Origin of the sequence: Paenarthrobacter sp. CAP02, assembly GCF_040137855.1 — a bacterium.
GTDB lineage: Bacteria > Actinomycetota > Actinomycetes > Actinomycetales > Micrococcaceae > Arthrobacter.
In genome coordinates, this window is sequence record NZ_JBEEII010000011.1 from 1 (window position 1) to 56,505 (window position 56,505).

A 56,505-nucleotide genomic window follows, 5' to 3' on the forward strand; every position below is an offset into this window, starting at 1 on the left:
ACCCTGTCACCCCGAACCCCCTACAGATCAGCCCCCAACCGGCCTATGTGGAAAACTATGTGCCGGCGTAATGGGCGCCGTGCCCAGCGGCTCGCGTGAGGGCGCCTCCCTACGTTGTTAGCGCGGCATATGCCATCTGTTCCAGGATTGGTCGGGCTGATTTCGCCGCGATCTTCCTGCCGTGGTGACGCACGGAATGTGGGGTGGAGTTGATCAAGCCAAAGGCGGCATGGGCGCGTACCCGGAGCTCGGCGGTGTCGGTGCCTGTGTGGATTTTCCCGAGGACTCCCACCCAGGTCTCAACGTAGGAGCGCTGCAACTGCCGTACTTCGGCCTGGTCGGCATCGCCGAGGCTGCTGAAATCCCGGTCCTGCACACGGATGACGTCGGGGTTGCTCAGGGCAAAGTCCACTTGGAACCGGATCAAACCCCGCAGGGCTTCCGTGGGAGTTCCAGCGTCCGAGACCACTCGCAGTCCGCCGTCCAGGAGGTCCCGGCTAACGCTGAGGAGCAGTTCGCCAAGCACGGCTTGTTTGCCGGGAAAATGGCGGTACACAGCGGGTCCACTGACGCCTGCTGCTGCGCCGAGGTCCTCAAGGGACACCCGGCTGAAGCCGTTTTCCGCGAACAGCCCTGCGGCGGCGGACAGCAAAGCCAACCTGCGTAGCTCCTTTGCGTGGCTGCGTTGCGTCATGGCAGTGCGGCTACCGTCGGTGCTTGTTTCCGGGCCTACGGTCACGTTCTCCTCCTTGGCGCCCACGCCGGCAGAGCGGGCGTTGCTGTGCTGGACATCACAGTTAATAAAGACTAACCTAAATTTCAGTTACGTGGCACTAACCGAAATGGCCTGGGGCCGGGAATGGAACAGGGGTCGATGGAGACAATCGCCAGCTTGACGGGAACCGCCGGCGGCACGTTTGAGGCCAACGAGGAAGCGCAGCGGGCCCTGGTCGAGGAGTTAAAGAACCGCTTGGCAACAGCGGCATTGGGCGGGCCCGCAGCCTCCCGCGAACGCCACATCAAGAGGGGCAAGCTTCTCCCCAGGGAACGTATCGATTACTTGTTGGACGAGGGAAGCCCATTCCTGGAGATCGCACCCTTGGCCGCAAATGGAATGTACAATGACGATTCGCCCGGTGCCGGTGTCATCGCAGGCATTGGACTCGTTCATGGCCGCCACGTCCTGGTCATTTCCAACGACGCAACGGTCAAGGGCGGGACCTACTATCCGATGACCGTGAAAAAGCATCTCCGGGCCCAGGAGATCGCGCTGGAGAACAAGCTCCCGTGCATCTACCTGGTGGATTCGGGCGGTGCCTTCCTGCCCAAGCAAGACGAGGTCTTCCCCGACAAAGAACACTTCGGCCGGATCTTCTACAACCAGGCCCGGATGTCCGCGGCGAAGATCCCACAGATCGCCTCCGTGATGGGTTCGTGCACCGCGGGTGGGGCCTACGTCCCGGCGATGAGTGACGAGACCGTGATTGTCCGCAACCAGGGGACCATCTTCCTTGGCGGCCCGCCCCTGGTTAAGGCCGCCATCGGCGAGATCGTCACGGCGGAAGAACTGGGCGGCGGTGAGGTGCATTCCCGGATTTCCGGGGTGACGGACCACCTGGCGGAAAACGACCAGCATGCGCTGGAAATCGTCCGGGACATCGTGGCGACGTTGCCGAAGCCGGCACAGCCTGCGTGGGACGTGCTCGACGTCGTCCTGCCGCCTTTGGCCGAACAGGCGGAGCTTTACGGTGTGGTTCCCACAGACGTCAACGCCCAGTACGACGTCCGCGAAGTCATTGCCCGGCTGGTGGATGGCTCCGAGTTCCATGAATTCAAGAAAAACTACGGCACCACTCTGGTCACCGGGTTTGCGCATTTGCATGGGCATCCCGTGGGCATCGTCGCCAACAACGGTGTCCTGTTCAGCGAGTCCTCACTCAAGGGCGCCCACTTCATTGAGCTCTGCGACCAGCGGGGAATCCCACTGATCTTCCTGCAGAACCTCTCCGGTTTCATGGTGGGCAAGGACTATGAGCAAGGTGGCATCGCCAAGAACGGTGCCAAGATGGTCACCGCGGTGGCAACGGCCCGCGTACCAAAACTGACCGTAGTTATTGGCGGTTCCTTTGGTGCCGGCAACTACTCGATGTGCGGCCGGGCGTACTCGCCGCGGTTCCTCTGGATGTGGCCCGCCGCCCGTATCTCCGTCATGGGTGGCAACCAGGCATCCAGCGTCCTGGCGACGGTCAAAAGGGACCAGTATGAGGCTGCCGGCCAGGAATGGTCCGCGGAAGACGAAGAGGCGTTCAAGGCGCCCATCAAGCAACAGTACGAAGACCAGGGGAGTCCGTACTATTCCACCGCCCGGCTGTGGGATGACGGCATTATCGATCCCGCCGATACCCGCCGTGTCCTGGGCCTGGCACTTGACGTCGTCTCCCGCCAACAACTGCCCGAGACCTCCTTCGGCCTCTTCAGGATGTGACCATGACCCTCCCGACATCAACCAAGACCCAGCACGCAAGCCCAACCCCGCAGGCAAACCCAACCGCGAAAGCAACGGCACCCCGCACCTTCAATGCCGTCTTGGTCGCCAACCGGGGCGAGATTGCCTGCCGGGTCATCCGGACGCTGAAGGAGATGGGCATCCGCTCCGTCGCCGTGTATTCGGACGCCGATAAGCACGCAAAGCATGTAACGCTTGCCGATACCGCGGTAGCTATTGGAGGTACAGCACCCGCAGAGAGCTACCTTCGGATCGACACCATCATCGAGGCGTGCCGTCGCAGTGGGGCCGATGCCGTCCACCCTGGTTACGGCTTCCTGTCAGAGAACGTTGAATTCGCTAAAGCTTTGGACGCCGCGGGCATTACGTTCATCGGCCCTGGGATCGGTGCCATCGAGGTGATGGGCGACAAGATCCGGTCGAAAAACCACGTCATGGCCTACGACGTCCCATGCGTACCCGGCATCGCCAAGCCCGGGCTCACGGACCAGGAACTGATTGATGCTGCTCCGGGAGTGGGCTTTCCCCTGCTCATCAAGCCTTCAGCGGGCGGCGGCGGCAAGGGCATGCACGTGGTGGAACGGCTGGAAGACATGCCCGCCACACTCCTCACGGCCAGGCGCGTGGCTGCATCTGCCTTCGGGGACGACACACTCTTCCTGGAACGCCTCATACGGGCTCCCAGGCACATTGAAGTGCAGGTCCTGGCGGACAACCATGGCAACGTCATTCACCTCGGCGAGCGCGAATGCTCGCTGCAACGCCGGCATCAAAAGGTCATCGAGGAAGCCCCGTCGGCGCTTTTCGAAGCACTGCCTGACGGCCAGGCGCAGCGGGAGCGGATCGGTGAGGCTGCATGCCAGGCGGCGCGGAGCGTCAATTACAGCGGCGCCGGCACAGTGGAGTTCCTGGTCTCGGACGAGCACCCGGACGAGTTCTTTTTCATGGAAATGAATACCCGGCTGCAGGTGGAGCACCCCGTTACGGAGATGGTCACGGGCGTCGACCTCGTTGAATGGCAGGTGCGGATCGCCGCCGGTGAGGTGCTCACCGTCGCACAGTCCGACGTCGTGCTTAACGGCCACGCCGTTGAGGCGCGTGTCTACGCCGAGGTGCCCGAGCGGAATTTCATGCCATCGATGGGGCGTGTCGTGGCGCTGGCCGAGCAGGGTGCTGATGATTCATCAGTGTCAGGAGTGCAATACGGGCATGCCAACGTCCGGATCGACTCGGCCATGCGTGATGGATTGGAGATCACCGGTGACTACGATCCCATGCTCGCCAAGGTCATTGCCTGGGGCGAGGACCGCGCGGCGGCGCTGGATACCCTCGATGCGGCCCTGGAGCGCTACACGCTGCTTGGTGTCGATACGAACGTCGAGTACCTGCGGCTGCTTATCAATGATTCCGAGGTCCGCGCCGGGCATTTGGATACGGGGCTGATCGAACGGAAACTCCCGTCCATGGCGTTCCGGCATGCGGGGCCGAACGAGCTGATCGCCGCCGCCCTCACGCTGTGGATGGATCGCACCGGTGCGACGCTGGCCGGCAACGCCTGGAAGGTTCCTGACGCTTGGCGGGTGGGCGCCCCTGCCGCCTGGACGGCGACGTTGGGTGTTCGGGAAGGTGCCATGGCTACGGTGTCCGTCACCGAACACAACGGTGCCCTCACGCCAAGGATCGACGGCGGCGACCCCTACAGTGCCACTGTGGTGGAACGCAGCGGCGACTGCATCGTCCTGGAGCTCGACGGCGGTCTCCTCACCTACGCGGTGGGCGTGGCGCCGGGCGCCGTCCCGGAGCTGTTCGTAGGCAACGACGGCTGGTCTTGCCGCTTTGAGGTCCTGAACCGTGCCGAACGGCTGCGTCGGATACTCGCCGGCATCCAGCGCGAAGAGGGTGCCGCTGATCCGGAGGTGCGCTCACCGATGCCCGGAACGGTGGTGTCCGTGTCTGTCGCTGATGGCGACCTGGTGGAAGAGGGCCAGGTGCTCCTGGCCGTCGAAGCCATGAAGATGGAGCACCAACTGGTGGCGTCGGTCTCTGGGACGGTGCATCTGGGCAGCAAACCCGGGGACTTGGTCAAAGCAGACCAGGTGCTCGCCACCATTCACGTAGCCGCCGGCACAGACAAGGCCGGCACAGACAAGGCCGACACAGACAAAGCCGACACAGACAAGAGCAGCACGGCAAAGACCAGCACAGACAAGGAAGTCCAGCCATGAGCACCTTTGAACTCAACGAGGAATACCAGGACCTGAGCGACTCCGTCCGGGAGTTCGCCGACGAGGTGGTAGCCCCTGTCTCGGCAAAGCACGACGAGGAGCACAGCTTTCCCTACGAGGTCGTCAAGCAGATGGGGGAGATGGGGCTCTTCGGGCTGCCGTTCCCGGAAGAGTTCGGCGGCATGGGCGGAGACTACTTTGCTCTCGCGTTGGCGTTGGAACAGCTGGGCCGGGTGGACCAGTCAGTCGCCATCACTTTGGAAGCGGGTGTTTCCTTGGGTGCCATGCCTGTCTACCGCTTCGGCACTGATGAGCAAAAGGAGAGGTGGCTCCCGGAGCTGGCATCCGGGCGTTCCCTGGCCGGTTTTGGCTTGACGGAGCGCGAGGCTGGTTCCGATGCCGGAGGCACCAAGACCCACGCGCACACGGAAAACGGCGAGTGGGTCATCAACGGCAGCAAGGAGTTCATCACCAACTCCGGTACGGACATCACCACCCTGGTCACGGTCACCGCCGTCACCGGCACCCAGGAGAAGGCGGACGGCGGCACCAAGAAGGAGATCTCCACCATCCTTGTGCCCACCGACACGCCCGGTTTTACCGCCGAAAAGCCGTACAACAAGGTGGGTTGGAACGCATCCGACACCCACCCGCTCACCTTGGACAATGTCCGCGTCCCGGAAGCGAACCTCCTGGGCGAGCGCGGCCGCGGGTACGCAAACTTCCTGTCCATCCTGGACGAGGGACGCATCGCCATTGCCGCCCTCGCCACCGGAGCCGCCCAGGGTTGCGTGGACCTTTCCGTGAGGTATGCCAAGGAACGCAGTGCTTTTGGGCAGAACATCGGCAAGTACCAGGCCATCCAGTTCAAGATTGCCCGGATGCAGGCAAGGGCCCACACAGCACGCCTGGCGTACTACGACGCGGCCTCCAGGATGCTGGCAGGGAAGCCGTTCAAGACCGAAGCGGCCATAGCTAAGATGGTCGCAGGCGAGGCAGCCATGGACAACGCGCGGGACGCCACCCAGGTGTTCGGCGGCTATGGCTTCATCAACGAATTCACGGTGGCACGCCATTACCGCGACTCCAAGATCCTTGAAGTCGGTGAGGGCACCACCGAGGTCCAGTTGATGCTGATCGCCCGTGAGCTGGGTCTGTAACCGTACGGGAAGGATCAAGGATGATTGACAAGGTTGTTGCCAGCGCCGCGGAAGCGGTGCGGGACATCCCCGACGGCGCCTCGCTCGCCGTCGGAGGTTTTGGCCTGTGCGGTATTCCCGTGGCATTGATCGATGCGCTCCACAGCCAAGGCACTACGGACCTGGAGACCGTGAGCAACAACTGCGGGGTGGATGACTGGGGTTTGGGCATCCTCCTCAAGGACGGCCGCATCCGACGCACCATCAGCTCATATGTTGGCGAAAACAAAGAGTTCGCCCGGCAATACCTGGCAGGGGAGTTGGAGGTGGTCCTCACCCCGCAGGGCACGCTGGCTGAGAAGCTTCGCGCCGGCGGTGCCGGTATCCCGGCGTTCTTCACCAAGGCCGGTGTGGGAACCCAGGTGTCCGAAGGCGGACTTCCGCAAAAGTACGACGCCGACGGGAACGTTGCGATCGCCTCCTCGCCCAAGGAAGTCCGCACCTTCAACGGCGCCGACTACGTCCTGGAAGAATCGCTGACCCCGGACTTCGGGCTTGTCCATGCGTGGAAAGGCGACCGGCACGGCAACCTTGTGTTCCATGCGACGGCCATGAACTTCAATCCCCTGTGCGCGATGGCGGCCAGGACCACCATTGCCGAGGTCGAAGAACTCGTCGAACCCGGTGAACTGGACCCGGAACACATCCACACGCCGGGTATCTTCGTGCAGCGCGTGGTGGTGGCGCCGTCTACCGAAAAGCGGATCGAGAAGCGGACTGTCGCCTTGGGGGCACCAGCGTCCGACGGCACGAGAGAACAGGCAGGAGCCTAGCCATGGAATCGAACAGTCTCCAGGACATCCCGCCCCGTCCCGAAGCCGTGCGTCACGAGTACCGGCGCGCCGACGTCGAACATCACGAAGCCAAAGGCTGGACCCGCAACGAACTGGCGGCGCGGGTCGCCCAGGAGCTGGCCAACGGCCAGTATGTGAACCTGGGAATCGGGATGCCAACCCTGATCCCCAACTACATTCCGGACGGTGTGGAAGTCATTCTCCATTCCGAGAACGGCATCCTCGGCGTCGGTCCCTACCCGGCAGAGGACAGGGTGGACCCCGACCTCATCAACGCCGGCAAGGAGACCGTCACCACCAACGCGGGCGCGGCGTTTTTCGATTCGGCGTCGTCCTTCGGCATGATCCGCGGCGGGCATGTGGACGTTGCTGTCCTGGGCGCCATGGAGGTGGCCGCCAACGGCGACCTCGCCAACTGGATGATTCCGGGCAAGATGGTGAAGGGGATGGGCGGCGCCATGGACCTGGTGTTCGGCGCCAAGAAGGTCATCGTGATGATGGAGCACGTGGACCGGAGCGGCAGGCCGAAGATCGTCCAAAGCTGCACCCTTCCGCTGACGGGCAAAGGCTGCGTGGACCGCATCATTACGGACCTCGCGGTGATCGACGTTGTCAAGGACGAAGGCGATCCGCGTTTGGTGCTGCGCGAGCTGGCCCCGAACGTCAGTCTCGACGACGTCGTTGCCGCTACGGGGGCCGAGCTGTTCGAGGAAGACCAGGAGCTGACCGTATGACGCGGATCGTCGAGCAGCGTGGGCTCTATTTCGATGAGCTTGAAGAGGATGTGGTCTACGCGCATAAGCCCGGGCGTACGGTCACCGAAACGGACAATGTCCTCTTCACCACCATGACCATGAACACGCAGGCACTGCATTTGGATGCTGCGTGGAGCGCAGGGCAGCCCTTCGGGCAGCGGCTCATGAATTCCATGTTCACGCTGTCCACCATGGTGGGGCAGTCCGTCACGCAGCTGACGCAGGGCACCATCATTGCGCAGCTGGGGCTGACCGACGTCACCTTTCCGCACCCGCTGTACCACGGGGATACGCTGTACACGGAGACGGTGATCCTCGGAAAAAGGTTGTCGTCCTCCCGCCCCGGGCAGGGCGTGGTGACCATGCAGCACACCGGCCGCAACCAGGACGGGACCGTGGTGGCATCGGCCACCCGTACCTGCCTCATGTGGACCAAGGAAGCGCACGCCGCGCAGTCCTGACCTCCGCTTGACGCCACCCCCCCACACCCCAGCAGCGAGGTAATGCATGTCTTCTCCCTTCACCATGGGCCCGGCCCTTTTGTTCTGCCCGGCTGACCGGCCCGAGCGTTTCGGGAAGGCCGCCGAGAGGTCCGATGCCGTGATCCTGGACCTGGAGGACGCGGTAGCTCCGGCCGACAAGCCCGGCGCCCGCAACGCGATCATCGAGCAGCCGGAGGGGGAGCGCCTGGATCCGGCCAGAACCATCGTCCGCGTCAACCCTGTGGGCTCGCCTGAGTTCGAGGCAGACCTGGAAGCCTTGGCCGCAACGCCTTACCGCACTGTGATGCTGGCCAAGGCGGAAAGCGCCGGGCAGCTCGCGGCGTTGGCGGGTTACCAGGTCATAGCGCTGTGTGAAACGGCCGCCGGAATCGTCAACGCTGCCGCGATTGCGGCCGAACCAAACGTGGTGGGCCTCATGTGGGGCGCCGAGGACCTGCTCGCCTCCCTCGGCGGCCTGTCCAGCAGGAACGACGACGGCGGGTACCGGGCTGTCGCGCTGCACTCCCGGTCCGCTGTGCTGCTTGCCGCCAAGGCCGCGGGCAAGGAAGCCATCGACTCCGTCTATGTGAACATCCCGGACCTTGATGGCCTGGGCGTGGAGTCCCGGGATGCGGTGGCCAGCGGGTTCGGTGCGAAGGCCTGCATCCACCCGAACCAGGTTGCCGTGGTCCGGGAAGCGTATGCCCCCGCACCCGAAGCAGTGGAGGCGGCCACTGAGTTGCTCGACGCCGCCGCAGCAGCCGGTACGGGCGTGTTCCAGTTCAAAGGGAAGATGATCGACGGCCCCATCCTCAAGCACGCGGAAGCGACGCTGCGCAGGGCCGGTCGCTAGCGACGGGTCCGGCCCTTGTTCGCTGCACTCACCGTTAGACGGCGGGGACAGCAAACAAGGGCCGGAATCGTGGGCGCCGCAGCGCCCTAAGCCCGGACCGCCGTCGAGAGTTCCGTCAGCTCCACCGTGGCGGGCCGTGCAGCCGTGCTGGTGATGGCTACGGCTTGCCCGCTGCGGGCAGATTCCAGCACCGATTCCATGACCTCCAGGGCATGGAAGGCCAACTGTCCACCGGCACGCGGCTCCTGTCCTGCCGGCGTGGCCGCAAGGTCGGCGATGCCAAAGCCGCGTCCCGAGTCCACATAGCCCGCAGACACCGGGAGCGTCTCCCAATCCTCGGCGCCGAGTGCGAAGAGCTCCACGTCGCCGTCGAAGTAGTTGGGGTCGGGCACCACCAAGGAACCTTTTTCGCCGTGGATTTCGATGTTGGGGCTCTTGGTTTTGACCGCGTCGAAGCTCATGAAGAGCGTCGACAAGGCCCCGGAGGCGTGGACCAGGACACCCGTGACGTGCGAGTCAATGGCAACCGGCACTTTTTGGCCTTCGCGCGGGCCCGATCCGATGGTCCGTTCGTCACGCGTATGACTGGCTGCGCCTACCACCGAAACCACAGGTCCGAGCAGGGTGACCAGTGCCGAGACGTAGTACGGACCCATGTCCAGGAGGGGCCCACCACCAGGCTGGTAGTAGAAGTCGGGGTTCGGATGCCAGCGCTCGTGCCCCGGAGTAGCCATTGTGGCCGTGGCGGAGATGGGCGCGCCGATCAGGCCGTCGTCGATCGCCTTGCGGGCAGTCTGGATGCCAGTGCCCAACACGGTGTCAGGCGCGCAGCCAACCACCACCCCGGCAGCTGCTGCCGCATCGAGTACTTCCCGGGCCTCCGCCGTTGTTGCTGCCAGAGGCTTTTCACCGTAGACGGACTTTCCTGCGGCAATGGCCTTCAAGGCAATGTCGGCGTGGGCGGCGGGAATGGTCAGGTTGAGGACCAGCTCAACGTCATTCGCGGCCAGGAGCTCGTCCACCGTGAGGGCCCGGACGCCGTCGTAGGATTCGGCGACGGCCTGCGCGCGGGCAGGATCGAGGTCGGCAACGGCCACCAGATTGATGGTGTCGAGCCTGCGGAAGTTGCTCAGGTACTGCGCGATGATGGCGCCGCAGCCAATGATTCCGACATTCAGCGGCTTGCCCACAGCATGCCCCTTTCGATGATGGTGCGGACGTTGCTGTCCTGGAGGATTTCCACGCGGTGGCCGGGGGTGCAGACAAAGATCCTGCCCTTGCCCCATTGGCGGGTCCAGATTGCCGGGGAAGTGACTTCACGGTTCCACGGATCCCACTCCCGCACTTTCTGGGTGGTGGTCGCCAGGACGTCGATGTAGTCGTCGGATAGGACCCAGTACTGCTCCGTGACGAGATCGAAGTCCCCGATGCCCTGGGTGATGGGGTGTTCGGCGGCCGCTGGAAGCATGTTCACCGTGTACGGGACGTAGTTGTCGGACTGTTCGCCCGACAGCTCGTCAGGATGCTTGCCCGGGTGGCAGGCAAACTGGCCGCCGATCAGGTGCAGGTAATCCGAGTTGTTGCGGTAGGAATCGGCGATGCCACCGTGCCAGCCCGCGAGTCCCGTGCCGTTCTCGACGGCGGTGCGGAGTCCCTCGAACTCGTCCTTCTCGATGGTGGTCATGGTCATGCACTGGACGATCAGGTCGACGCCCGCCATGTAGTCCGGATCGGCGTAGATCTTGGGGGATTCCTCCACCCGGACGTCGTAGCCGTTCTCCCGCAGGTAGGGGATGAACAGCTCGGTGGCTTCCACCGGCTGGTGTCCGTCCCAGCCGCCGCGAACCACCAGCGCTGTCTTGTTGTTGCTTGTCATGGTTTCCTTCGATTTCGGGGCGTTGTGTCGTTGAGTCGGGTGTGGTGCTGTCAGCGCGTAGCAAACGCAGCATCGAAAGCTGCTGCCGGGGGCTGTATGGCGGCCAGCCGACGAACCATGTCCAGCGCCTGGGGAGCGCCGATCAGCCGGTCCATTCCGGCGTCCTCCCATTCGATGCTGGTGGGTCCTTCGTAGCCAATGGCATTGAGCGTCCGGAAGATCGGCTCCCAGTTAACGTCCCCGTGCCCGGCAGTGACGAAGTCCCATCCGCGCCTTGGATCAGCCCACGGCAGGTGGGATCCAAGGCGCCCGTTGCGGCCGTTGAGTTGCCGGACGGATTCCTTGACATGGACATGGAAGATCTTGTCCGCAAAGTCCTGGAGGAACATCACGGGGTCCAGGTCCTGCCACAGGAAGTGGGAGGGATCGAAGTTCAGTCCAAATCCTTCCCTGTGTCCGATCGCGTCGAGGGCGCGCTTCGCAGTCCAGTAGTCATAGGCAATCTCGGAAGGGTGGACTTCCAACGCGAAACGGACGCCAACCTCATCAAACACATCCATGATGGGATTCCAGCGGTCGGCGAAGTCCTGGTAGCCGCGCTCAATCATGGCCTCAGAGGCCGGGGGAAACATCGCCACGCATTTCCAGATGGACGAGCCCGTGAACCCGGTGACCGTTTTGACCCCCAGCCTTGCCGCGGCGCGTGCTGTGGTCTTCATGGTTTCGGCCGCACGTTGCCGCACGCCTTCCGCCTCGCCGTCGCCCCACACCGCCGGCGCAAGGATGTCCCTGTGCCGCTCATCGATGGGGTCGTCGCACACTGCTTGTCCGGCCAGGTGGTTGGCGATGGCGTGCACGGTGAGGTGGTGCTTATCCAGGATGTCCAGTTTTGCCTGCAGGTAGGCATCATCCTCGACAATGCGCTGTGGATCCAGATGGTCGCCCCAACAGGCGATCTCCAAACCGTCAAAGCCCCACTCTCCAGCCAGCCGCGCCACGTCCTCGAAAGGCAGGTCGGCCCACTGACCGGTGAAGAGGGTGATGGGTCGGTTCATCATGTTCCTTTCAGACGTTCTGCCAGCGGCTTGAGTTGTCCGCGCTCGCCTCGACTGCGGCAAGCACCTTTTGTACCTGCAAAGCATCAGCGAACGACGGCGACGGCTGCTCGCCCGCGCCGATGGCCGTCACCAGGTCCACTACCTGGTGTGTAAACCCGTGCTCGTAACCCAGACCGTGGCCGGTTGGCCACCAGTTGGCGGTGTAGGGATGGGAGGGCTCGGTGACCATGATCTTCCGGAAACCCGCATCGGGTTCCAGGGCAGCGTCGTAGAAGTGCAGGGAGTTCATGTCCTCGAAATCGAAGGCCACTGAACCCTTGGTGCCGTTGAGCTCCAGGCGCATGGCGTTCTTGCGTCCCAAGGCGAACCGGGTGGCCTCGAAGATGCCGATAGGGCTGGCGGCAGCACCGCCGTCGTGCTTTGACTCGAAACGGGCGGTGAACAGCGCTGCGTCGTCCACGGTGACCGGACCACGCGGGCTGTCGGAACCGCCACGGCCGCCAAGACCCACAAAGTCTCCGCCCACGGGCCGTTCCTTCACGAACGTTTCCAGGAGCGCAGAGACGCCGGTGACATTCAGGCCGGTGATCCACTGGGCGGCGTCGATGCTGTGCGCACCGATGTCCCCCAACGAACCGGACCCCGACTTTGACTTGTCCAGCCGCCAGGTCAACGGCGCGTCCGCGTCGCTGAGCCAGTCCTGGAGATACTGCGCCCGCACATGCCGGATGTCGCCCAGGCGACCGTCATCCACCATCCGCTTGGCCAGGGCCAGTGCAGGGGTCCGGCGGTAGCTGAAGCCGCACATGGACAGCACACCCCGCTCGGCTGCGGCCTGGGCCACCGCCGTCATCTTCTCGGCCTCTTCCACGGTGTTGGCAAGGGGCTTTTCGCAGAGGACGTGCTTGCCGGCCTCAAGGGCGGCGATGGCGATCTCGGCGTGGGTGTTTCCCGGGGTGCAGATGTCGATGAGGTCGATGTCGTCCCGTTCGATCAGCCGGCGCCAATCGGTCTCCACGCTGTTCCAACCGTATTTGTTGGCGGCTGCGCGGACGCCGTCGGCATTCCTGCCTGCCACTGCCGTGAGTTCAGGGGCGAGCGGCAAGTCGAAGAACCGCGGCGCAGTCCGCCAGGCGTGGGAGTGCGCTGCACCCATGAACGCGTAGCCGACCATGCCCACCCGCAGGGGTTTCGTTTCAGTCATGACGGGATCCTTTCTGCTGGCAGATGCCAGTCACTTGCTGAAGCCCGCGGTCAGGCCGCTGAGCAGCTGGCGGCGTGCCACCACATAGACCACAAGCAACGGCAGGGTAGCGAGGACGACGGATGCGAGTACCGCAGGAATGTTGACGCTGAACTCGCCCTGGAACGTCCACAGGGACAGGGGCAGGACCCGGGTATCAGGGCTCTGCGTGAGGATCAGCGGAAACAGGAATCCATTCCATACGTTGAGCGCGTTGTAGATCCCCACTGTGATGACGGCCGGCTTGGTCATTGGCAAAGCGAGCCGCCACAGCATGGCCCAGTCAGAGCAGCCATCCAGGCGCATCGACTCGAACAACTCGTTGGGTACGTCCCGCAGGAAGTTGGAGAGGATCAGCACGGAGATCGGAATCGCGAAGGCAATGGAGGGCAGGATCAAGGCCAACAAAGTGTCGTACATGTGGGCTTTGGTGATCATCCAGTAGATGGGGATGATCGTGGCGTGAAGCGGGATGGCCAGCCCCAGCAGGAAGATGTTGTTGGTCAAGCCGAGGAATTTGCCCCTGCCCCGGACGATTGCATACGCCGCCATGAAGGAAACCAACAGAGCCGGAATAACACTGCCCAGGGTGACGATCAGGCTGTTGGCGAAGTACTTGGCGAAGTCGTTTTCCAGTACCAGTTTGTAATTGTCCAGTGTCGGCTCGGAGGGCGGCAGCATGGGGTTGGACGTAAAGAAGCCTGCCTGGTTCTTCAAGCTGGTGATGACCACGTAGTAGACCGGCACAATGATCACGGCCAGCCAGGCCCAGCCGCCCAGGCCGCCCAGGATGTTGGGCCGCGACCTCCCGGTCTGTGGAGTCCGACGGCGGGTAGCGGCCGGCGTCGGCGGTGCTGCCGGTGACGTGGGGAGCTGTGTGGTGGAAGCCATTACGCACCTTCCAATTGGCTGGCATTGCGGTTCTTGCCGCCGAGTCGTTGGAGGAACAGCGCCAACGCCAGGCCGATGACCACGAGGATCACTCCCAAGGCGCTCGCCGCTCCCATGTCGTTGGCTTTGAAGCCGGTGAGGTACATGTGCAGCGGAAGCAACCGGGTGGAATAGCCCGGCCCGCCGGCAGTGAGGACGAAGACCAGGTCGAAGTAAGCCAGGGAACCAACCACCATCAGGGTGGACGAGGTGATGATCGTGTACTTCAACTGGGGGAGGGTGATGTTGAAGAACTGCTGGACCCTCCCGGCGCCATCGATCTGCGCCGCTTCGTACAGCGACGTAGGTATCTGCCTGACGCCGCCTTGGTAGATCAGGGTGTGGAACGGCACGAATTGCCAGGCGATCACGAAGACCACCACGAACAGCACCAGGTCCGAGTTGCCCAGCCAGTCCTGGGCCAGAAACGGCAGGCCCAAGCCAGGGCCCAGGCCGAAGTTCGGATCCAGGAGCGCTTTGAAGGCGATGGCGACAGCCGCGGAGGAAAGAAGGAGCGGCACAAAGTAGAGCACTGCCAAAGCGGCGCGGTACTTCTGGCCGGCAGCGGTGAAGACGCCGAGCAGGAGGCTGATGGGGGCCTGGACGACGAACGAGAAGAACATGATCTTGGCCGTCACCAGCAGGGCATTTCCGGTAACAGGGTCGCTCAGGACTGTTTGCCAGCTCGAGAGTCCGTCGAGCTTGATTTCGCCTAGCCCGTCCCAGCGGGTGAAGCTCAGGAAAAGGACGCCCAGGAGGGGAAGAATCGCGAACAGCGTGAAGAAAGCGAGGGCCGGGACTGCCAGCCACCCCGACGGACCCTTTTCGAGGGTCCGTCGGGACGGCTGCTCCCGCCGGGAGGTCTGCTCCCGGGTAGCAGCAGTAGTGGTTGACACCGGATTACTTCCCGATCGTCGCGTTCATGGCTGAGGCGAACTGCTCGGGCGTGATCTTCTTCAGGAAAATCTGGTCAAGGTTCGCCAGCATCGCATCGCCCTGCGCCGGGCTGAGTGCCTGGTCCCAGGACAGCGTGAAATCAGGGGCGTCCTTGGCCATGCCGTAGACGTACGTCAGGAAGTCCTTGTCCGGCGATGCAGCAAGCTTGTCTTCGATGCCCGTGACCACAGGAACGGCGCCGGAGTCGATCAGGGCCTTGACGTTGTCGTCATTGAACATTCCGTCCTTGACGTAGCTCAGCGCTGTCTTCTTTTGTTCCTCGGTTGCCTTGGAGGAAACCGACCAGAAGTTGGAGGGGTTTCCCACGACGTTTGCCGGGTTTCCCTTACCGCCGTCGATGGTGGGGAAGGGGGTGTAACCGAGCTTGCCGCTCTTGACGAAATCGGCGGCGTCCTTCTTCATGCCCTGGTAGATCCAGCTGCCCTGCAGGATCATGGCCGCCTTGCCGGTGTAAAGAAGGGCCTGGTCGGCGTTGCTGTCAGCTGCAATCGAGGAGAAGCCGTTGATGAAGCCACCGGCATCCACCAGTTCCTGGATCTTGGTCAGCGCTTCAATGACGGCGGGGTCGGACCAGGCATCAGGCTTGTTGGCTGCGATCTTGGCGAAGACTTCGGGTCCACCGATACGGTCCACGAGGTATTCGAGCCACATGAGGTCCGGCCATTTGGACTGCCCGCCCAGCGAAAACGGAGCTACGCCCGCGGCTTTGAACTTGGGCACCAGGGCCATGAGATCATCCCAGGTCTTGGGTGCTTCGGCGCCGATCTTGTCGAAGACTTCCTTGTTGTAATAGAGGACCACCGGCTGCACTTTGTTGTTGGGCAGCGCGTAGGTCTTGCCATCAATGACGCCACTTTCCAGGATCGACGGGAGATAGCGGCTCTGGACGTCGGGGTTCTCCTTGAGGAATCCTGTCAGGTCATCCACCTGGCCGGCGTCGACGTAGGACTTCAGGACACCGCCTCCCCAGCCGTAGACCAGTGTGGGACCTTGTCCGGCTCCGACGGCCGTGCGGACCTTGGTCTTGTAGGCATCGTTTGCGAAGAAGTCGAGCTTGATGGAGGAATCGGGGTGTGACTTGTTCCAGGAGTCCACGGAGGCCTGGAAGACCGGTTGGTCACCGCCCGTCAGGCCCCACATGGTGGCAGAACCCGCGGAAGCTCCCGTTCCGGCGGGGCCTGAGGAGCCGCAGGCTGCGAGCGAGATCGACAAGACGGCTGCCGAGACCGCCATTCCGGCGGTGCGCAACTTCAGATTATTCATGTGCTGTTTTCCATTCGTCCTACGGGCTCGACGCTGATGGCCCGGCTGCTCGTATAAAAAGCCGCACTCTGCGGGGGAGGGATCAACTTCGATCGCCAGTTACCCTGAAAGCTTTTTCGAAATGTTTCGGAAGTTCTTTCGAAAGTGCCCACCAAATTTAGCCGTGAGCTACGTCACCGTCAAGGGTGTCCGTTCAGAATTTTTGGTGCCGTAGCTTCACGATTGACGCCGAGGCCAACGCTGCTGCACACTAAAGCAACACCGAAACTTTTCGAAAGCAGACTGTTATGGCCCCCGAAGACCAACCGTCAAAAATGACGCTTTCCGCTGTGGCCCAAGAGGTTGGAGTGTCGGTCCCCACGGTCTCCAAAGTGGTTAACGGGAGGGCCGACGTGGCTCAGGGAACTCGCACGCGGGTCCTGGAAGCGCTCCAGCGGACTGGCTATAAGACGCCGCTCCAACGCAAGGGCAAACCTGTGCAACGAACGGTGGAAGCAGTCTTCGACTCGTTGAATTCCGCCTACAACATGGAGATCCTCAACGGCGTCATGGAGCAGGCCAACGTCTCCGGCATGGAAGTGGTGCTCTCGGTGACGGGCTTGCAGGCTCCGCCGTCCCTGGGGCCCGAGGAGCGGGCGCAGCGCATGATTGATGAGGGGCGCAGCGGGATGATCGTGGTCACCTCGGCCTTCGGGGCAACGCAGCTCGAAGCATTCCAACGCCGCCAGATCCCGATCGTGGTGATCGACCCCCTCAACCCGCCACCGTCGAACCTGTTCAGCGTGGGCGCGAGCAACTGGGCCGGCGGCAAAGCAGCTGCCATGCACCTCCTCGAACTCGGGCACCGTCGGATCGCGTTCATCGGCGGTCCCGACACCGCCGAGTGCAGCCAGGCCCGCCTCCATGGCTACATGGCTGCCCTCATGGCCGAAGGCATCACTGTCGAACACGAGTATGTCTCGGCCGGGAAGTTCCGGCCGGAGAACGGTGCCGCCGCCTTCAAGGCGCTCTTGGCACTGGAGGATCCGCCCACCGCGATCTTCGCCGGCAGCGACAGTATCGCTTTGGGCGTCTTGGCTGAGGCGCGGCGTCAGGACGTGCGGATTCCGGAAGAGATGAGCCTGGTGGGCTTCGATGGGACCTACCAGGCGGAGGAGTCCATCCCACCCTTGACGTCGGTGAGCCAGCCGCTGCAGGAAATAGGCCGATCAGCCTTGAACTTCATCCTCCGCCAAATGCAGGGGGAAGAAATCGATTCCAGAAGGGTGGAACTGGCAACCCACCTCGTTGTTCGCGAGTCCACTGCGCCGCCGCGCGCAACAGCGCTACGCTAGGTCCCGCCGTCGTGGGTTCAGCTGCAGCGGCGGGACGGCCTCATACAGCAGCACGCGCACCCAACGGTCTCCGGTTTCCCGGAACTCCGCGCGACTGGCGAAGCGGTAAAGATAGCTTCGCGCCCGGACCCACCGCGGGCGGCCGCCGTCGAACGGATCCCGTCGAAGCAGGCCGAGGGTGGGCTTATCGGCCTCCAGCAGCCTGTCCAGGAAAGCGTAGAACCAGTCCTCATGGACGGTCCGCAGCGGCAGGAACCACATGAGCCAGTCCAAGCGAAGGTGGTACGGGGCCCACTGCCGCGGGAGCCGCCGGACCTCCCCGGGCTTGCCCTTGAAACCGTACTCCAGCCAGTTTTCATCAGGTGCGTCCGGCTCCTCAGCCATGGTGCCCTCCACCACAATCTCGACCCGCTGCTTCGTCACCGTCCCGAACGCGCCGTAGGCGTTGACCAGCCGCCAACGGTTGAAACTGGCATTCATCAGTTGGCGGCGGGAGAACAAGTTCAGCAGTGGACGGTAGCTGAGCACCAGCAGCAGCGCCGTAACAAGCACGACGACGGCGAGCCACCACGCCGGGGCTTCGGCACCTGCGTGCCACTCCAGCGGGATGGACGGAACGACCGCGTGTGCGACGGGATCGCTCACGGCGGCGAAGGCCAGGACGATCGCAATCCAGTTCAGCCACGCAAAGTTCCCGCTTGCCACCAGCCAGAGCTGGGTCACGATGATGATGCCCGCCGCCGCACTGGCAGCTGGCTGTGGAGCGAACAGGAAGAAGGGGACCACGAGCTGCGCAAAGTGGTTGCCCAGCACCTCAACTTTATGCAGGGGACGCGGCATCAGGTGTGCCTGCCTGCTGAGTGGGCCAGGCATCGGTTGGGTTTCGTGGTGGTAAAACATCGCGGTCATGTCCCGCCATTCACGACCCCCGCGGATCTTGATCATCCCGGCGCCGAACTCAAGCCGGAAGAGCAGCCAGATGATCATGATCAGGATGGTGGTGGGCGGGGGAGTCTGGTCCGACCCCAGGAAAGCCACGGTAAACCCAGCTTCAAGGAGCAGGATCTCCCAGCCGAAACCGTAGAACGTCTGGCCGACGTTGACGATCGACATGTACAGGAACCACAGGGCCAGAAACGCCAGCATCGGCAGCCAGGGAGGGCCCGTTTGGGGGAGCCCGACCACCAGCACGGCGGCCACGCTGATACCCGTCCAGCACACGGTTTTGAGCAGCCTGTCCGAGTAGCGCCAGCGAAAAAGGGTGGGCCGGGCCAGCCGGCGCGCCATGTCCAGAAACGCCGGCACGGGAAGCAACCCGCGCTCGCCGAGAAGCGCGGGAAATTGGTTCAGCGTGGAGAGAAAAGCGATGAGGTACAGCCCGGCTGTGCCACGCTGCAGGACCTGCCGCGCGAACTCGTAATCCCAGGCGTCAAACCAGGACAGCCACTCCACGGTTCCACGGTACGCCCGGCCGGCGGTTCTCCACATAGCTCCAGGTCCGGTCGCTGCCTTCTCCCGCGGCTGGGATACTTAAGGAATGCAGCCGCGCAAGATCGTCATCCTCGGGTCCACCGGTTCCATCGGCACACAGGCGCTTGACGTCGTCGATGCCGCGCCTCACCGCTTCGAGGTGGTGGCGCTCAGTGCGGGCGGCGGAAACCTTGGACTCATTGCGCAGCAGGCCGTCCATACCCGCGCCCAAGCGGTGGGGATCGCCCACGGCGACCCTGCGGCGCTCCGGCAGATGATCGATGCCGCTGCCGCCTCCGAGGGCATCGGAGGATTCACTCCGGAAATCTTCGTCGGCCCGGATGCCTCCACCCGGATCGCAGCCATTGCGTGCGACGTTGTCCTGAACGGCATCACAGGCTCCATAGGGTTGGCCCCGACGTTGGCCGCGCTCGGCACGGGAGCAACACTGGCCCTGGCCAACAAGGAATCACTGATCGTCGGCGGCGCGCTGGTCAAGGCTGCAGCCCGCCCTGGCCAGATCGTCCCCGTGGACTCCGAGCATTCGGCCATAGCGCAGTGCTTGCGCTCAGGCACTGAGCAGGAAGTCGAAAAGCTGATCCTCACCGCTTCGGGTGGCCCCTTCCGTGGCCGCACGCGTGCACAGCTTCATGACGTCACACCGCAGGAGGCCCTTGCCCACCCCACCTGGGACATGGGCCTGATGGTCACCACCAACTCGGCCAGCCTGGTCAACAAGGGTTTGGAAGTGATCGAGGCCCACCTGCTCTTCGATGTTCCCTTGGACAGGATTGACGTGGTGGTCCACCCCCAATCGGTGGTTCACTCGATGGTCCAGTTCGTGGACGGCTCCATCATCGCCCAGGCGTCGCCGCCAGACATGCGGTTGCCCATTGCCCTGGGGTTGGGGTGGCCTGACCGTGTTCCGCGCGCCGCTCAGGCCTGCGATTGGAGCCAAGCCACCAGTTGGACGTTCGAGCCACTTGATACCGTGGCTTTCCCAGCCGTGGATCTCGCCAAGGACGCCGCGAAGCAAGGCAGTACGTTCCCGGCCGTGTTCAACGCTGCCAATGAAGAAGCGGTCGAAGCTTTCCATGCCGGGCGCATCAGGTTCACCGACATCGTGGACACTGTGGAGTCCGTCCTCAGCGAACATTCAGGCTCCTCGGAGCTTACGGTGGAGTCCGTGCTGGATGCTGAGAAGTGGGCACGCGCCCGAACCCACGATCGTTTAGCCAGCAGCAGCGCCCTGTAGCCTACAAACCCTTATGGAAGCAGTCCCACCGGTATGAGTCCCGTCCTTCTCTTCATTCTCGGAGTCGTCTTCGTCGCCATTGGCGTAGCGGTCTCCATCGCGTTGCACGAGGTAGGCCACCTGGTGCCCGCGAAGCTCTTCAAGGTCCGAGTCACCAAGTACATGATCGGCTTCGGGCCCACATTGTGGTCCCGGAAAAAGGGCGAAACGGAGTACGGCTTCAAGGCCCTTCCGCTGGGTGGTTATGTGGCCATGATCGGCATGTACCCGCCCAACAAGGACGGCGGCGCCGTCCGCCCTTCCAGTACAGGAATGTTCCAGACACTGGCCACCGAAGCGCGTTCGATGGCGCATGAGGAAGTGGGTCCGGGCGACGAGAAGCGCGTGTTCTACAAGTTGCCGGTCTGGAAGAAGATCATCATCATGCTCGGCGGTCCCGCCATGAACATGATCATCGGCCTGATCCTGCTGGCGGTGCTGCTGATGGGATTCGGCGTGGCCCAATCAACCACCACAATCGCCGACGTTTCCAAGTGCCAAGTCGCTGCGGGCCAGACTGTGGACCCTGATTCCGCGGACTGCAAGCTCACCCCTGCCGCAGCTGCCGGGCTCCAGCCGAATGACACCATCACCTCCTTCGACGGCAAGGAAGTGACCAACTGGGACGAGCTGACCAGCTGGATCCGAGCATCTGCGGGCAAGGATGTCCCCATAACCGTGCAGCGCAACGGCACGTCAGTGGAGACCACTGTGACGCCGGTACTCTCCTCCCGGCCAGTGGTCGGACCTGACGGACGCGCGGAGCAGGACGCCAACGGTGTCCTGAAATACCAGGAAGTCGGATTCCTGGGAATCGGCGCCCAGAGCGCACTGGTACCCCAGCCGGCGTCGGCTGTCCTTCCCATGGCAGGGGAGAACATCAAGCAGATCGCCGGTGTGATCTTCAACCTGCCCGCCAGGGTGGTGGGCGTCGCGAAAGCGGCCTTCAGTGAGGAACCCCGGGACCCCAACGGTCCCATCAGCGTAGTGGGCGTCGGCCGGGTGGCCGGCGAAGTCGCCGCCATGGAACAGGTGCCCATGCAGGCGCGTATTGGAACCTTGGTGGGCTTGTTGGCCGGGCTCAACTTTGCGCTGGCGATCTTCAACCTGATACCGCTCCTGCCCTTGGACGGCGGCCACGTTGCTGGCGCCCTGTACGAGGGCGCACGCCGCCAAGTGGCCAGGTTGAGAGGAAAACCGGACCCCGGGGCCTTCGACATCGCCAAACTGCTGCCTGCTACCTACGTTGTGGCCGCGTTGCTCATGGCCATGGGTGCGCTATTGATCTACGCAGACATCGTCAAGCCCGTGAACATCTTTGGCTAAGCGGGCGGGATAGGCTAGCTCCATGACTGTTTTCGCTGTTGAGTACGTATACGCCGCCGATTCCGAAGCCCTTCGCGATGAAACCCGGCCGGCGCACCGTGCCTGGCTCGGCGGACTGGCCGAGGAAAGCACGTTGCTTGCCAGCGGCCCGTACGGTGACGGAGCTGGCGCCCTGTTGATCTTCAAGTCTGCGGATGAAACCCAGCTCAACGACCTCCTCAAGGAGGATCCGTTCGCTGCAGCCGGCGTTATCGCCGGAATCCGAACCACGGAATGGTCCCCGGTCATCGGTGTCCTTGCCGCCCACACGTCCTGACACGGCCGTCCTCCACTACACCGCCCCACCTCAACCCAAGGAGTCCACGTGACCTCGGTCAGCCTGGGAATGCCAGCAGCCCCACCACCCGTTCTTGCCCCGCGACGTAAGACGCGGCAGATCAAAGTCGGTTCAGTGGGCGTTGGTTCTGATTCGCCCATCAGCGTTCAGTCGATGACCACCACGCCCACCACGGACATCAACGCCACGCTGCAGCAAATCGCGGAGCTCACAGCATCAGGCTGTGACATTGTCCGCGTCGCCTGCCCGTCCGCCGATGATGCCGAAGCGTTGCCCATCATTGCCCGCAAGTCGCAGATCCCGGTGATCGCCGACATCCACTTCCAGCCGAAGTACGTCTTTGCGGCCATTGAGGCCGGCTGCGCAGCGGTCCGTGTCAACCCCGGAAATATCCGTAAGTTCGATGACCAGGTCAAGGAAATCGCTGCGGCGGCCCGCGATCACGGCACGTCCATCCGGATCGGCGTCAACGCAGGCTCCCTCGAGCCCGGCATCCTGAAGAAGTACGGCAAGGCCACCCCGGAAGCCCTTGTTGAGTCCGCTGTCTGGGAAGCCTCCCTCTTCGAAGAGCACGGATTCCACGACTTCAAGATCTCGGTCAAGCACAACGACCCCGTCATCATGGTGGCCGCCTACGAGATGCTCGCCGAGAAGGGCGACTGGCCCCTGCACCTCGGTGTGACCGAGGCCGGACCTGCCTTCCAAGGCACCATCAAGTCGGCCACGGCCTTCGGTGCGCTCCTGTCGCGCGGTATCGGCGACACCATCCGGGTCTCCCTGTCTGCCCCGCCGGTGGAAGAGATCAAGGTTGGAAACCAGATCCTGCAGTCCTTGAACCTGCGCCCCCGCAAGCTCGAGATCGTGTCCTGCCCATCCTGCGGCCGTGCCCAGGTTGACGTCTACACGCTGGCCGAGCAGGTCACCGCAGGCCTTGAGGGCATGGAGATCCCGCTGCGTGTCGCGGTCATGGGCTGCGTTGTCAACGGCCCCGGCGAGGCACGCGAAGCGGACCTTGGCGTGGCTTCCGGTAACGGCAAGGGCCAGATTTTCGTGAAGGGCGAGGTCATCAAGACTGTGCCTGAGAGCCAAATTGTTGAGACACTGATCGAAGAGGCCATGCGCATCGCCGAAGAGATGGGGGAGGCCGATGGCGAAGATGCTGTCAAGGGTAGCCCCGTGGTTAGCGTCTCGTAACGGGACCGGCTTGGGGGTCAGGGTGCTCGGCAGCGCCGACACCCTGGCCCTTCGCGAGCTTGCAAGCGAAGACGTTGTAGCCAACGTCTTCATACTCTCGCACTTGGACAGTACGGGTACGGCGGCGCCCACCAGCGGCGGTGCCAGTATCTTCGGAGTGTTCGACGATACGACCCTCCTGGGGGCCTGTTGGGCGGGAGCAAACCTGGTCCCCGTGCAACTCGATCCGGGACTGGCTGGGTACGTAGCCAACGCTGCCCACCAGACGGGTCGACGTTACGCGTCCATCTTTGGCCCGGCCGACACAGTGCTCGCGCTGTACTCCCGTTTCGAGCAGTTGGGGCACTCCGCCCATGAAGTCCGCTCCCAGCAGCCGCTCCTGACGATTTCCGGCACACCGACAACAAGCCCCAATCCTTCGCTGACTTTCGGCAGGATGGAAGACTTCGATCGCATCCTGCCTGCCTGCGCGGCGATGTTCGAGGAAGAAGTTGGCTATTCGCCCTTCCTGGGCGGCCAGGAGTTCTACAGCAGGCGGGTTGCGGGGCTCATCCGACAGGGCCATTCGCTGGTGCACATTGATGCCACGGGCACGGTGGTCTTCAAGGCCGAGCTGGGTGCCGTGACCCCGGACGTTACCCAGATCCAGGGTGTGTGGATGAATCCGGAACTGCGTGGGCGCGGCCAGAGCGCCGGGTACATGGCCGCCGTCGTTAATCTTTCCCGCACCTTCGCTCCGGTGACCAGCCTGTACGTGAACGACTACAACGCCAAAGCCCGTGCCACCTACGAGCGGGTGGGCTTCGAGCAAGTGGGCACGTTCGCGACTGTTCTTTTCTAGGCCTATCCGCTGCTCAGCCGGAGGCGTCAAGGTCCCCAGTGAGGTAGCGCTGGATGTTCGGCGCAGTCAGCCGGACAACTTCGTCCCGGCCGGCGGAAGCCAGGGGTTCAAGCCGGATCACGTAACGGACCAGCATCAATCCCACCACTTGGGTCGCCACCAGGTTGCCCCGCATCCGGACCTCCTCGGCTGTTCCGGGAACGCCGGCCATGATCCTGGAGAGGATGGTGCGGTTCACCATTTCCCGCATCAGCGCCGTCTTGGCTTTGGACCCGATGGTTCCCCGGACAAAAGCCACCAGGCCGTGCTGCGCCGGACCTTCCCACAGCCGAAGTACAGCACGGACGATCGCCTCCGCCCGCGCCGCCGGGTCCAGGTCTTCGACGCCGGCCAACACCTCGGCAGGATCTGCGGGTAACTCAACGCTCGCAGCAAAGAGCTCGTCCTTGCCGCGGAAGAAGTGGTGGACCATGGCCGGATCCACGCCCGCATCCCTGGCGACTTGGCGGAGGCTTGTCCCCTCGAAGCCACGCTCAGCAAAAAGGTGGCGGGCTGCTGCGAGGATGGCTTCGCGTGAATGGTCGCTGGCGTTGCGTCGGCCCCGCCGCACTTGGGGGAGGCTCACCGGCTCTGCCTCCGCAGGGTCAGCGATGCCAGGACAAGGACGCCCACCACGATTCCGCCCATGATCAAGGTGTCCTGCCACAGTGCCGCTGTGGCGTCGGCGTTTCCCGCGATTTCCTGGAGTGCATCCACGGAGAACGTCAGTGGCAGGACGCCTGAGATGGCCTCGAGGACCTGGTTCATGTCGTCCCGGGTCACGAAGAGGCCGCACAGCAGGATCTGCGGCACCACCACGACGGGCATGAACTGCACGGCCTGGAACTCGGTGCGGGCAAACGCGGAACACAGCAGCCCCAAAGCGACACCCAGGACGGCGTTGATGACGGCGATCATCACTACGAATCCGGGGCTTCCCTTGATGTCGAGGCCAAAGACCCAGTACGCAACGGCCGTGGCCACCAGGGATTGCAGGGTGGCCATGATGGAGAATGCCAGTGCATATCCGAACAGCAGGTCGGCTTTGTGGATGGGTGTCGTCAGGAGCCGCTCCAGGGTCCCTGACGTCCGTTCGCGCAGCATGGTGATGGAGGTGACCAGGAACATCACCACGAAGGGAAAGATGGCCAGCATCATGAGGCCAACACGGTCGAAGGTCCGCGGGAATCCGGGTGGAAGCGTCTCGTTTTCGTACAGGAAGTAGACCGCTGCCAGCAACAGGGCGGGGACCACTAGGATCAGTGCAACGCTGCGGTGGTCGTGTCGCAGTTGCTCAAGGACACGCCGGGTTGTGGCGATGGTCATCCGGAGGTTCATGATGCCACCTCGCTTTCTGCCTGGCCGCGGTCGGCGGCCTTGATGATGGTCAGAAACGCCCGCTCCAGGTCATCGCTGCCTCCGCGGAGCGCCAGCTCGGCCGGAGTGAGTTGTGCCAGCAGGAGCCCTTCACGCAGCAGCAGGAGCGAGGAGCAGTGGGAGGCTTCTTCCATGACGTGGCTGGACACCAGCAGCGTCGTGCCCGACGCGGCCATCGCCGCGAAGCGCTCCCACAGTTCGGCGCGGAGTACCGGGTCCAAGCCAACGGTGGGTTCGTCCAGGATGAGCAGTTTAGGGCGGGCCACCAGCGCGCAGGCCAGCGAAACCCTGCTGAATTGCCCGCCGGAAAGGTCTGCGGCTTTCTGCCGGGCCAGCGGGGCGAGTCCGACGGCGTCAATCGCCTCGGTGACGTCAGCCGCCGTCGCGCCGTGCATGGCTCCGAAGTACCTGACGTTCGCTTCGACGCTGAGGTCCCCGTACACGCTGGCGCCCTGGGTGACATATCCGACGTCGTGCCTTAGCGAGGCGCTGCCCGCAGGGATGCCCATGACGGTGACGGTTCCGCGGGTAACCCGCTGGACGCCCATGATGGCACGCATGAGTGTCGTCTTGCCGCTGCCGGAGGGACCCAGGAGTCCGGTAATCCGGCCGGGCCCGACCGTGAAGTCCAGGCCGCGGAGAATGTGTGTCCGCCCTATGGAGACGTGCAGTTCCGTGGCCTCGATGGCCGCTGGAGCAGGGGACATGGTGGCCTCCGGCGATGCTAGTAATTCATCAGTTGATGAAATTAAAATAGAACTGTCAGTTCGCTGGGTCAAGGGGTGAAACGAAAGGTCAAGGGACTCAAGTCCTTGAAAATGTGTCGGCTATCACATAGGTTCTTCCCAAGCCGTGTCGTTGGGGTACGGGTGATTGAGGGGGAATCGTGACAATGACCTTGAAGGGTGCCCTGTGCGCCCGCATCATCCGTGTGTTCGGCAATGACCAATACGTCCCAGCCGCAGGCAGTCCCGCTCCGCTGGAGGGAACGGGGAACTAGTCCCAGGACAGAGTCTGCGGCCACCGGCCGCTGAGCCACGCCATCGCAGGATGACCAGCCCACCGCGGCCAGGGGCTTCCACCACGCGACGGCGTGGCTCTTCTGTGTCCGCCGGGGTGACAGCCCCGCTTGTTCCGGGCGCGGCCCGCTGAGCCGGTAGATTAGTAGGCAGTTGTTTTTGCCACATCTGCCATAGAAACGGATACGTACCCGTGGTCCTTCGCCTTTCCCAGTTGTTCCTGCGCACCCTGCGTGAAGATCCCGTCGACGCCGAGGTCGCCAGCCACAAGCTGTTGGTGCGTGCCGGCTACATCCGCCGCGCGGCACCCGGTATCTACACGTGGCTTCCGCTTGGCCTGAGCGTCCTGCGCAAGGTCGAGGAGATCATCCGCCAGGAAATGTCCGCGATCGGAGCCCAGGAAGTCCATTTCCCGGCGCTGCTGCCGCGTGAACCCTACGAGGCCACGAACCGTTGGACCGAGTACGGCGAGGGCCTGTTCCGGCTCCAGGACCGCAAGGGTGCGGACTACCTCCTTGCGCCGACGCATGAGGAAATGTTCACCCTGCTGGTCAAGGACCTGTACTCCTCGTACAAAGACCTGCCGTTGAGCCTCTACCAGATCCAGAACAAGTACCGCGACGAAGCCCGTCCCCGGGCAGGCCTCCTCCGCGGCCGCGAGTTCATCATGAAGGATTCCTACTCCTTCGACGTCGACGACGCCGGCTTGGATGCCAGCTACGCTGCCCACCGCGCCGCGTACCTGAAGATCTTTGCCCGTCTCGGCCTGGAAGTCATTCCCGTTGCCGCGACCGCCGGTGCCATGGGCGGCTCGAAGAGTGAAGAGTTCCTGTTCCCCACTGAAATCGGCGAGGACACCTTCGTGCGCTCGGCAGGTGGGTACTACGCCAACGTCGAAGCTGTCACCACCGTAGTTCCGGACGACATCGACTTCACCAACGCGCCCGCTGCCCGGGTCCTGGACACGCCCAACACTCCCACTATCGATACTTTGGTGGACGCAGCCAACCAGCTGGCACCCCGCAGCGAGTCCGACGGCGGCGCATGGGCTGCCGCTGACACGCTCAAGAACGTGGTCCTCGCCGTGACGCTGCCCACAGGTGAACGCCAGATCGTGGTGATCGGCGTACCCGGCGACCGCGCAGTTGACCTCAAGCGCGTTGAAGCGAACATCGGCGCGTTCCTGCCGATCGCCGGTGAAATCGGGCTCGAGGCCGCCAACGAGGACGACCTCAAGAAGCTGCCGTGGCTGGTCAAGGGTTACATTGGCCCCGGCCTGTCACTTGATGAGCCCGTCCTGGGGCTTGAGGGATCGTCCAAGGTCCTCTTCTTGGTGGACCCCCGCGTTGTTTCGGGTACGAGCTGGGTCACCGGTGCCAACGCGGAGGGCAAGCACGTCTTTGGGCTGGTCGCCGGACGCGACTTCACCTGGGACGGCGTCATCGAAAGCACCGAAGTGCGACCCGGCGATCCCGCTCCTGACGGATCCGGCCCGCTGGAAACGGCGCGCGGCATCGAGATGGGACACATCTTCCAGCTCGGCCGCAAGTACGCCGCTGCCTTGGACCTTAAGGTGCTGGACCAGAATGGCAAGCAGGTAGTGGTCACCATGGGCTCCTACGGTGTCGGTGTTACACGCGCCGTGGCAGCCCTGGCCGAAGCGAACCATGACGACCGCGGCCTTGTCTGGCCACGTTCCGTTGCTCCCGCGGACGTCCACGTCGTGGCTGTTGGCCGTGGTGACGAGATTTTCGAGGCCGCCGAGAAGCTTTCCGCTGAGCTGGAGGCCGCCGGCCTGGACGTCATCCTCGATGACCGCCCAAAGGTCTCTCCCGGCGTTAAGTTCGGCGACGCCGAACTCGTAGGCGTACCCACCATCCTGGCCGTTGGCCGCGGACTCGTGGACGGTGTCGTGGAAGTCAAGGACCGCCGCAGCGGCGATGCCGAGAACGTCCCGGTGGACAAAGCCGTGGATTACGTGGTCAACGCCGTACGAAACCGGTGATCTCCGGCTTCGAATCGATCCAGCTCACCACCCTCATCCTGATTGTGGTGGCTGGTTTCGCGGCCGGCTGGGTGGACGCAGTGGTTGGTGGCGGGGGACTGATCCAGCTCCCCGCCCTGCTGCTGGTGCCCGGCATCACGCCTGTCCAGGCCTTGGCGACCAACAAAATGGGTTCCATCTTCGGGACCACCACCAGTGCGGTCACGTACTACCGGCGGGTCCGTCCTGACCTGAAAACGGCGGTCCCCATGGCCGTCATCGCCTTGGCCGGGAGTTTTGGCGGGGCGATCCTGGCGGCGTCGCTTCCAGCCAGTGTTTTCAAGCCCATCATCGTGGCTGCCCTGATCGCCGTCGCAATTTTCACCGCCCTGCGTCCCAGCGCAGGGGAGCTGACAGCGCTCCGCCACGATGGCCACAAGCACTACGTCGTGGCCTGCCTGATCGGCGGGGTGATCGGCTTCTACGATGGTTTGATCGGCCCTGGCACGGGGTCGTTCCTGATCATCGCCCTGGTCTCGGCCATGGGCTATGCCTTCCTCGAAGCCAGTGCCAAGGCAAAGATCGTCAACATGGCCACCAATGCCGGAGCCTTGATCTTCTTCCTACCGCATGGATCCCTGCTCTGGGGCGTAGGGCTTGTCCTCGGCCTTGCGAATATGGCCGGCGGCTACTTGGGCGCCCGTACGGCAGTAGCCAAGGGGAGCGGCTTTGTACGCGTGGTCTTCCTGGTTGTTGTGGCCGCCCTCATCATCAAGCTTGGTATGGACGTCTGGAACGACAACTTCGCGGGCTAGCTTCTGCCTAAGCCGATTCCCCCGGGCCGGGGAGGTCGTGCGGGGCCGGAAGGCCATCCAATGTCCGGCCGGCCAAGGTGCTGGCAACCCAGAGGGAACGGGCCAGGTCCCCGCCGTGCGCGGGTTTTCCGGCGTACCACAAAGCATTCTCCACCTCACGGGCGATACTCCATTGCCGGGCGGCCTCGGGATCGAGCCCGGCGGCGAGGCTGAATTCGTGGCTGCGGTCGCGCAACGCAGCCTCCGGGTCAGTCCGTGAAAGGTCGCCAATGCGGTTCCACAGGATGGGTGCGACGGCGAATTCGTCCTCACCGATCTGGGGCTGCGGATCGATGGCCAGGTAGGCGTCGCGTCCGGCCTCGTTTGCATCCAGGGTGGCCAGGATGTTCATGAAATGCAGGTCTGTGTGGACCAGGACGTCTTTTCCGGCGCGACGTCCCACGGCGCCGCGCGTCTGGCATACCTCCAGCGCGGCCTCCAGCAGCCATCTGGGGAACGGGCGGTCCAGCCGTTCCCATTCAGCTGGCAGTTCGTCGCTCCACCGTTCCGCAGTGGCGGCAATATGGTCCAGGTCCCGCCATTCAGGCCGGTCGTCCGGCGCGATGGACAGTTCACGCATGATGCTTCCCCACACATCCAGTGCTTCCGCCAGCGGAGCGTCCTGGAGCCAGCGGGCAGCGTCCAGCCGTTCCAGGAGCATGGAGCAACTCGGGGCATCTGCGGCAAGGAGCCGGACCGCGCCGCGGCCTCCCCACAGAGTGAGTGCGTGGCGCTCCACCCGGGCTTCGTCATGGGGAAACGCGATCTTCAATGCTGCGGGCTGACCGTGCCGCACCACGGGCACCACCAAGGCTCCGTGGCCGTTCCAAGGCTCGGCGCCGGGAGCAAGGTCTACTGCCAGCTCCCAACGGTCCAGGGCGTCGGAAATAAGGCCGGGGAGGCTGGCCAACCAGTCTCGGCCCGCAGAGTCACGGTTATACCGGGCGTGGAGGTCGCCTGGCATCGGAATCATCGCGTGAAGGGTCACGCGATCAGCCTAACGCCGCTGCCGCGCCAGCTATCTAGAAAACGCCGCTGGCACCCAAGAGCGTTCCGATGGAGAACGTCGCCGCCAAGGCAAGCGCGCCGCCAACAACCACCCGTGCTGCGGCGCGGAACCGGGGAGCACCGCCGATCCAGGCCCCCACTGCGCCGGTAATCGCCAGGGCCAGCAAGACCGCCGCGAAGGTGAGCGGCACCCGCATTTCGGGTGGTGGAAGCAGGATGGCCAGCATGGGCAGTACCGCGCCCAGCGTGAAGGCCACCGCCGAGGCCAGTGCTGCATTCCACGGGCTGACGATGTCGTCTTCGTGGATGTTCAGCTCGGCAGAAAGGTGTGCGGCCAGTGCGTCGTGCTCCGTCAGTTCTTCGGCCACTATCCGGGCAGTCTTGGGGCTGAGGCCTTTTGACTCATAGATAGCCGCCAGCTCGTTGAGCTCTTCCTCGGGTTCCTCGGCAAGCTCGCGGCGTTCCTTTTCGATCAAGGCCCGCTGGGTGTCGCTCTGGCTGCTCACTGAGACGTACTCGCCCAACGCCATGGAGATGGCACCGCCCACCAGGCCGGCCGTGCCTGCGGCGAGGATGCTCCCTGAGTTGGTGGTGGCTCCCGCCACTCCCACCACGATCGCCGCGACGGAGACGATGCCGTCGTTGGCGCCCAGGACCCCGGCCCGAAGCCAGTTCAGGCGGTGCGCCAGATCGTCCCGGTGGGGTTCGTTTTCATGCATGGTCGCAGTTTCTGTGGAAGCCATGGTTTAAGCCAAGCACCGCAGCCCGGGCTTGGCCAGCATGGCTAGGCTGCCCTATCTGATGCTTGCGGTGGGGGAGGCGGTGTCACCGGGCGTCGGAAGGGCAGGCAAGTCACCGGCGTCGAGCTCCAAGCCCGGGAGTGCCGGCAAAGCGGCGCCCCAGGCGGTAGTGCGCCGGCAAGCGGCCAGCAGGCCATCGATGGCCCAATCACGGGTCCCACCGGTGGACAACGCCACTAGGTCGCCGAATCGCGGCAAGGAGGACGATTCGAGGTCCGCCAATGCCGCGGCCGGGTCTTTGGCGAACTTCGCCGGGAGCCTGTACCCCGCTTCGCCTGCCGGGACGTCCCCGCAGTTCACTCCGGTCAGGTCCTCGGCTTGCCGGAGCAGCACCTCATGCACTTCGAGGTCACGGGCGGCGGCAGGGACGCTGGAAGCACTGAGCTTTTTGACCGCTACCTGATAGACGTAGACCGCCTCGTGCTGGGCGCGGACCAACGACGCCAAGGCAGTGTCGGTGGTTGCGGCATCCGCGTCCGGGCTCGGGCTGGCCGAAGGGCAGGATCCGGCGGCAGGCGCAGTGGCGGGAACCCTGCTGGTGGTGGGCAGTGTGGGGGCAGGCAGTTTCCACGCGGCGGCCAGCTTCTCGGCGGACAGCAGCTGGGCGGATCCGACGGCGGCGAGCAGGCGTGCCATGCCGCCGTCGGACTCGTGGGCGTCGGTGAGGCGCTGCTGTCCGCTCCGGGACAGCTCCGTGACGAATGCGGACGGCGTCGCTTTCGGGGACGAAGCAGTGGCGGTTGGTGACGCAGCGGCCGGGGACGTGGGGAGCCGGCGGGTGGGGTCCAGCAGGGCGCGGGCATGGGTTGTCAGCAAAGTCACAGCGTCGTCGGCGCCAGGTTTTCCGGCATCCGGTCCAGGGGCGTCAGCCAGCGCAACGGCCGAATCACGGAGCAGCAGGGTGTCTTCCAACGCCGCAAGGCGGGCATTTTCGGAGAAGGAACGTGGTGGGGGAGTCCCGGAATCACGCGGAATAAGCACCATGCCGGTGCCAACAACCAGCAGGGCCACCACAGAAATGAGCACGAGCCGGCCCCACGCTGGTACTCGTCGCTTTTTGGTTCTCTGCTCGTCCACAACAGACCATGGTGTCATGTGGGCGGCGAAGTCCGTGCACGCAAGTTCCCGCGAAAATCGTTAGGCTAGTAGTCACAACAACATCTATCGGGAGGCGGCGGGCAACGTGAGTGACTCGGAAGCCACGACTTCACCGGACCGTTCTGAATCGAACTCAACGGCCACCATCCACAACCCGGAAGAGAGCAGGCTCAAAGCGCTGCTCGAACCGGCCGTCCTTGCCAGCAGGCTCTACCTCGAGGATGTTTCCATCCACGTGGCCGGCTCACACCGGACGGTTCACGTCGTAGTGGACCTGCCGCAGGAAGAGACCGGAGGCGTCAGCCTGGACGCCATAGCCGATGTCTCGCGCGGACTGTCCGATATTCTGGACAACGATCCCCAGGACGACGGCCGCCCGTACGACCTTGAGGTCTCCTCGCCCGGAGTCGGGCGTCCACTGACGGAACCGCGCCATTGGCACCGTGCCCGCGGACGCATGGTCAGGGTCAACGTCATCCAGGGCGACAACCTCCTGGGCCGGATCGCCTCAGTGGGCGATGACGCCGTGACGCTGATCCCGGAGCACGAGGTCAAGAAGGGCATGAAGCCCAAGCAGGGTGACCCCATCACTATTCCTTTCGACAGGATCCGCCAAGGAAAAGTCGAGATTGAATTCAGCCACCTCCACGAGGCTGCGCTGGAAGACGAACACAATGGACCTTCCGAGGAGGCCTAATGGATATTGACATGAGCGCACTGAGACTCCTGGAGCGTGAGCGTGAAATCCCGCTGGATCTCCTGATTCCCACCATCGAGCAGGCACTGCTGGTGGCGTACCACAAGACGCCCGGCGCCTTTGAAAAGGCCCGCGCTGAGCTGGATCGCAAGAGCGGCCACGTGACCATCTGGGCCACTGAAATCGACGACGACGGCGAACCGATCGGCGAATTCGAGGACACTCCTGCCGGTTTCGGCCGTATCGCCGCGAGCACCGCACGGCAGATCATCCTCCAGCGTCTTCGCGACGTCGAGGACGACAACGTGCTGGGCGAGTTCAAAGGCCGTGAAGGCGAACTCGTTGCCGGCATGATCCAGCAGGGAAACAACCCGCACATGATCCAGGTCAACCTTGGAGCTGTCGAGGCCCTGCTGCCGCCGCCCGAGCAGGTTCCCGGTGAGAAGTACCTCCACGGCAGCCGCCTGCGCGCCTTCGTGGTGGACGTCCACCGTGGCGCCAAAGGCCCGTCCATTACGCTGTCCCGTTCGCACCCGGGCCTGGTCCGCAAACTTTTCGAAATGGAAGTTCCGGAGATCGCGGACCACTCCGTGGAGATCGTCGCGCTTGCCCGCGAAGCCGGCCACCGTACCAAGATCGCCGTTAAGGCAAACATCCCCGGCGTCAATGCCAAGGGTGCCTGCATCGGTGAGATGGGCTCGCGTGTCCGCGCAGTCATGACGGAACTGAATGACGAAAAGATCGACATCGTCGACTTCAGCGACGACCCCGCGACGTTCATTGCCAACTCGTTGTCGCCGTCGCGCGTGAATTCGGTCACTATCACCGACGAGTCGACCCGCTCGGCCCGCGTAGTGGTACCGGATTACCAGCTTTCGCTGGCGATCGGTAAGGAAGGCCAGAACGCACGCCTTGCGGCCAAGCTGACCGGTTGGCGGATCGACATCGTCTCCGACGCAGCACCGGCCAAGTCCGAATAGCGCCGCCGCCGGGGTCGGTTCAATGCCGCACCTGCGGTGTGCCCGGTTTCGGGAGTCCGTAGCCGGGGGCTAGACTAGAAGGAACCGGGCTTACGTCCGGTATCCGCGCGCCTTGGCGTGCCTCAGCTGCATTCGCAGGACCGGGGCCCGTCGGGTGCCAGAAGCGTAAGGCAGGTTGGACACATCGTGGCTGAACTGCTTGAGCACGGCCACGGGCCTGTTCGCACGTGTATCGGATGCCGGAAGCAAGGCTCCCGGTCCGAGCTTGTCCGGCTGGTCGCCCAAGGCGGCAGTTCTTCCACCGTCGTGGTGGATGAACGACGCCGGATGGCCGGCAGGGGTGCGTGGCTGCACCCCAGCGAAAAGTGCTTGGCATTGGCGATCAAACGGCGCGCTTTCGGCAGGGCCCTCGCGGGCGCTTCCGAGACAACCGCCGTCGAACGCTACCTGATGCCGGGCGCGCCACTCGTGGAGGCCCACGCTTCCACTGGCAAACCGTCCAAACCTGAAAGCGGGTCAGAAAACTGATGGAAACCCGATGAGTTCCCAGCGATGAGTGCGTAACGATGACAACTTTGTTGCGCTCTGCAATGGGCCTTTCCGCCGTGCAAACGGCTGAGGCCCGCATAAAGAAGTAGACGGTTCGTGCCTGGCTCGGTGCGGACCGAGACAGGAGAAATGTGGCCAAGGTCCGCGTACATGAGCTCGCCAAAGAGCTCGGTATTACTTCCAAAGATGCAGTGACAAAACTGCAGGAATTGGGCGAATTCGTTCGCTCCGCCTCTTCCACCATTGAGGCCCCCGTCGTGAAGAAGCTTCGCGACGCCTACCCGGGTGCCGGCGCTGCAAAGTCCGCCGCCCCCGCAGCCGCTCCCGCGGCAACCCGTCCGGCAGCATCCCGCCCGGCTGCTCCGGCACCGGGCCCGGCAGCACCGAAGGCTCCGGCCCCGGCGCCTTCAGCTCCATCGTCGGCAGCCCCGTCGTCGGCAGCGCCTGCACCGGCAGCTCCGGCTCCCGCGGCACCTGCCCCGGCAGCCCCTGCCGCGCCTGCTGCATCCACCCCGGTTTCGGCCAAGCCCGGTGCCCGTCCTGCCCCCAAGGCAGAGACCCCGGCTCCGGCACGCCAAGGTGGCCAGGCTCCGCGTCCCGGCGGTCCCCGTCCGGGCAACAACCCGTTTGCTACGTCCCAGGGCATGCCCCGCGGCCGTGGTGGCGATGGTGACCGTCCGCCGCGTCCGGGCAACAACCCGTTCGCTCCGTCGCAGGGCATGCCCCGTGGCGAGCGTCGCAACGATGGCGAACGCCCCGGTGGTCCCCGTCCGGCAGCTGGTGCCGGTGGACCCCGTCCCGCAGCAGGTACCGGTGGTCCCCGTCCGGGGGCTCCGCGTCCGGGTGCACCCCGTCCGGGCGCTCCGCGTCCCGCCGGTGGTCCCGGTGGCGGAAACCGTCCTACTCCGGGCATGATGCCCAACCGCACTGAGCGTCCGGCTCCGGGTGGCGCTGGCCGTCCCGGTGGCGCAGGCCGTCCTGGTGGCGGACCCGGTCGTCCCGGTGGCGCACCTGGTACAGGTACCGGTGGCGGAGCTCCCGCCGGCGGTGGCTTCGGCAAGGGTGGTCGCGGTCGCGGCGGTACCCAGGGTGCCTTCGGCAAGGGCGGCGCCGGTCGTGGCAAACAGCGCAAGTCGAAGCGTGCAAAGCGCCAGGAACTTGAGCAGATGAGCGCTCCGTCGCTGGGTGGCGTATCGGTACCCCGCGGCGATGGCGAGACCATCATCCGCCTGCGTCGTGGCTCGTCCATCACGGACTTTGCCGAGAAGATCGATGCGAACCCCGCATCGCTCGTGACCGTGCTGTTCCACCTCGGTGAAATGGCCACGGCTACGCAGTCCCTGGACGAAGACACCTTTGGCCTGCTCGGTGCTGAACTTGGCTACAAGCTCCAGGTTGTTTCGCCGGAAGACGAAGAGCGCGAGCTCCTCGACCAGTTCGACATCAACATCCAGGACGAACTCGACGCCGAAGGCGACGACGTCCTTGAGCCCCGTGCACCGGTTGTCACCGTCATGGGTCACGTTGACCACGGTAAGACCCGCCTGCTTGACGCCATCCGCAACTCCAACGTTGTGGCCGGCGAGCACGGTGGAATCACCCAGCACATCGGTGCTTACCAGATCAGCCACGTCCACGAGGGCAAGCCCCGCGACATCACCTTCATTGACACCCCCGGTCACGAGGCCTTCACGGCCATGCGTGCCCGTGGTGCCAAGGTCACTGACATCGCGATCCTGGTTGTCGCAGCCGACGACGGTGTTATGCCGCAGACGGTGGAAGCACTCAACCACGCACAGGCAGCCAACGTGCCGATCGTCGTCGCAGTGAACAAGATCGACAAGGAAGGCGCCAACCCTGACAAGGTCAAGGGCCAGCTGACCGAGTACGGCCTGGTTCCCGAAGAATACGGTGGCGACACCATGTTCGTTGAGGTTTCTGCACGCCAGAACCTCAACATCGACGAACTGATCGACGCTGTCCTGCTGACGGCCGACGCTGCCCTGGACCTGCGCGCCAACCCGGACAAGGACGCTCGAGGCATTGCCATCGAAGCGAACCTGGACAAGGGCCGCGGTGCTGTTGCTACCGTCCTGGTCCAGTCCGGTACCTTGGCCGTTGGTGACACGATCGTGGCCGGTACGGCTCATGGCCGCGTCCGTGCCATGTTCGACGAGAACGGCGAGGCACTCGATGTCGCACTCCCGTCCCGTCCGGTCCAGGTCCTTGGCCTGTCCAACGTGCCGCGTGCAGGTGACACCTTCCTGGTGACCCCTGACGAGCGTACGGCCCGCCAGATCGCTGAGAAGCGTGAAGCTGCCGACCGCAACGCTGCACTGGCCAAGCGTCGCAAGCGCATCAGCCTGGAAGACTTCGACCAGGCCGTTGCCGAAGGCAAGATCGACACCCTCAACCTCATCCTCAAGGGTGACGTGTCCGGTGCCGTGGAAGCCCTCGAAGACGCCCTGCTCAAGATCGACGTCGGAGACGACGACGTTCAGCTCCGTGTCATCCACCGCGGTGTGGGTGCCATCACGCAGAACGACGTCAACCTGGCCACGGTGGACAACGCCATCATCATCGGCTTCAACGTGAAGCCGGCCGAGCGCGTTGCTGAACTTGCTGACCGTGAAGGCGTGGACATGCGCTTCTACTCGGTCATCTACGCAGCAATCGATGACATTGAGATGGCTCTCAAGGGCATGCTCAAGCCGGAGTACGAGGAAGTCCAGCTCGGTACCGCCGAGGTCCGCGAAGTCTTCCGTTCCTCCAAGTTCGGCAACATCGCAGGTTCGATCGTCCGCACGGGCATCATCCGCCGTAACTCCAAGGCACGTGTCAGCCGCGACGGCAAGGTCATCGGTGACAACCTCACCGTTGAGACGCTCAAGCGCTTCAAGGATGATGCCACCGAAGTCCGTACCGACTTCGAGTGTGGTATCGGTCTTGGTTCCTTCAACGACATCAGCGAAGGCGACATCATCGAGACCTTCGAGATGCGCGAAAAGCCGCGCGTCTAGGTTCCATGTGGAGCGGGTCCGTCGGGTAGCCCCGGCGGACCCGTTCCGTACCCGTTTCTACTTTCCAGGAGGAAGTCATGGCTGATCCCGCACGCGCCGCCAAATTGGCACAGCGGATAAAGGTCGTCGTCGCTGAGGCCCTCGGTCGCCGGGTCAAGGATCCGCGCGTCGAGTCCATTACGGTCACCGACGCCCGCGTCACCAACGACCTTCAGCACGCAACCATCTACTACACCGTCTTTGGCGATGAAGTGGCCCACACCGACGCTGCCAAGGCGCTGGAAAAGGCCAAGGGTGTGCTGCGCCAGGAAGTTGGCCGCAACATCACCGTCCGGCTGACCCCGACGCTTGAGTTCGTCGCGGACCAGATTCCGGTCAACGCCTCGAACCTTGAGGAACTGTTGCGCGAGGCCAAGCGCCGCGACGCCGAGGTTGCTGCCTTGGCGGCCGGCGCCAAGCCGGCAGGCGAGGCCGATCCGTACAAGAGCGACACTCCGGCTGACATCGACGAAGACGACTTCGACGAAGAGGACATCGACCTCTCCGGCGACGACGAACTCGACGAAGACGCCAACCGCTGAACCTGCGGATTTTTGTCCGGATAGTGCCCCTAAGAGACCCTCTTAGGGGCATTTTCTGTCCCCAAACTGGTTAGGATCGGAGCATGTCGGCGCACGATGCTCAGCAGCGGGATGAATATTTGAACCGGGCCATTCGGTTGGCGGTGCAAAACGTTTTCGACGGCGGCGGCCCTTTCGGCGCCGTCGTGGTCACCGCGGACGGAACCGTCCATGAGGGGGTCAACCGGGTTACACGCGACCACGATCCCACGGCGCACGCGGAAGTGGTGGCCATTCGTCGTGCGGCTGCCGAGCTGAGGAAGTTCGACCTCAGCGGCTCCGTTCTCTACGCAAGCTGCGAGCCTTGTCCGTTGTGCCTTTCGGCGACGCTTTGGGCCAGGATCGGTGCCGTCTATTTTGCCGCGGACAGGCACGGCGCGGCGCGGGCCGGCTTCGACGACGCAGTGTTCTATGAGTACTTCGCCGGCAGCAGGCCGGAACTTCTCCCCGTGGAGCACGCGCAGTTGGCAGCGGCGGAGGACCCGTTCGAGGCCTGGAAGCACCATACGCGCCGGACTACATACTAGGTCCGGCGGCAGTTAAACCTTCGCTGGAAGGCGATTGACGCCGTCGAGCAGGTCCTGGTGGCCGCCACAGAGGGCGATCCTGATCCAGCCTTCGCCAATCGACCCGAACGCCGTGCCCGGTGCGAAGGAGACGCCGGACTCCGCCAGGAATTTGCGTACCCATGTGCGGACGTCGCCTTCGCTGACGTGCGAAACGTCAGCCCAGAGATAGAACGCGCCCTGCGCCCCGAGGAACGGAATCCCCTTGGCTTCCAGCACGGCCGAGGCCGCGTCCCGGTTGTTCCGGTAGTGGTCGCGCGCCTGGGAAACGTAGTCCTGTGGCCCGGTCAAGGCCGCAAGGGCAGCGTACTGCGAGGGGGACGCGACGCAGGACACGATTGATTCCATGACGTTGTTCATCTTCTGCTCAATCCCCGGAGGGCAGATCAACGCCCCGATGCGCAGGCCTGTCAGCCCGTACGTCTTGGACAGGGTCAGGGACGTGAACACACGGGCTTCCCCAGGGACGTCGCTGTCGAAGCGCGCCGGACTGACGTGTGGGACGTCAAAGGTGAACGCTTCGTAGCATTCGTCCGAGATGATCCAGAGGTCGTGCCGTACGGCGAGTTCCAGCAGTTCCCGGGTGGCTTCTTCACTGATGACCGCCCCAAGCGGGTTGGATGGCGAATTCAGTACCAGGACACGGGTCCGAGGCGTGATGAGGGCTTCGATGTCCTCGATGTGCGGCTGGAAGTCGTTCTCCGGATACAACGGATACTGCACTGGCACGGCGTGAAGCAGGCGGCTGGTCATGGCGAACGTGGGGTAGCCGGGGTTCGGGATCAGGATCTCGTCGCCGGGGGAGAGGAGAAGGCTCATGGCGAAATGCAGGCCCTGTTGGGCGCCGTCCACCACATAGACGCGTTCAGCGCCGATGTCGACGCCCTGTTGTTCGCGGAAGCGGGCGGCGAACGCTTCACGGAGCGCGGGTATCCCGGCGTTGGGTGTGTAGTTGGTCTCATCCCGGTCCAGGCAGGCAATGCCGGCGTCGAGGACGTGCCGTGGCAGCGCAAACCCGGGCTCGCCGATGCTCAGGACGATCGCGCCGGGGGTGGCCCACGCGGCCTCGGTGATTTCGCGGATCTGGTTCACGGGGACGTCGCGGACGTGCAAGGCAAGCTCAGGCATGGGAGCCATCCTAGCCACCCATATACTGGTAAGCGTGCTTTCTGGACTGGTAATCGTTGACAAACCGCAGGGATGGACCAGCCACGATGTGGTTGGCCGGATGCGGCGGCTGGCTGGTACCCGGAAAGTGGGGCATGCGGGGACGCTGGATCCCATGGCTACCGGTGTCCTGGTGCTGGGCATCAATAAGGCGACGCGCCTTCTGACGTACATCGTGGGTACGTCCAAGACTTACACCGCCACCATCAGGCTCGGCGAGACCACCATCACGGACGACGCCGAGGGCGACGTCACGGAGGCCCGGAGCGCCGCGGACGTCACCGATGACGCCATCGCGGCCGGGGTTGCCGCGCTCACTGGCCCTATCCAGCAGGTGCCCAGCAGCGTGAGCGCCATCAAGGTCAACGGCGAACGCTCTTACGCCCGGGTCCGCTCCGGGGAGGAAGTGAAGCTCGCAGCGCGCCCCGTGACGATCCACCGCTTCGAGGTGCACGCGATCAACAGGCTCGACGGCGGCAGGGTAGTTGACGTGGACGTCACCGTGGAGTGTTCTTCCGGGACATACATCCGGGCCTTGGCCCGCGACCTTGGAAAAGGCTTGGGCGTCGGTGGGCACCTCACGGCCCTTCGCCGGACGCAGGTGGGGCCGTATACGCTCGAGCAGGCAAGGACGCTGGAGGAACTGGCCGAAGAGCTCAACGTGCTGGACATGTCCCTCGCTGCCCGCTCCTTGATGCCAAACCGCGAGCTCAGCGAGGACGAAACAACGGAGATCTCGTTCGGCCGCCGCATCGCCGCGGGGCCGGGAGCAGGCACCGACGAGGCTGCCACGGCAGAAAATCCCGCAGCTGCCTTCGCACCATCGGGCGAATTGGTGGCGTTGCTGGCTGACACGGGGAGCTTTGCCAAGCCCGTGTTGGTGTTCGCTCCGGGAACCGGTTCGGGGGAGGCGAAGTAGCCATGGACGGATATTTCTATGCCCTCCTGATTGTCGGACTGGTTTCGACCATCATGTGCGTGGTGGCCGGGCTGATGAAAAAGGCCCCGAATGATCTCACCATCTACTCGGTCCTCGCGGTTGAACTGGTCCTGGTGGTCTACCTGGTGGGTTCAATCATCCGGGTTGCCCTGGGCGAGCAGATTGCCGGGGAAGCCTGGGAATTCTGGGGCTACCTGATCACGGCCCTGATGATCCCGCTGGGTGCGGTGTACTGGGCCATCCTCGAACGCACCCGCTGGAGCAACTTCGTCCTCGCTGCGGTAGGCGTCACAGTCCTCGTCATGGGCGCACGCATGAACCAGATTTGGTACTGACCTTGAAAGAAGAACCCATCGTGACTGGAACTGAGACCAATCCGGCAACCCCGCAGCCGAAGAAAGATACCCGGAACACCGGGCCTGGCCGCCTCCTGATCGCGGTGTACGCCGTTTTCGCCCTCTCCGCGACCGCGCGTGCCGGATATCAGATCGCTACGAAGTTCGCCGAAGCACCGCTGGCGCATATCCTCTCGGCCTTTGCCGCCGTCGTCTATATCGTGGCGACCATCTCGCTGGCCAAGCCGGGACGCACCTGGTTCAAGGTTTCCGTGGCCGCCGTGCTGACGGAGCTCATTGGCGTGCTGGTGGTGGGTGCCATCAGCCTCTTCGACCCCGTGGCGTTCCCGCACGATACCGTATGGTCGCTGTTCGGCCGTGGCTACGGTTTCGTCCCCCTTATCCTGCCCATCCTTGGGCTCCTCTGGCTGAACAAGCGCCGCCCGTCCTGACTCAACCGCCCTGGCGGGTAACCTTAGAATGTTCCGGCGCCGGAAGGTTGCCGGGCGCACCGAACATCTGCAGTAAAAGGCGAGGTTGATGGTCCACATCTGGAACGATCCCACCGAAGTCCCCAAGGACTTCGGACCTACTGTCGTTACCATTGGGAACTTTGACGGCGTCCATCGCGGGCACCAGCATGTCCTGTCGCAGCTGACGGGCACCGCCAAGCGGCACAACATTCCCTCGGTTGCAGTGACTTTTGATCCGCATCCGGCCCAGGTCCACAGGCCCGATTCCGCTCCCGAGCTGATCATGGGCCTCCAGGACAAGCTCGACGCCCTCGGGGACACCGGCGTCGATGCCGTGCTGGTCATGAAGTACACCCTGGACCTGGCGGCGATGACACCGGTCGAGTTCGTCCGCGATGTCATCCTTGACGGACTTCGCGCCGCGCACGTCGTCGTAGGCCACGACCTCCGCTTTGGTGCCGGGAACGTGGGGGACGTGGTCACCATGCAGCAACTGGGCGAGGAGCTTGGGTTCGGCGTGCAGGTGGTCAACGAGTACGGCGCCGGAGGCTCTCCGGTACACGACGACGGCGATGCCGACCGCCGCTGCTCTTCCACCTGGGTGCGGGAAGCCCTGTCCGAGGGCGACGTCGTGACGGCTGCCGCGGTGCTTGGCCGCCCGCACCGCATGCGTGGCGAAGTGGTGCACGGCGCAGCCCGCGGACGCGATCTCGGTTTTCCCACAGCCAACCTCGCCCACGACTCCACAGGGTATGTTCCTGCGGACGGCATCTACGCAGGGTGGTTGATCGACCAGTCCGGCACACGGTGGCCCGCCGCTATTTCCGTTGGTTCCAACCCCACCTTCGACGGCGTGAGCCGCCAGGTGGAGGCCCACGTGATCGATCGTCCCGAGGAAAAAGTGGAGGACTTCGACCTCTACGGACAGACAGTCGCCGTCGAATTCACCCAGCGCCTGCGCGGCATGGTTGCCTACCGTGGGCCGGAGGCGCTGGTGGAGCAGATGTGCTTGGACGTAGCCCAGGCACACGAGCTGCTGACCCGGCACTAGGCGGATTTCGACAACACCGCTGACCTGCCGGTAAACTGATGACGGATCCGGCCGCAGTCCGTGGCAGCTGGACCTGTTTTTGTGTGCGGCAACGCACCAAGGGCAACCCGTCAGCGCAGCGCTGCACCGGGACGCACGGCACAACTCTAGGAGTTCACGTGGCACTTGACGCCGCTGTAAAGCAGTCCATCATCAAGGAATACGCAACCTCTGAAGGCGACACCGGTTCGCCCGAGGTTCAGGTTGCTGTCCTGACCCAGCGGATCAAGGATCTGACTGAGCACATGAAGGAGCACAAGCACGACTTCCACACCCAGCGCGGTCTGCTGGCCATGGTTGGTCGTCGCAAGCGCATGCTTTCCTACCTGAAGAACACCGACATCGCCCGCTACCGTTCGCTCATCGAGCGCCTCGGCCTGCGCCGCTAGTCTGCCTTTAGGGGCGGCCCGCTCCTTTCGGAACGGGCCGCCTTCTTTACCAACAACTAAAAACAGGAATCAACCGCATCGCGCATTCGCGGTCCTCGGTAGTGATTCCCGGGAAGTTCACCAGTGGTGATGACGCCCGTGGATCTCGATCGATGACCGGGTGTAGTACAGGCCAGAAATAAAGAAGAGGCCTGGGTTGATGCGGCGGATTTCCGCTAACAGAAACGGAGGTGACTCTCTATGGAGGGTCCCGAAATCCAGTTCTCCGAAGCCATCATCGACAACGGCCGTTTTGGCAAGCGCGTCATTCGCTTCGAAACCGGCCGCCTTGCCAAGCAGGCCGCCGGCGCCTCGATGGTCTACATCGACGACGACACCGCACTGCTCTCCGCAACCACCGCCGGCAAGCAGCCGCGCGAAGGTTTCGACTTCTTCCCGCTGACGGTGGACGTCGAAGAGCGCATGTACGCCGCCGGCCGTATCCCGGGCTCGTTCTTCCGCCGCGAAGGCCGCCCGTCCACGGAAGCCATCCTGGCCTGCCGCCTCATGGACCGTCCGCTGCGCCCCGCGTTCGTCAAGGGCCTGCGCAACGAAGTCCAGATCGTCGTCACTGTCCTGGCGATCAACCCGGACGAGCTCTACGACGTCGTCGCCATCAACGCGTCCTCGATGTCCACGCAGCTTTCCGGCCTCCCGTTCTCCGGCCCGATCGGTGGCGTCCGCGTCGCCCTCATCGCCGACGAACACGGTTCGCAGTGGGTCGCTTTCCCCAAGCACTCCCAGCTTGAGAACGCCGTCTTCAACATGGTTGTTGCCGGCCGTGTCGCCGGTGACGACGTCGCCATCATGATGGTTGAAGCCGAAGCGACCGACAACTCCTGGAACCTCATCAAGGAACAGGGCGCAACCGCTCCCACCGAAGAGGTAGTTTCCGAGGGCCTCGAAGCGGCAAAGCCATTCATCAAGGCTCTCTGCGACGCACAGGCAGACCTCGCGGCCCGCGCTGCGAAGCCGACCGTTGAATTCCCTGTCTTCCTGGACTACCAGGACGACGTTTACGCCGCCGTCGAGGCTGCTGCCGCCGACAAGCTGGCCAAGGTCTTCCAGATCGCTGACAAGCAGGAGCGCGACGCCGCTTCCGACGAACTCAAGGACGAAGTCCTGGGCTCACTTGCGGGCGAGTTCGAGGGCCGCGAGAAGGAACTCTCAGCAGCGTTCCGCTCGGTCACCAAGCACGTCGTGCGCCAGCGCATCCTCAAGGACCAGGTCCGCATCGACGGCCGTGGCCTGACGGACATCCGCCAGCTGACCGCAGAGGTAGAGGTTCTGCCCCGCGTTCACGGTTCGGCCATCTTCGAGCGCGGCGAGACCCAGATCATGGGTGTCACCACGCTGAACATGCTCAAGATGGAGCAGCAGATCGACTCGTTGTCGCCGGTAACGCGCAAGCGCTACATGCACAACTACAACTTCCCGCCGTACTCCACCGGTGAGACCGGCCGCGTCGGTTCCCCGAAGCGCCGCGAAATCGGCCACGGTGCCCTCGCAGAGCGCGCGCTGGTTCCGGTTCTGCCTACCCGTGAAGAGTTCCCGTACGCCATCCGCCAGGTATCCGAGGCCCTCGGTTCCAACGGTTCGACGTCCATGGGTTCGGTGTGTGCCTCGACGCTCTCCTTGCTCAACGCCGGTGTGCCGCTGAAGGCAGCTGTTGCCGGTATCGCCATGGGCCTGGTTTCCGACCAGGTTGACGGCCAGACCCGTTACGCAGCATTGACTGACATCCTCGGCGCCGAAGACGCTTTCGGCGACATGGACTTCAAGGTTGCCGGTACGTCCGAGTTCGTCACGGCCATCCAGCTGGACACCAAGCTCGACGGTATCCCCGCCTCAGTGCTGGCAGCAGCCCTGAAGCAGGCCCGCGAAGCCCGCCTCCACATCCTCGAGGTCATCAACGCAGCGATCGACACCCCGGATGAGCTGTCCGAGTTCGCTCCGCGCGTCATCGCCGTCAAGATCCCCGTGGACAAGATCGGCGAGGTCATCGGCCCCAAGGGCAAGATGATCAACCAGATCCAGGAAGACACGGGCGCGGACATCTCGATCGAAGATGACGGCACGGTCTACATTGGCGCCACCAACGGCCCGTCTGCCGACGCAGCACGTTCCGCCATCAACGCCATCGCCAACCCGCAGGTTCCGGAAATCGGTGAGCGCTACCTGGGTACGGTCGTCAAGACCACCACCTTTGGCGCCTTCGTTTCCCTGACGCCGGGCAAGGACGGCCTGCTGCACATCTCCGAGCTCCGCAAGCTGGCCAATGGCAAGCGCGTGGACAACGTTGATGACGTCGTCTCCGTGGGCCAGAAGGTCCAGGTCGAGATCACCAAGATCGACGACCGTGGAAAGCTCTCCCTCTCGCCGGTTGTTGCCGACGAAGAAGGCGCAGCTTCCGAGGACGCTCCGGCCGAGGTCGTTGAAGAGTCTGCAGAGTAGTCTGTAAGCAGTACACCCGGCGGGGCCGGTGGGCTTGAAAAAGCTCCACCGGCCCTTCCGGCCTTAACCCTGAAAGGCCTTAATGACTGTCGTACCCTTGCCGCTGGAGCAAACCCTTCCCGGCGGCGAACTGATCCATGGTGCCGAGGGCGGTTCCGTCGTGCGGCGCTCCGTGCTTCCCGGCGGCGTGCGCGTCCTGACCGAGGCGATGCCCGGGCAGCGTTCGGCCACCATAGGTTTCTGGGTGGCAGTGGGTTCGCGCGACGAAGCGGACGGCCAGCATGGTTCCACACACTTCCTTGAACACCTGCTGTTCAAGGGCACCAAGAGGCGCACAGCGCTGGAGATAGCGTCTGCGTTCGACGAGGTAGGCGGCGAATCCAACGCAGCCACCGCCAAGGAAAGCACCTGCTACTTCGCACGGGTCCTCGATACGGATCTTCCCATGGCCATTGACGTCATCGCCGACATGATCACCGGCGCCGTCCTGGACCCTGCCGAACTGGAGCAGGAGCGCGATGTCATCCTCGAGGAAATCGCCATGGACAGCGACGACCCCACGGACGTGGCCCACGAGAAATTCGTGGCGGCAGTGCTCGGGAGCCACCCGCTGGCCCGGCCCATTGGCGGAACCCCGGATGCCATCAAGGCTGTGGCCAGGGACTCTGTGTGGGAGCACTACCAGCGCTACTACCGCCCAGAGGAACTGGTCATCACCGCAGCGGGCGGCCTGGACCACGACGTCGTATGTGAACTTGTCCTTGATGCGTTGAAAGCTGCCGGTTGGCAACTGGATCCCGAGGCAGCACCCGTGGAACGCCGTGGGACGGAGCGTGCCGTCATCACTGGCACCGCCGGCCTCCACGTCGTGAAGCGTCCTGTGGAGCAGGCAAACATCATCATGGGTTGCCCGACGATCGTCGCCACGGATGACCGCCGCTTCGTCATGAGCGTGCTCAACGCAGTCCTGGGCGGTGGCATGTCCTCCAGGCTCTTCCAGGAGATCCGCGAGAAGCGGGGCCTGGTCTACTCCACGTACTCCTTCACCGCCGCTTACGCCGACGCCGGGTACTTCGGCATGTACGCCGGCTGTACCCCGTCCAAGGTCCGCCAGGTGCTGGAACTGCTGGGCGTGGAGCTGGATAAGCTCGCCAAGGACGGCATTACCGAAGAAGAGCTCAGGAAGGCCGTGGGCCAGCTCAGCGGTGGCATCGTGTTGGCCCTTGAGGACACGGGCTCACGGATGTCCAGGTTGGGCCGGGCGGAACTGGTGTCCGGAGAGTTCCAGGACATAGATGAGACCTTGGCCCGGATCCAGGCCGTCACTGTGGGCGACGTCCAGGAGCTCGCCCGCGAACTCGCGGCCGCTCCGCGCACCATCACGGTGGTAGGCCCCTTTGAGGAAACCGAGACGTTCGGCCTCTGACTCAAGACAGATTCCGACTCTGGACTCGCACACTCCCGGCAGGGCAGCATGATCACACAGTGATGATGCTGCCCTGTTGACGTTGGAGATGTGATGGAACTGCCCCCACGCGGCCACGCCGCGGAGATGCTGCAGGATTTCCTTGGCCATTGGCGTGGAGTCACGGAGATCGCCCCATCACCGTGGGGGAGTGCGCGGACTGCCGAGGCCGAGGTGGTGTTCAGCAGGGCTGCCAGCGGCTACGCCGTCGTGCAGAGTTACCGGCACCGTGAAGCGGATGGGACACACTTCGAAGGGCATGGCATGTTCACTGTGGACCGCGAACACGGTGAAACGCTTTGGTACTACGTGGACAGCATGGGCCGGCCGCCGGCCAGTCCCGTCAGGGGTTCGTGGAACGCGGGGACTCTGACGCTGGACCGGCGCACTGCCGACGGCGTGGCCAGGCACACGTTCCGCGTCGAGGACGGGGTACTGGTGCACACAGCCGATCTGCGGCTCGAAGGTACCTCGAGCTTCAGTCCCTTGCTGAAAAGCGTCTTCCGGAGGGAATCAACGCCTGACGCCTAGCCCCCGGCGAAAGGTGGCAGGACGTCGATGACGTCGTGCGGGCTCAGCGGGGCCGAACGGTCGCGCACAGCCACTTCGTTGCGGAGGAAGCTGCTGCGTGCAACGATGCGTGCGAGGGTCGGCGTGCCGTCCGGGGGCACGGGACGTTCGACGGCGAGGGCGGCTTCCAGCAGCGCCTCCAGGCTGGTGCCTTCCGGCAGGTGGTGGACTTCTTCTTCGACTCCTGCGGCCGAGCGTGCGGCAGCGAAGTAGCGGACAAGCAAGGTTTCAGCCTCCGATTGCACTCATGCTGCGGTCCGGCTGGACGAAGTCCGCTGCGCCGAGACCGGTGTGGTCCATTCCGTGCGCCTTGGGCTTGACCCACATGGCGTCCTGCCAGCGTTGCGCAAGCTCCTCGTCGGTGGCTCCTCCACGAAGGAGGCCCAGGAGGTCGAATTCCTCGCGGGAGAAGAGACAGCTCATGATTTTGCCTTCGGCGGTGATGCGCGTACGCCGGCAGTCGGAGCAGAACGGCTCCGTGACCGAGGCGATGATGCCCACGGTACCGAGGACCGGACCGGTGGCAAGACCGGAAGCCGTGTCCCGGCGTCGTACTTCAAAGCGTTCCGCGGGGGCGCCGTCCCGTTCGCGGGGGTCGTGGTCCAGGACGTAATCGCGTGACAACAGCGTCCGGATCTCCGCAGCCGTGATCATGTTGCGCCGGGTCCAGCCGTGATCGGCATCCAAGGGCATCTGCTCGATGAAGCGAAGTTCGTAACCGCGACCCAACGCCCAGGCCAGGAGGTCCGGCGATTCGGCGTCGTTGATGCCGCGCATCAGCACGGCGTTCAGTTTCACGGGGCCCAGGCCGGCCGCCCAGGCAGCATCGACGCCGGCCAGGACGCGATCCAGGAATGGACGGCGGGTGAGCTTGGTGAACGTTTCTTCGTGAAGGGAATCCAGCGAGACGTTGATCCGGGTGAGCCCTGCGGCCTTCAACGCTGCGGCTTTCTTGTCCAGTCCGACGCCGTTGGTGGTCATGGAGATGGGGAGGTCGGGATGATTGCTTCGAATGCCGGAGATAATGTCCACCAGGTCGGCGCGCACCAAGGGCTCACCGCCGGTAAGGCGGAGTTCCCGCACACCCAGGGCCGTGACCCCGACGCGCACAATGCGGATGATTTCATCCTTGGTCATTACGGCCTGCTTGGACAACCACTCCAGGCCCTCGGCGGGCATGCAGTAGGTGCAGCGCAGGTTGCACTTGTCCGTCAGTGACAGGCGCATGTCCGTGGCGCGCCGCCCGTAACGGTCCCACAACCCTGCGGGCGTGCCTGCGGGACGTGGCGGCGGAACCCCCACGCCACTTTCCGTGCTGCCTGTGGCGGCACCCGACGGGGGCACCGGCATGCCCAGCTGAACAGTCATAAATTCAGGCTACGCCACCCCGGCCGGATCAGTGACACCAGTTACAGTCACAGAGTTCTTACGGATTCAATACGCTTCCCCCGCCGACGCCACGATCGGGTGCCGGGTGCCGCCGGCAAACCTATGCTGAAAGCGTGACCACAAATACGGCATCAGCAATGGACCCGGGAAACCGCCGGGTCCTGCTGGTAGAGGACGAACAGACCATCGCCGATGTTGTCCGCGACTACCTGCTGAAGGCAGGCTTCCAGGTGGACATGGCTGCGGATGGCTTCACGGCTCTCAAGGTTGCAGCGTCCCGGCAGCCGGACCTGGTGATCCTGGACCGCATGCTGCCCGGACTGGACGGTGTCGAGGTCTGCAGGCGGCTGCGCCAAACCATGAGTGTGCCTGTCATCATGGTCACGGCCCTGGGAACCGAAGATGACCGGATCCTCGGCTTGGAGATGGGCGCGGACGACTACGTCACCAAGCCCTTTTCGCCCAGGGAACTGGTTCTTCGGGTCAAGTCGGTCCTCCGCCGCAGCGTCAAGGAGTTTGCCCCGGAACCATCGGTGGAGGCCGCCGGACTCGAACTCGATCCGGCGTCCAGGACGGTCACCCACAACGGCAACCCGTTGGCGCTGACGGTCCGTGAATTCGACCTCCTGGCGTTCCTGATGCGCAGGCCAAACCAGGTGTTCAGCCGCGAGGAACTGATCAAAGCCGTCTGGGGTTGGGACTTCGGAGACCTCTCCACCGTCACCGTGCATGTCCGGCGCTTGCGGGAGAAGATCGAAGCAAATCCCACCACGCCCGAACTGATCAAGACGGTCTGGGGCGTTGGTTACCGTTTCGATGACACAGGAGGTGGGCATGGGAGGCAGTGAACTGTGGACCATCCTCGCCTGGGTCCTGTTGTGGGCCGTCCTCATCGGTGCCACCACATTGGTGCTCCTGCGGTTGCTCCGCCGTGCCTCCGTGCTCACACAGATCTGCCTGGTGGTGGTGGCAACCGTAGCTGTCCTGGTGGCCGGGATGGTCAGCGCCTTCAACGCCATGTTCATTTCCGCCAGGGACCTTGAGGTGATGTGGTACATCCTCGCCACCGCCTCGGCTGTTGCCGTTGCACTCTCCCTGATGCTCGGCGCGGGGGTGTCCCGTAACGCGGCACGGTTGGTGGATGCGGCCCGCCGGCTGGGGCGGGGCGAGACCCTGGACAACACCATGGACGCCCGCCGGGGGAGGGCTCCCGCCGTGACCTCCGAGCTCGCCGAACTTGCCCAGGAACTGGAAGCAAGCAGCCGTAGCCTTGCCGAGTCCAGGGAACGCGAGGCCGCCATCGAAACGGCCAGGCGCGAACTCGTGTCCTGGATTTCGCACGACCTCCGCACACCGCTGGCCAGCATGCGCGCCATGACCGAAGCCTTGGAGGACGGCATGGCGGCCGATGTCCCCGGCTACTACCGGAAGATCATCGGGCAAACCGAACAAATGACGGCCATGGTCAATGACCTCCTGGAATTGTCCAAGATCCAGGCGGGCAGCCTGCAGCTTCGCGCCGAACCACTGGACCTCTACGACCTCGTCAGCGATGCCCTCTCGGACCTGGCCCCGTTGGCGGCGAAGCGGGGCATCAAGCTCGACGGCGGTGGGGACCGTGAGTGCATGGCCGTCGCCGACGGGCCAAGCCTGGCGAGGGCCATACGGAACATCCTGGTGAACGCCATCATCTACAGCCGTCCGGACAGCGACGTGGATGTGAGCGTCGGGCGGGACAACGGGAATGCCGTGGTCGCTGTGCAGGACCAGTGCGGCGGTATTCCCGATGCCGACCTTCCCCATCTGTTTGAAACCGGCTGGCAGAAGAACCCGGCGCGCGGAACCACCGCGGAGTTGCAGGGTAGCTACAGCGGTGCCGGCATTGGCCTGAGCATGGTGGCCGGAATCGTCAAGGCCCACGGAGGAACGGTGGGCGTCACCAACCTCGACGGCGGTTGCCGCTTTGCGCTGTCACTCCCCGCCGGATCCACCCGCGATGGTAGCCCGTCGGCCACCACCCGGACTTCAGCTGAATATCGCCCAGGAGGCGCATCATGAGCATGCCCGGCAGCATGAACAAACCCAGCCCGCACGTGGACCCACCGGATCCCGTAACGTCCCTGCCGCGACGAGGCCGTGTGCACCCCCGCCTGTGGGCTGCGGCGGCCGGTGTGGCCGCAGGGGCAGCCGGGATAGCAGCGGGGGAACTCACCGCGGGCCTGGCAAGCCCCCTGGTCTCTCCAGTGACCGCCCTGGGTGGCGCTGTCATCGATGCTGTGCCGCCCGGCGTCAAAGACCTGGCCGTCGAATGGTTCGGAACGGCCGACAAGATCGTGCTCATCGCTTCCATCGGACTGGTCGCCGGGATCCTTGCCGCTCTGGCCGGAGTCCTGGAGCACCGCAGGACCGGATGGGGCCTGGCACTGGCAGGGCTGGCAGGTGCGGCGGGGCTGACCGCCGTCGTTACCCGCGCGCAAGCAGGACCGCAGGCTGCCCTCGCGCCCATCGTTGCGGCCGTGGTCACCATGCTGCTGTTGCGCACCCTGATCCGTAGATTGACCACCTGGGCCCCCTCCCGGGGGACACCCGGGCAGGACGAGGCGGATCCCGCGCCCCTGGCCCGGCGCAGCTTCCTCAACGCGCTCGCCGGGACGTCCATCGCCGCCGTCGTGGCCGGAACGGTGACCGCTGTCCTGACGCGTGCCACAGCGGCCGCATCTGGTTTCCGCAGTACTTTGAAGCTCCCACAGCCCACGACACCCCGCCAAGCCATCCCCAACGGCGCGGCACTGGCCGTGGACGGGATCAGCCCCCTGGTGACGCCCAATGCCGACTTCTACAGGATTGACACCGCCCTGACGGTTCCTGCCATCGACCCACCCTCGTGGAAGTTGAAGGTCACTGGAATGGTGGACCGGGAAATCGAACTGGATTTCGCGGCCCTCCTCACCAAGCCCATGACCGAGCGGCACATCACCATCGCCTGCGTGTCCAACAACGTCGGCGGAGACCTCATCGGCAACGCACTCTGGCTGGGCTGGCCGGTCCGCGAACTCCTCGCCATGGCGGGTCCCAAAGCCGGCGCGGACATGGTGCTGTCCACCAGCAACGACGGCTGGACTGCCGGTACGCCCCTGGAGGCACTCACGGACGGCAGGGATGCACTGCTGGCCATTGGCATGAACGGTGAACCGTTGCCGCTGGAGCACGGCTTCCCCGTACGCATGATCGTGCCCGGACTCTACGGATATGTGTCCGCCACCAAATGGCTGACCGAACTGAAAGTCACCCGGTTCGCCGACGACATCGGGTATTGGACCCCCCGCGGCTGGAGCGACCACGGACCCATCAAAACCCAATCGCGAATCGACGTACCCCGCAACGGCCGGACAGTTAAGGCAGGCAAGGTGCAGTTCGGCGGCGTGGCCTGGGCCCAGCACCGGGGCATCAAACGGGTGGAGCTGCGCGTTAACCGGGGTCCGTGGCAACAAGCCACCCTGGGAAACGGTATCTCCACCGACACCTGGTACCAGTGGCAGCTCGGCATCGACCTCACAGCCGGCGACTACGAAGTCCAGGTGCGGGCCACGGATTCCACCGGTGAACCCCAGACAGAAGACAAGGCTCCCGTAGCCCCGGATGGTGCCACCGGCTACCACACAATCAGCGTCAAGGTGGGCTGAGGACCTAGTCTGGGTACGTCCGGGTAATTTCCGTACGCCAAAGTATCCACACAGGAGGATGTCCGTGCCCCGATCTGTTGCAGCCCATCGGCAGGCCGTGGTGGAACTGCTGACCACTGCGAGGGCTGCCAAGGGCAACCTCCGCCTGCCCTTGCTCGAAGCACTGGGACAAGCGCTCGCCGGTGACGTCTACGCACCCCTCTCACTGCCGCCGTTCCCCAACTCCCAAATGGACGGATTCGCCGTTCATTCCGCAGGGATTCCCGACGGCGGTGCGGAGCTCAGGGTCGCGGCGCCCGTCCCGGCAGGTGCCGCGCCAGCGCCACTGAAGGCCGGCTTCGCCGCCCCCATCATGACCGGTGCCATGATCCCGGAAGGGTCCGACGCCGTCGTGCCCATTGAAAAGGCAACGCCGAATGTCTTTCCCCAGCCGGCCGCCGAAGACGCTACCGTCCGGCTCCCACCGGTGGCTTCCGGAACCTATGTTCGACACAGCGGCAGCGACATCGAATCAGGCGACTTGGCGCTGGCCGCCGGTACGCTCCTGGGGCCTGCCCAACTTGGCTTGCTGGCCGCCTTGGGCCTGGACACTGTGGAGGTCCGTGAACCGTTCCGTGCGCTGCTGGTCACCACTGGCGACGAAGTGGTGGAGCCCGGGCAGGAACTGGCGCCCGGCAAGATCTACGATTCCAACGGCACGCTGCTTGAAGCCTCCATGCGGCAAGCGGGCGTGGAAGTGACGCGGACGGGCATCTCCGACGACAACCCCGAAACCCTCCTGTCAGTCCTCCACCGCTACACCCAGGATCCCCGGAACCCGGTGGACATCATCGTCACCACCGGTGGCGTGAGCAAAGGCGCCTACGAGGTAGTCCGCCAAGCGATGTCCGGCCAGCCAGTGGATTTCCTGCCGGTCGCCATGCAGCCAGGCGGCCCGCAGGGCCTGGGAACCTTCGAAGACACACCCTTCCTGGGCTTCCCCGGAAACCCCGTCAGCTGCCTCGTCTCCTTCGAGATGTTCCTCAGGCCCGCACTTTCCCAGGTCCAGGGAACACCTGCGCCCCGGCCCGTGCAGACGGCCCGCCTCGCCGGACCACTGACCTCGCCCGACGGAAAGCACCAGGTCCGGCGCGGCAGCGTGGACACCGATGGCACAGTGCGCATGGAAGGCGGGGCAGGCTCCCACCTTGTCCACGCACTGGCCCGTGCCAATGCCCTGGTCCAGATCCCCGCCCACGTCACGGAACTCGCCAAGGGTGACGAAGTGGAAGTATGGATGCTGTGAACCACACTCCCGATAACCCAGACGGCCCCGCGGGCCTGACGCATCTCAGGCAGGACGGCACCGCGCAGATGGTGGACGTCTCCGGGAAAGCCGTCACCACGCGTGAGGCCACCGCCACGGCCACTGTCCGCAGCACCGCCGAAGTCCTCGCCTTGTTGGGCGCCGGCGAACTTCCCAAGGGCGACGCGCTCGCCGTGGCGAGGGTAGCGGGCATCATGGCGGCAAAGAAGACCCCCGAACTGATTCCGCTGTGCCATCCCTTGCCGATCTCCAAGGTCACCGTGGACTTTGAGCTGGGCGCTGAATCGGTGGAAGTCCTGGCAACGGTCAAGACAAGGGGCGTCACCGGGGTCGAAATGGAAGCCCTGACCGCCGCGTCGGTTGCGGCGCTCAGCGTCTACGACATGATCAAGGCCGTCGACAAACATGCCGTCCTGGACGATATCCGGGTGCTCGCCAAGAGCGGCGGAAAGAGCGGCGACTGGGACGTTTCCTCCGAACCACGGCACGGGGAGGCCGGAGCATGAGCGCCTGCGAGCCCAACGCGCACGGACCGCGGAAGGCCGGCGTCGTGATCGCGTCCACCCGTGCCGCCGCAGGAATCTACACGGACGAGACCGGGCCGATCATCCTGGACTGGCTGAACGAGCACGGATTCGACACTTTTCCCACCATGGTGGTGCCGGACGGTGAACCTGTAGGTGCTGCCCTGCGTGCCCTCCTGACGCAGGAACCCGCAGTTGTCATCACCAGCGGTGGCACGGGCCTCAGCCCGGACGACCGCACGCCGGAGATGACGCTGCCACTCCTTGACCGCGAAATACCGGGCATCATGGAAGGCATCCGGCGCGCAGGTGCTGCGAAGACGCCCATGGCCATGCTGAGCCGCGGCCATGCAGGAGCGGCGGGAAAATCGTTCGTCATCAATCTTCCCGGTTCCCCCAAAGGGGTCATGGATGGGCTGGCGGTCCTGGACCCCGTGATCGGGCATCTCTGTGAGCAGTTGGAAGGAAACCATGGGCACTGAAACAGACTTCGAGGTTGTCAGCGCTGTCCTCAGCGCCGAGCCGATTTCCGTGGACCAAGCCATCAGGGCAGTGGAATCGGAAACTGCGGGTGCGGTGGTCAGTTTCAGCGGCGTCGTGCGTAACCACGACGGCGGCAAAGCTGTTGATCGACTGAGCTACAGCGCGCACCCCACGGCCCACCAGGTCATGTCGGACGTGGTGGCTCAGTTGGTCGCGGAGCACTCCGGCGAAGCCAATCAACCCGTGCGCATCTGGGCCGCGCACCGGATCGGCATGCTGGAGATCGGTGATCCCGCGTTGGTGTGTGCAGTTGCGGCTGCCCACCGGGGCCAGGCGTTCGCCGTCTGCTCGGAACTGGTGGACCGGGTCAAGGAGCAGGTTCCCATTTGGAAAGAGCAGTTCTTCAGTGATGGCACTGTGGAATGGGTCGGCGCAGGGGAGTAGGCGCAAGGTAACGGTTCCCGCCCGTGCCCGGCCCGGCGGTAGGGTTAAACGCATGACCGAACAACTTGCTGTTGCAGTGCTGGGCGCCAACGGGCGTATGGGAATTGAAGCCGTTAAGGCTGTTGAAGCAGCCGAAGACATGAAGCTGGTGGCCGCTTTGGGCCGCGGCGATTCCCTGGACAAACTGCTCGACGCCGGTGCGCAGTATGTTGTTGATCTCACCGTCCCGGACATCACCGAGACCAACGTCCGGTTCGCCGTCGAGCACGGCATCCACGCCGTCGTGGGCACCACAGGCTGGAACGCAGACAGGTTGGAATCCCTCCGCGGACTGCTGGAGTCGAAACCGGAAACAGGCGTGTTGATTGCCCCAAACTTCGCCCTTGGCTCGGTGCTGGCATCGGCCTTTGCTGCCAAGGCCTCGCAGTACTTCGAATCTGTTGAAATCATTGAGCTGCACCACCCCAACAAGGTGGATGCTCCTTCCGGCACGGCTGTGCGCACGGCCCAGCTGATCGCCGAAGCCCGCCAGGAAGCAGGCGTGCCGGCCAGCCCGGACGCCACCGAGACGGCATTGGACGGTGCGCGTGGTTGCGACGTGGACGGGGTACGGGTCCACAGTGTCCGCCTTCGCGGCCTTGTTGCCCACCAGGAGGTCCTCTTTGGCGGTCCCGGCGAACAGCTGACGTTGCGCCACGATTCCTTCGACCGGGCCTCTTTCATGCCCGGCGTCCTTCTTGGACTGCGGAAGGTGGCAGCCAACCCCGGCCTCACGGTCGGCTTGGACGGCTACCTGGATCTGGGGCTCTAGGACATGGGAAATTTCTGGACAGCACTGAAGAAGAACCGCACCAAGATCTGGGTAGGTGCCATCACCTTGTTGCTGGTGCTGTACCTGGTGGTGTCCGTCCAACGCTCCTTCCTCCTGCTTGGCGATCCCAACCTGGTGGCCAAGGGCATAGGGGCCGCCTACCTGGTCCTGCCCGTAGTGGGTGCGTGGGCGCTCATCCGGGAACTGCTTTTTGGTGCCCGCACTGAGCAGATGGCCAAGGTCCTGGAAGCCGAAGGCGGGTTGCCGGAGGACACGCTTCCCCGAACGCCCGGCGGCAGGATTGTCCGGTCGGCAGCGGACGAAGAGTTCGAAAAGTACCGGGCAGAAGCCGAAGCTGCCCCCGAAGATTGGCGCTCCTGGTTCCGGTTGAGCTG

56 protein-coding genes (1 of these 56 only partly in view) are annotated in these 56,505 nt (G+C 64.2%); 38 read left to right on the forward strand and 18 right to left on the reverse strand.

All coding sequences use genetic code 11. From position 1 onward, the window contains the following. Positions 1-109: 109 nt before the first annotated feature. Entirely contained in the window at positions 110-694 is a 585-nt protein-coding gene (locus ABHM97_RS17595; RefSeq protein ID WP_349471749.1) for an SACE_7040 family transcriptional regulator, read from the reverse strand. 180 nt (positions 695-874) lie between these two features. Here ABHM97_RS17595 and ABHM97_RS17600 point away from each other — a divergent pair, with 180 nt between their 5' ends. From ABHM97_RS17600 to ABHM97_RS17630, 7 genes are read left to right on the forward strand one after another with little or no spacing between them, the layout of a single operon-like run. Further along, positions 875-2,485 carry a carboxyl transferase domain-containing protein gene (locus ABHM97_RS17600; RefSeq protein ID WP_349471691.1) on the forward strand — a complete coding sequence of 537 codons (1,611 nt, stop codon included), beginning with the start codon at positions 875-877 and terminating at the stop codon, positions 2,483-2,485. A 2-nt stretch (positions 2,486-2,487) separates the two neighbouring features. Further along, positions 2,488-4,731 carry an acetyl/propionyl/methylcrotonyl-CoA carboxylase subunit alpha gene (locus ABHM97_RS17605; protein WP_349471692.1) on the forward strand — a complete coding sequence of 748 codons (2,244 nt, stop codon included), beginning with the start codon at positions 2,488-2,490 and terminating at the stop codon, positions 4,729-4,731. Then, positions 4,728-5,891 (forward strand): acyl-CoA dehydrogenase family protein, encoded by a 1,164-nt coding sequence (locus tag ABHM97_RS17610; protein WP_235521772.1) that lies wholly within the window; start codon positions 4,728-4,730, stop codon positions 5,889-5,891. The genes ABHM97_RS17605 and ABHM97_RS17610 overlap by 4 nt, the downstream gene beginning before the upstream one ends. Positions 5,892-5,911: 20 nt before the next feature. Further along, entirely contained in the window at positions 5,912-6,703 is a 792-nt protein-coding gene (locus tag ABHM97_RS17615) for a CoA transferase subunit A (RefSeq protein WP_349471693.1), read from the forward strand. A gap of 2 nt (positions 6,704-6,705) precedes the next feature. Continuing rightward, on the forward strand, positions 6,706-7,458 hold the full coding sequence (locus ABHM97_RS17620) for a CoA transferase subunit B (protein WP_235521774.1): 753 nt from the start codon (positions 6,706-6,708) through the stop codon (positions 7,456-7,458). Continuing rightward, positions 7,455-7,940 carry a MaoC family dehydratase gene (locus ABHM97_RS17625; protein ID WP_235521775.1) on the forward strand — a complete coding sequence of 162 codons (486 nt, stop codon included), beginning with the start codon at positions 7,455-7,457 and terminating at the stop codon, positions 7,938-7,940. Before ABHM97_RS17620 ends, ABHM97_RS17625 begins: the two co-directional genes overlap by 4 nt. A gap of 46 nt (positions 7,941-7,986) precedes the next feature. Further along, positions 7,987-8,814 carry an HpcH/HpaI aldolase/citrate lyase family protein gene (locus tag ABHM97_RS17630; RefSeq protein WP_349471694.1) on the forward strand — a complete coding sequence of 276 codons (828 nt, stop codon included), beginning with the start codon at positions 7,987-7,989 and terminating at the stop codon, positions 8,812-8,814. A gap of 86 nt (positions 8,815-8,900) precedes the next feature. Here ABHM97_RS17630 and ABHM97_RS17635 read toward each other — a convergent pair whose 3' ends face one another. The 7 genes from ABHM97_RS17635 to ABHM97_RS17665 are packed head-to-tail and all read right to left on the reverse strand — an operon-like array spanning position 8,901 to position 16,141. Continuing rightward, entirely contained in the window at positions 8,901-10,004 is a 1,104-nt protein-coding gene (locus tag ABHM97_RS17635; protein WP_349471695.1) for a Gfo/Idh/MocA family protein, read from the reverse strand. Continuing rightward, the gene (locus tag ABHM97_RS17640) at positions 9,989-10,690 is read right to left on the reverse strand and encodes a ThuA domain-containing protein (RefSeq protein WP_235521778.1); all 702 of its coding nucleotides are present in this window, start codon (positions 10,688-10,690) and stop codon (positions 9,989-9,991) included. The genes ABHM97_RS17635 and ABHM97_RS17640 overlap by 16 nt, the downstream gene beginning before the upstream one ends. Before the next feature lie 50 nt (positions 10,691-10,740). After that, positions 10,741-11,745: a sugar phosphate isomerase/epimerase family protein gene (locus ABHM97_RS17645; RefSeq protein ID WP_349471750.1), complete on the reverse strand. Its 1,005-nt coding sequence runs from the start codon at positions 11,743-11,745 to the stop codon at positions 10,741-10,743. Between the two features lie 10 nt (positions 11,746-11,755). Then, the gene (locus ABHM97_RS17650) at positions 11,756-12,952 is read right to left on the reverse strand and encodes a Gfo/Idh/MocA family protein (RefSeq protein WP_349471696.1); all 1,197 of its coding nucleotides are present in this window, start codon (positions 12,950-12,952) and stop codon (positions 11,756-11,758) included. A 30-nt stretch (positions 12,953-12,982) separates the two neighbouring features. Further along, positions 12,983-13,882, reverse strand: a complete 900-nt coding sequence (locus tag ABHM97_RS17655; RefSeq protein WP_349471697.1) for a carbohydrate ABC transporter permease — start codon at positions 13,880-13,882, stop codon at positions 12,983-12,985. Beyond that, positions 13,882-14,817 carry a carbohydrate ABC transporter permease gene (locus tag ABHM97_RS17660; protein WP_349471698.1) on the reverse strand — a complete coding sequence of 312 codons (936 nt, stop codon included), beginning with the start codon at positions 14,815-14,817 and terminating at the stop codon, positions 13,882-13,884. Before ABHM97_RS17660 ends, ABHM97_RS17655 begins: the two co-directional genes overlap by 1 nt. Before the next feature lie 4 nt (positions 14,818-14,821). After that, complete coding sequence (locus tag ABHM97_RS17665; RefSeq protein WP_235521783.1) at positions 14,822-16,141, reverse strand: ABC transporter substrate-binding protein; 1,320 nt, start codon at positions 16,139-16,141, stop codon at positions 14,822-14,824. Between the two features lie 287 nt (positions 16,142-16,428). Between ABHM97_RS17665 and ABHM97_RS17670 the strand changes: the two genes are divergently transcribed. Beyond that, the gene (locus ABHM97_RS17670) at positions 16,429-17,475 is read left to right on the forward strand and encodes a LacI family DNA-binding transcriptional regulator (RefSeq protein WP_284987761.1); all 1,047 of its coding nucleotides are present in this window, start codon (positions 16,429-16,431) and stop codon (positions 17,473-17,475) included. On the opposite strand, the gene ABHM97_RS17675 is transcribed toward ABHM97_RS17670, so the two are convergent. Next, positions 17,467-18,927, reverse strand: a complete 1,461-nt coding sequence (locus tag ABHM97_RS17675; protein ID WP_349471699.1) for a lipase maturation factor family protein — start codon at positions 18,925-18,927, stop codon at positions 17,467-17,469. The two genes, ABHM97_RS17670 and ABHM97_RS17675, sit on opposite strands and share 9 nt — an antisense overlap. A gap of 85 nt (positions 18,928-19,012) precedes the next feature. Here ABHM97_RS17675 and dxr point away from each other — a divergent pair, with 85 nt between their 5' ends. Genes dxr through ABHM97_RS17700 form a run of 5 tightly spaced genes read left to right on the forward strand, consistent with a single transcriptional unit; the run spans position 19,013 to position 23,937 of the window. After that, positions 19,013-20,200, forward strand: coding sequence for a 1-deoxy-D-xylulose-5-phosphate reductoisomerase (gene dxr / locus ABHM97_RS17680; protein WP_349471700.1), 1,188 nt, complete (start codon positions 19,013-19,015; stop codon positions 20,198-20,200). Between the two features lie 33 nt (positions 20,201-20,233). Then, positions 20,234-21,565 carry a M50 family metallopeptidase gene (locus ABHM97_RS17685; protein ID WP_235521787.1) on the forward strand — a complete coding sequence of 444 codons (1,332 nt, stop codon included), beginning with the start codon at positions 20,234-20,236 and terminating at the stop codon, positions 21,563-21,565. Between the two features lie 22 nt (positions 21,566-21,587). Beyond that, positions 21,588-21,881 carry a YciI family protein gene (locus tag ABHM97_RS17690; RefSeq protein WP_235521788.1) on the forward strand — a complete coding sequence of 98 codons (294 nt, stop codon included), beginning with the start codon at positions 21,588-21,590 and terminating at the stop codon, positions 21,879-21,881. Between the two features lie 48 nt (positions 21,882-21,929). Further along, the gene (ispG, locus tag ABHM97_RS17695; protein WP_235521789.1) at positions 21,930-23,096 is read left to right on the forward strand and encodes a flavodoxin-dependent (E)-4-hydroxy-3-methylbut-2-enyl-diphosphate synthase; all 1,167 of its coding nucleotides are present in this window, start codon (positions 21,930-21,932) and stop codon (positions 23,094-23,096) included. Further along, positions 23,059-23,937: a GNAT family N-acetyltransferase gene (locus tag ABHM97_RS17700; protein ID WP_349471751.1), complete on the forward strand. Its 879-nt coding sequence runs from the start codon at positions 23,059-23,061 to the stop codon at positions 23,935-23,937. Before ispG ends, ABHM97_RS17700 begins: the two co-directional genes overlap by 38 nt. Before the next feature lie 13 nt (positions 23,938-23,950). Here ABHM97_RS17700 and ABHM97_RS17705 read toward each other — a convergent pair whose 3' ends face one another. The 3 genes from ABHM97_RS17705 to ABHM97_RS17715 are packed head-to-tail and all read right to left on the reverse strand — an operon-like array spanning position 23,951 to position 26,060. After that, positions 23,951-24,562 carry a TetR/AcrR family transcriptional regulator gene (locus ABHM97_RS17705; protein ID WP_235521790.1) on the reverse strand — a complete coding sequence of 204 codons (612 nt, stop codon included), beginning with the start codon at positions 24,560-24,562 and terminating at the stop codon, positions 23,951-23,953. Beyond that, positions 24,559-25,302 carry an ABC transporter permease gene (locus ABHM97_RS17710; protein WP_349471752.1) on the reverse strand — a complete coding sequence of 248 codons (744 nt, stop codon included), beginning with the start codon at positions 25,300-25,302 and terminating at the stop codon, positions 24,559-24,561. Before ABHM97_RS17710 ends, ABHM97_RS17705 begins: the two co-directional genes overlap by 4 nt. 8 nt (positions 25,303-25,310) lie before the next feature. Continuing rightward, complete coding sequence (locus ABHM97_RS17715; RefSeq protein WP_349471701.1) at positions 25,311-26,060, reverse strand: ABC transporter ATP-binding protein; 750 nt, start codon at positions 26,058-26,060, stop codon at positions 25,311-25,313. A gap of 505 nt (positions 26,061-26,565) precedes the next feature. Here ABHM97_RS17715 and ABHM97_RS17720 point away from each other — a divergent pair. Then, positions 26,566-28,377, forward strand: a complete 1,812-nt coding sequence (locus ABHM97_RS17720) for a proline--tRNA ligase (RefSeq protein ID WP_349471702.1) — start codon at positions 26,566-26,568, stop codon at positions 28,375-28,377. Then, positions 28,374-29,171, forward strand: coding sequence for a sulfite exporter TauE/SafE family protein (locus ABHM97_RS17725; protein WP_235521793.1), 798 nt, complete (start codon positions 28,374-28,376; stop codon positions 29,169-29,171). Before ABHM97_RS17720 ends, ABHM97_RS17725 begins: the two co-directional genes overlap by 4 nt. Positions 29,172-29,178: 7 nt before the next feature. Here the strand turns inward: ABHM97_RS17725 and ABHM97_RS17730 are convergent, their stop codons facing one another. From ABHM97_RS17730 to ABHM97_RS17740, 3 genes are read right to left on the reverse strand one after another with little or no spacing between them, the layout of a single operon-like run. Continuing rightward, complete coding sequence (locus ABHM97_RS17730; protein ID WP_349471703.1) at positions 29,179-30,198, reverse strand: aminoglycoside phosphotransferase family protein; 1,020 nt, start codon at positions 30,196-30,198, stop codon at positions 29,179-29,181. Positions 30,199-30,232: 34 nt separating this feature from the next. Further along, entirely contained in the window at positions 30,233-30,961 is a 729-nt protein-coding gene (locus ABHM97_RS17735; RefSeq protein ID WP_349471704.1) for a VIT1/CCC1 transporter family protein, read from the reverse strand. Between the two features lie 51 nt (positions 30,962-31,012). Further along, positions 31,013-32,044, reverse strand: coding sequence for a DUF4439 domain-containing protein (locus ABHM97_RS17740; protein ID WP_349471705.1), 1,032 nt, complete (start codon positions 32,042-32,044; stop codon positions 31,013-31,015). 157 nt (positions 32,045-32,201) lie between these two features. Between ABHM97_RS17740 and rimP the strand changes: the two genes are divergently transcribed. The 6 genes from rimP (at position 32,202) to ABHM97_RS17770 (ending at position 38,509) form a co-directional block, all read left to right on the forward strand. Next, entirely contained in the window at positions 32,202-32,813 is a 612-nt protein-coding gene (rimP, locus tag ABHM97_RS17745) for a ribosome maturation factor RimP (protein ID WP_235521797.1), read from the forward strand. Further along, the gene (nusA, locus tag ABHM97_RS17750; RefSeq protein WP_235521798.1) at positions 32,813-33,793 is read left to right on the forward strand and encodes a transcription termination factor NusA; all 981 of its coding nucleotides are present in this window, start codon (positions 32,813-32,815) and stop codon (positions 33,791-33,793) included. Before rimP ends, nusA begins: the two co-directional genes overlap by 1 nt. Positions 33,794-33,979: 186 nt before the next feature. Next, entirely contained in the window at positions 33,980-34,321 is a 342-nt protein-coding gene (locus ABHM97_RS17755) for a YlxR family protein (protein ID WP_235521799.1), read from the forward strand. A 152-nt stretch (positions 34,322-34,473) separates the two neighbouring features. After that, a complete protein-coding gene (infB, locus tag ABHM97_RS17760; protein ID WP_349471706.1) occupies positions 34,474-37,362 on the forward strand; it encodes a translation initiation factor IF-2 in 2,889 nt (962 codons plus the stop codon). 77 nt (positions 37,363-37,439) lie between these two features. Next, complete coding sequence (gene rbfA / locus ABHM97_RS17765; protein WP_257371136.1) at positions 37,440-37,943, forward strand: 30S ribosome-binding factor RbfA; 504 nt, start codon at positions 37,440-37,442, stop codon at positions 37,941-37,943. An 83-nt stretch (positions 37,944-38,026) separates the two neighbouring features. Continuing rightward, positions 38,027-38,509, forward strand: coding sequence for a nucleoside deaminase (locus ABHM97_RS17770; RefSeq protein ID WP_349471707.1), 483 nt, complete (start codon positions 38,027-38,029; stop codon positions 38,507-38,509). A 12-nt stretch (positions 38,510-38,521) separates the two neighbouring features. On the opposite strand, the gene ABHM97_RS17775 is transcribed toward ABHM97_RS17770, so the two are convergent. Further along, positions 38,522-39,676, reverse strand: coding sequence for a pyridoxal phosphate-dependent aminotransferase (locus tag ABHM97_RS17775; protein WP_349471708.1), 1,155 nt, complete (start codon positions 39,674-39,676; stop codon positions 38,522-38,524). 34 nt (positions 39,677-39,710) lie between these two features. Between ABHM97_RS17775 and truB the strand changes: the two genes are divergently transcribed. From truB to ABHM97_RS17815, 8 genes are all read left to right on the forward strand, one after another. Next, on the forward strand, positions 39,711-40,634 hold the full coding sequence (gene truB / locus ABHM97_RS17780; protein ID WP_349471709.1) for a tRNA pseudouridine(55) synthase TruB: 924 nt from the start codon (positions 39,711-39,713) through the stop codon (positions 40,632-40,634). 2 nt (positions 40,635-40,636) lie between these two features. Further along, entirely contained in the window at positions 40,637-40,990 is a 354-nt protein-coding gene (locus ABHM97_RS17785) for a hypothetical protein (RefSeq protein ID WP_349471710.1), read from the forward strand. A 2-nt stretch (positions 40,991-40,992) separates the two neighbouring features. Beyond that, entirely contained in the window at positions 40,993-41,442 is a 450-nt protein-coding gene (locus ABHM97_RS17790) for a hypothetical protein (protein ID WP_502921307.1), read from the forward strand. Between the two features lie 88 nt (positions 41,443-41,530). Further along, complete coding sequence (locus ABHM97_RS17795) at positions 41,531-42,514, forward strand: bifunctional riboflavin kinase/FAD synthetase (protein ID WP_349471712.1); 984 nt, start codon at positions 41,531-41,533, stop codon at positions 42,512-42,514. A gap of 158 nt (positions 42,515-42,672) precedes the next feature. Then, positions 42,673-42,942: a 30S ribosomal protein S15 gene (gene rpsO, locus ABHM97_RS17800; RefSeq protein ID WP_144652206.1), complete on the forward strand. Its 270-nt coding sequence runs from the start codon at positions 42,673-42,675 to the stop codon at positions 42,940-42,942. A 240-nt stretch (positions 42,943-43,182) separates the two neighbouring features. Then, a complete protein-coding gene (locus tag ABHM97_RS17805) occupies positions 43,183-45,435 on the forward strand; it encodes a polyribonucleotide nucleotidyltransferase (protein ID WP_349471713.1) in 2,253 nt (750 codons plus the stop codon). An 82-nt stretch (positions 45,436-45,517) separates the two neighbouring features. Then, positions 45,518-46,861 (forward strand): M16 family metallopeptidase, encoded by a 1,344-nt coding sequence (locus tag ABHM97_RS17810; protein ID WP_349471714.1) that lies wholly within the window; start codon positions 45,518-45,520, stop codon positions 46,859-46,861. A gap of 93 nt (positions 46,862-46,954) precedes the next feature. Beyond that, positions 46,955-47,431 carry a DUF1579 family protein gene (locus ABHM97_RS17815; protein ID WP_235521810.1) on the forward strand — a complete coding sequence of 159 codons (477 nt, stop codon included), beginning with the start codon at positions 46,955-46,957 and terminating at the stop codon, positions 47,429-47,431. On the opposite strand, the gene ABHM97_RS17820 is transcribed toward ABHM97_RS17815, so the two are convergent. After that, the gene (locus tag ABHM97_RS17820; protein WP_257371125.1) at positions 47,428-47,694 is read right to left on the reverse strand and encodes a MoaD/ThiS family protein; all 267 of its coding nucleotides are present in this window, start codon (positions 47,692-47,694) and stop codon (positions 47,428-47,430) included. The genes ABHM97_RS17815 and ABHM97_RS17820 overlap by 4 nt on opposite strands. Positions 47,695-47,698: 4 nt before the next feature. Next, positions 47,699-48,838 (reverse strand): GTP 3',8-cyclase MoaA, encoded by a 1,140-nt coding sequence (gene moaA / locus ABHM97_RS17825; RefSeq protein ID WP_284987776.1) that lies wholly within the window; start codon positions 48,836-48,838, stop codon positions 47,699-47,701. Between the two features lie 134 nt (positions 48,839-48,972). Between moaA and ABHM97_RS17830 the strand changes: the two genes are divergently transcribed. The 9 genes in view from ABHM97_RS17830 to ABHM97_RS17870 are tightly spaced (at most 58 nt apart) and all read left to right on the forward strand, a layout consistent with a single transcriptional unit that may run on beyond the window. Continuing rightward, complete coding sequence (locus ABHM97_RS17830) at positions 48,973-49,707, forward strand: response regulator transcription factor (RefSeq protein WP_284987777.1); 735 nt, start codon at positions 48,973-48,975, stop codon at positions 49,705-49,707. Further along, complete coding sequence (locus ABHM97_RS17835) at positions 49,694-50,917, forward strand: sensor histidine kinase (RefSeq protein ID WP_349471715.1); 1,224 nt, start codon at positions 49,694-49,696, stop codon at positions 50,915-50,917. Before ABHM97_RS17830 ends, ABHM97_RS17835 begins: the two co-directional genes overlap by 14 nt. Then, a complete protein-coding gene (locus tag ABHM97_RS17840) occupies positions 50,914-52,542 on the forward strand; it encodes a molybdopterin-dependent oxidoreductase (protein WP_349471716.1) in 1,629 nt (542 codons plus the stop codon). Before ABHM97_RS17835 ends, ABHM97_RS17840 begins: the two co-directional genes overlap by 4 nt. A gap of 58 nt (positions 52,543-52,600) precedes the next feature. Then, positions 52,601-53,827, forward strand: coding sequence for a molybdopterin molybdotransferase MoeA (locus ABHM97_RS17845; protein ID WP_349471717.1), 1,227 nt, complete (start codon positions 52,601-52,603; stop codon positions 53,825-53,827). Next, a complete protein-coding gene (moaC, locus tag ABHM97_RS17850; protein ID WP_235521816.1) occupies positions 53,815-54,354 on the forward strand; it encodes a cyclic pyranopterin monophosphate synthase MoaC in 540 nt (179 codons plus the stop codon). Before ABHM97_RS17845 ends, moaC begins: the two co-directional genes overlap by 13 nt. Further along, on the forward strand, positions 54,351-54,854 hold the full coding sequence (locus tag ABHM97_RS17855; RefSeq protein ID WP_235521817.1) for a MogA/MoaB family molybdenum cofactor biosynthesis protein: 504 nt from the start codon (positions 54,351-54,353) through the stop codon (positions 54,852-54,854). Before moaC ends, ABHM97_RS17855 begins: the two co-directional genes overlap by 4 nt. After that, positions 54,844-55,299: a molybdenum cofactor biosynthesis protein MoaE gene (locus ABHM97_RS17860; protein ID WP_257371118.1), complete on the forward strand. Its 456-nt coding sequence runs from the start codon at positions 54,844-54,846 to the stop codon at positions 55,297-55,299. The genes ABHM97_RS17855 and ABHM97_RS17860 overlap by 11 nt, the downstream gene beginning before the upstream one ends. Positions 55,300-55,351: 52 nt before the next feature. Continuing rightward, positions 55,352-56,110: a 4-hydroxy-tetrahydrodipicolinate reductase gene (dapB, locus tag ABHM97_RS17865; RefSeq protein ID WP_257371117.1), complete on the forward strand. Its 759-nt coding sequence runs from the start codon at positions 55,352-55,354 to the stop codon at positions 56,108-56,110. A gap of 3 nt (positions 56,111-56,113) precedes the next feature. Then, positions 56,114-56,505, forward strand: partial view of a hypothetical protein gene (locus ABHM97_RS17870; protein WP_349471718.1) — the 5' portion only. Its footprint extends 97 nt past the window's final position; the window shows 392 of its 489 coding nt (coding positions 1-392); the start codon lies at positions 56,114-56,116; the stop codon falls past the right edge of the window.

Coding starts and splice junctions, on each gene's coding strand:
- ABHM97_RS17595 (WP_349471749.1), bottom strand. CDS start 694: ATGACGCAACGCAGCCACGCAAAGGAGCTACGCAGGTTGGCTTTGCTG.
- ABHM97_RS17600 (WP_349471691.1), top strand. CDS start 875: ATGGAGACAATCGCCAGCTTGACGGGAACCGCCGGCGGCACGTTTGAG.
- ABHM97_RS17605 (WP_349471692.1), top strand. CDS start 2,488: ATGACCCTCCCGACATCAACCAAGACCCAGCACGCAAGCCCAACCCCG.
- ABHM97_RS17610 (WP_235521772.1), top strand. CDS start 4,728: ATGAGCACCTTTGAACTCAACGAGGAATACCAGGACCTGAGCGACTCC.
- ABHM97_RS17615 (WP_349471693.1), top strand. CDS start 5,912: ATGATTGACAAGGTTGTTGCCAGCGCCGCGGAAGCGGTGCGGGACATC.
- ABHM97_RS17620 (WP_235521774.1), top strand. CDS start 6,706: ATGGAATCGAACAGTCTCCAGGACATCCCGCCCCGTCCCGAAGCCGTG.
- ABHM97_RS17625 (WP_235521775.1), top strand. CDS start 7,455: ATGACGCGGATCGTCGAGCAGCGTGGGCTCTATTTCGATGAGCTTGAA.
- ABHM97_RS17630 (WP_349471694.1), top strand. CDS start 7,987: ATGTCTTCTCCCTTCACCATGGGCCCGGCCCTTTTGTTCTGCCCGGCT.
- ABHM97_RS17640 (WP_235521778.1), bottom strand. CDS start 10,690: ATGACAAGCAACAACAAGACAGCGCTGGTGGTTCGCGGCGGCTGGGAC.
- ABHM97_RS17645 (WP_349471750.1), bottom strand. CDS start 11,745: ATGAACCGACCCATCACCCTCTTCACCGGTCAGTGGGCCGACCTGCCT.
- ABHM97_RS17650 (WP_349471696.1), bottom strand. CDS start 12,952: ATGACTGAAACGAAACCCCTGCGGGTGGGCATGGTCGGCTACGCGTTC.
- ABHM97_RS17655 (WP_349471697.1), bottom strand. CDS start 13,882: ATGGCTTCCACCACACAGCTCCCCACGTCACCGGCAGCACCGCCGACG.
- ABHM97_RS17665 (WP_235521783.1), bottom strand. CDS start 16,141: ATGAATAATCTGAAGTTGCGCACCGCCGGAATGGCGGTCTCGGCAGCC.
- ABHM97_RS17670 (WP_284987761.1), top strand. CDS start 16,429: ATGGCCCCCGAAGACCAACCGTCAAAAATGACGCTTTCCGCTGTGGCC.
- dxr (WP_349471700.1), top strand. CDS start 19,013: ATGCAGCCGCGCAAGATCGTCATCCTCGGGTCCACCGGTTCCATCGGC.
- ABHM97_RS17685 (WP_235521787.1), top strand. CDS start 20,234: ATGAGTCCCGTCCTTCTCTTCATTCTCGGAGTCGTCTTCGTCGCCATT.
- ABHM97_RS17690 (WP_235521788.1), top strand. CDS start 21,588: ATGACTGTTTTCGCTGTTGAGTACGTATACGCCGCCGATTCCGAAGCC.
- ABHM97_RS17700 (WP_349471751.1), top strand. CDS start 23,059: ATGCTGTCAAGGGTAGCCCCGTGGTTAGCGTCTCGTAACGGGACCGGC.
- ABHM97_RS17710 (WP_349471752.1), bottom strand. CDS start 25,302: ATGACCATCGCCACAACCCGGCGTGTCCTTGAGCAACTGCGACACGAC.
- ABHM97_RS17715 (WP_349471701.1), bottom strand. CDS start 26,060: ATGTCCCCTGCTCCAGCGGCCATCGAGGCCACGGAACTGCACGTCTCC.
- ABHM97_RS17735 (WP_349471704.1), bottom strand. CDS start 30,961: ATGGCTTCCACAGAAACTGCGACCATGCATGAAAACGAACCCCACCGG.
- nusA (WP_235521798.1), top strand. CDS start 32,813: ATGGATATTGACATGAGCGCACTGAGACTCCTGGAGCGTGAGCGTGAA.
- rbfA (WP_257371136.1), top strand. CDS start 37,440: ATGGCTGATCCCGCACGCGCCGCCAAATTGGCACAGCGGATAAAGGTC.
- ABHM97_RS17770 (WP_349471707.1), top strand. CDS start 38,027: ATGTCGGCGCACGATGCTCAGCAGCGGGATGAATATTTGAACCGGGCC.
- ABHM97_RS17775 (WP_349471708.1), bottom strand. CDS start 39,676: ATGCCTGAGCTTGCCTTGCACGTCCGCGACGTCCCCGTGAACCAGATC.
- ABHM97_RS17785 (WP_349471710.1), top strand. CDS start 40,637: ATGGACGGATATTTCTATGCCCTCCTGATTGTCGGACTGGTTTCGACC.
- ABHM97_RS17795 (WP_349471712.1), top strand. CDS start 41,531: ATGGTCCACATCTGGAACGATCCCACCGAAGTCCCCAAGGACTTCGGA.
- ABHM97_RS17805 (WP_349471713.1), top strand. CDS start 43,183: ATGGAGGGTCCCGAAATCCAGTTCTCCGAAGCCATCATCGACAACGGC.
- ABHM97_RS17810 (WP_349471714.1), top strand. CDS start 45,518: ATGACTGTCGTACCCTTGCCGCTGGAGCAAACCCTTCCCGGCGGCGAA.
- ABHM97_RS17815 (WP_235521810.1), top strand. CDS start 46,955: ATGGAACTGCCCCCACGCGGCCACGCCGCGGAGATGCTGCAGGATTTC.
- moaA (WP_284987776.1), bottom strand. CDS start 48,838: ATGACTGTTCAGCTGGGCATGCCGGTGCCCCCGTCGGGTGCCGCCACA.
- ABHM97_RS17835 (WP_349471715.1), top strand. CDS start 49,694: ATGGGAGGCAGTGAACTGTGGACCATCCTCGCCTGGGTCCTGTTGTGG.
- ABHM97_RS17840 (WP_349471716.1), top strand. CDS start 50,914: ATGAGCATGCCCGGCAGCATGAACAAACCCAGCCCGCACGTGGACCCA.
- ABHM97_RS17845 (WP_349471717.1), top strand. CDS start 52,601: ATGTCCGTGCCCCGATCTGTTGCAGCCCATCGGCAGGCCGTGGTGGAA.
- moaC (WP_235521816.1), top strand. CDS start 53,815: ATGGATGCTGTGAACCACACTCCCGATAACCCAGACGGCCCCGCGGGC.
- ABHM97_RS17855 (WP_235521817.1), top strand. CDS start 54,351: ATGAGCGCCTGCGAGCCCAACGCGCACGGACCGCGGAAGGCCGGCGTC.
- ABHM97_RS17860 (WP_257371118.1), top strand. CDS start 54,844: ATGGGCACTGAAACAGACTTCGAGGTTGTCAGCGCTGTCCTCAGCGCC.
- dapB (WP_257371117.1), top strand. CDS start 55,352: ATGACCGAACAACTTGCTGTTGCAGTGCTGGGCGCCAACGGGCGTATG.